This window comes from Aequitasia blattaphilus (assembly GCF_024721305.1).
Classification (GTDB): domain Bacteria; phylum Bacillota; class Clostridia; order Lachnospirales; family Lachnospiraceae; genus Aequitasia; species Aequitasia blattaphila.
Map to the genome: position 1 here is coordinate 57,672 of NZ_JAMXOD010000010.1, position 57,671 is coordinate 115,342.

Genomic DNA, 57,671 nt, shown 5'->3' on the forward strand with positions numbered 1-57,671 from the left:
TCCTTATTTGGACAAGTTTACTCTTTTTGCTAATGCAAAAGACATGGAAGATAGCACAAACCAGGGATTCACAGTCTTAGATAAGCATGATATTATTTGTCAGGTTAGATATTTGGGAAATACGGTAATATGGAAGAAAGGTGAAGGAAAGACCTCTTTACCAAAAGAGCTTTGTATGGTGATGGAAACGGTTTGCCGGGATTATCCATATTTATGGGAATAAGGAGGTGAGAAATGTGTATAGTTTACTTGTAAACGGACAGATAATTGAAGCTGTTGAAGATAAAAAGCTGATGGTATTTCTCAGAGAGGATTGTAACCTTAAATCTGTAAAAGACGGTTGCAGTGAAGGTGCCTGCGGAACGTGTACGATATTAGTAGATGGAAAGCCAATAAAGGCTTGTGTACAGAAGATATCCCGGTTTGAAGGGAAGTCTATTATCACGGTAGAAGGTTTATCAGAGAGAGAAAAGGAAATCTATACATATGCTTTTGGAGAAGCAGGAGCTGTGCAATGCGGCTTCTGCATTCCAGGCATGATTATGTGTGCGAAGGGGTTGCTGGATCAAAATCCTAATCCCGATAGACATGAGATTGCAAAGGCGATTAAGAATAATATATGTCGCTGTACTGGTTATAAGAAAATTATTGACGGAATCGAGCTGGCTGGAAAGCTTTTAAAAGAAGAGAAAATACCAGAAGCAGAAGGTGTGCTGGGAGTTGGCAAGGCGGCACATCGGATTGACGTAAGAGAAAAGGTTCTGGGGTATGGTGAATATGTAGACGACATGGTCTTAGAAGGTATGATTTATGGAAGTGCAGTTCGTTCAGCTTATCCTCGGGCTAAGGTGCTGTCTATCGATATAAGCCGTGCACAGAAGTTGCCGGGAATACGAGGAGTGGTTACAGCAGAGGATATACCGGGAACGAACCAGATTGGTCACGTTAAAAAGGATTGGGATACCTTGATTCCAGTCGGTGGTATAACACGTTATCTGGGGGATGCAGTTTGCTTGGTGGCAGGTGATACGCCGGAGATTGTAGAAGAAGCGAAGAAATTAATCGAAGTAAAATATGAAGAGCTGCCAGCAGTTTTTAGTCCTGAAGAGGCTATGAAACCGGATGCACCAAAAGTTCATTCAGGCGGAAATATTTTGGCTCATGAACATATTAAAAGAGGAGATGCAGACCGAGCAATTCGGGAGTCGGCTCATGTTGTGACAAAAAGTTATGAAACCCCTTTCACGGAGCATGCATTTTTAGAACCGGAATGTGCAATTGCAATAGTGAATCGAGAAGATGGAGAAGCCATTATCTATTCCACAGATCAAAGTGCTTATTCTACGCAGCATGAATGTGCAGACATGTTAGGTTATCCCCACGAAAAAGTGCATGTGATGAACAAACTGGTTGGTGGTGGATTCGGTGGGAAAGAAGATATGTCCGTTCAGCATCATGGGTTGTTATTGTCATGGTATACCGGAAAACCGGTGAAGGTGAAGTTAAGTCGTAGTGAAAGTATTTTAATACACCCCAAACGCCATGCGGCAAAGATGGAATTTACTACGGCTTGTGATGCCCAGGGCAAATTAACAGGAATGAAAGCAACTTTGATTACTGACACGGGGGCCTATGCCTCTTTGGGGGGACCAGTACTTCAGCGAGCCTGTACTCATGCAGCGGGACCTTATAATTATCAAAATATTGATATGGAAGGAACTGCTGTTTATACAAATAATCCACCAGCCGGAGCATTTCGTGGATTTGGGGTAACTCAAACGTGTTTTGCCACAGAATGCAATCTGAATTTACTTGCAGAGATGGTAGGGATTTCGCCGTGGGAAATTCGTTACCGAAATGCAATTCGCCCAGGCCAGGAATTACCCAACGGACAATTAGCAGCGCCAGGAACAGCACTTGTGGAAACTTTGGAGGCAGTAAAGCCGATATTTGAAAACCATGACCGAGCGGGAATTGCTTGTGCAATGAAGAATGCAGGTGTAGGTGTCGGCTTGCCTGATTATGGAAGATGCCGGATTACGGTGGAGGATGGTAAGATGCATATCCGAACGGGAGCGACTTGTATCGGACAAGGTTTGGGAACTGTTTTGGTACAGATGTGCCATGAGGCGACAGGTATTGATGCAGAGAGGATTGTGTATCATGCATCGGAGACGAATCGTGCACCGGATTCAGGGGTAACATCTGGTTCAAGACAGACTCTTGTAACAGGGGAAGCAACAAGGAGAGCTTGTGTAGAATTGGTAAAAGATTTAAAGAATCAAGCATTAGAAGCACTAAATGGGAAAGAATATTTTGGGGAATATTTAGCAGCTACGGATCCTATGGGAAGTCCGAAAAAGAATCCAGTTTCTCATGTGGCGTATGGATATGCGACGCAAGTAGTTTTGCTGGATGAGACAGGACGAGTGGAGAGTGTTGCTGCAGCTCATGATGTGGGAAGAGCCATCAATCCATTATCTGTAGAGGGACAGATTGAGGGTGGTGTGGTTATGTCATTGGGATATGCGTTAACGGAAGATTATCCTTTGAAGGAAGGGAAACCAACAGCTAAGTTTGGTACCTTAGGATTATTCCGTGCAGACAAGACACCAGACGTAAAAAGTATTATAATAGAGAAAAACAAAGATTCTCTGGCCTTTGGGGCAATTGGAATTGGTGAGATTACATCTATTCCAACTGCACCGGCAGTGCAGGGGGCTTACTACAAATATGATGGAGTATTCCGCACGAAGCTTCCTTTGGAAGGGACTGCATATAGAAAGTAAGGATGATTGTATGAAAAGGTTATTTCAAGGTGGCTGGGTTGTGGACGGAAATGGAAGAACCCGGAAGGACATTTTAGTTGAGGGAGAAAAAATTATAAAAGTAGAGTTGGGAATTCGAGATGAGGAGGCAGAAGTTATCAATGTAAGGGGAAAACTTTTGTTTCCGGGCTTCATAGATCCACATACTCATTTTGATTTGGAAGTGTCCCAGACGATAACGGTGGATGATTTTGCTTCTGGAACTCGAGCCGCAATTGTAGGGGGAACTACAACGATTTTAGATTTTGCAACTCAGAACCGGGGAGAGACGTTAAAAGCAGCTTTAGATAACTGGAATCGGAAGGCATCGGGGAATTGTTCTTGTGATTATGGTTACCATATGGCAATTTCAGAGTGGAATGAGTCAATTTCTGAGGAGATTGCAGATATGGTTGAATGGGGGATTACATCTTTTAAACTCTATATGATTTATGATGCGATGTACCTGGACGATGGAGCGATTTATCAAGCTTTATCCAGGTTAAAAGAGGTTGGCGGACTTGCAGGAGTACATTGCGAAAACCGGGATTTGATTGCTGCCTTAGTGGAGGAGGAAAAGGGAAAGGGAAATCTGTATCCACAAATACATCCGAGAACCAGACCAGTTCAGGCTGAGGCAGAAGCAATCAACAGGCTGCTGGAAATTGCCTCATTGGCAGATGCACCGGTTATGGTGGTGCACCTAAGTACTGCACGGGGATATCAGGTTATCCAGGAGGCTAGAAAACGAGGGCAATGTGTATACGTGGAGACTTGTCCGCAGTATCTTCTTCTGGATGACGAAAAATATAATTTGCAAGGGTTTGAAAGTGCAAAATATGTAATCTCTCCACCACTTCGAAGCAGGAAGGACAGGGATGCCCTATGGACAGCGTTGAAGAAGCAGGAAATCCAAACTGTGGCAACGGATCATTGCAGTTTTACAATGGAGCAAAAAAGAATGGGAAAGAAGGATTTTACGAAGATACCTTGTGGTATGCCGGGAGTTGAAACAAGACCTTCTCTTCTTTATACTTATGGAGTGAAATCAGGAAAGATAACAGAAGCACAGATGTGTAGGTATCTGTCTGAGGATGTGGCAAAGCTTTACGGTATGTATCCTCAAAAGGGGGCTATCCAACCGGGAAGTGACGGTGATATTGTGGTGTGGAATCCAGAGGGGAAGCAGGTTCTAAACTGGAGAAACCAATATTCAAGCTGTGACTACAACCCATACGAAGGAATGGAAGTATGGGGAAGGGCAGAACAGGTATATTTACGAGGTGAATTAGTGGCCAGGGATGGAGAGGTGATTTGTGTTGGGAAAGGAAAATATATACATCGATCCAGATCAGGGGGAAAAGAACAGTCTGTATAAGGCTCTGGATATTAGAGCGGAGGAGTTGACGTCGATTACTGGAGCGGGAGGAAAGACTACCTGCTTATATCGCTTGGGAAAAGAGCTAAAAGATAACCGGGTGCTGCTGACGACAACGACAAAGATGAAATATCCGGAAGGGAATGAAGTAGACAACATTAAAGTAGCACCTCAGATGGAGGAAATAGTATTGGGAACAGGGAGAACTTTTGTCTGTGGAAAACTTTCCGGGAAAGGGAAGTGTACAAGTATTGCCCCTGAAATCTTAAGCCGTTGGTGGCGGAAATATGATTATACAATTGTAGAAGCAGATGGTTCTTGTGGGTTTCCACTTAAGGGCTACAAAATAGATGAACCTTGCATCCCTGCAGAAGCTGCGTGTAACATAGGTATTGTAACACTGAAGGGATTGGGATTCCCAGCAGATGAACGAACAGTATTTCGGCTGGAAAGGTTCTGTGAAATGGTGGGAATTCGAAAAGGTGAAATTATTAAAGAAATACATCTTGCAAGGTGGATTGTACATCCATGTGGAATGTGGAAAGGGGGATTGGGAAGACGGATTCTCTTTTTTAATCAAGTTGAAAGCAGGGATGAAATGGGACGAGTAAAAGATGTGATGGGATATTTCCCGATGGAGTTTATGAGTGAAACAAATAGAATTGTTGCTGGCTCTATGAGAGATGAGAAATATGAAGTACTCCGCAAATGAGAAGGAGGGTTCAGAACATGAGGATTGAGAAAAAGATTATATGTGTTCGAGGGGCAGGGGATTTGGCAACTGGTGTAATACAGAAATTGGTTCGAAGTGGATATCAGGTGTATGCACTGGAGATAGAAAGACCAACGGCAATCCGCAGGCAGGTAGCTCTTTCTACAGCCATAACAGAAGGACACTTTAAGGTGGAAGACATTGTTGCAGAGAGAGTGGAGTGTACCATGAGAGAGCTGGAGCGCTGCTGGTCTTGTGGACATGTTCCAATTGTTGTGGATAGTGAGGCAAGAAGTGTTTATGAAATTGAACCGATTGCAGTAATTGATGGGATTTTGGCAAAGAAAAACCTAGGAACAGGACACTCTATGGCACCTATTACGATTGGATTAGGACCTGGGTTTTCAGCTCCTGAAGATGTGGATGCAGTGATTGAAACAGTGCGGGGACATTCCCTGGGGCGCCTTATTTTAGCAGGTAAGGCAAAGGAAGATACAGGAGTACCAGGTGAAATAGGAGGACGAAGTCAACAAAGGGTGCTTCATGCGCCGAGGGAAGGGACAGTAAAGCATCTGTCTGGGATTGGGGACTGGATTTTAGAGGGAGAACCGATATTTAAGGTGGATAATACGATTGTAAAAGCACCTTTTTCGGGAACTCTTAGAGGTCTTATTGGGGAAAATATGTATGTAAAGAAGGGTATGAAATCTGCCGACATTGATCCCCGCAGACTTACTCCAGAAGAAGTGTATGGGATATCGGATAAGGCAAGATGCATTGGTGGAGCTGTGCTGGAAGCATGCTTATACCTAGCAAAAGAGAAATCCACCTCATAGTTGTTTGAACTATGAGGTGGATTTCTCTGTTAGAGTTTCCCGTTGTTTACGCTCATTTTTTTGAAGAAATCAGCGATTAACTGTATGCATGGACCAGCGCAACAGGCTGTGAGAATTGTAATAACTCCAAACCTACCACCTAATATGATACCTACTGTAATCATAAAAAAATCAAAGCCGATTTTAACGTATACAAATTTCTTCTTCCACTTATCTTTAATTACCATCACAATTCCTGTAAAAGGATCCAGACCAATATCAGTGGTTATATATATCGCGACTCCCACATAAACCATAAGACATCCTAGTACAGCACCAATGATGCGACCAGTTAGTGATGAAGTAGTGAAAACAAGATTGAATAATTTATATCCAATATCTACAGCAAATCCATAAGGAAGAATGTAGATGATGGTGCCTATATTTACGTAATGTCGATCTGCTATAAATACAATTGCAACAAGAGCTACGTTTACAATGTTAGATGCAATGCCTAATTGAGAGGCTGAGAGGTTTGCAATATTTCTCATGCCATCATATACAATGGCGATGGGGTCATTGCCCAGTGCTGCATTTGCATTAAAAGCAACTCCGATGCCCACAAGAAATATACCTACCACTGCGAGTAGGATTTTTTTGAAATTTATCATATAATTACCGAATCCTTTCTTGAATCAAGGTTACATTTGGAATCGGTATTACCTTCAGCTGGAAAAGCAATACGTTAGGCTGGAAGGGTACTATTTTGCAGCATCTAAATAATTGTATAAGGTAAATTTTGATATATCAAAATATGTGGATACCTTATCACCGGATTTTGTGATAAGGAATGCACCGGCTTCATTTAAAAAGCGAATTGCAGCTACCTTATCGTCTTTTGTCATTAGTGCAACAGGTTTTCCAATTAACTCAACAGATTGCTCGATTAAATCATCTAAAATATCATTGACATTATTTGTAATTCTTTTAGGTGACTTATCTTTTGCATCTGCGGGAGTGCTAATCAGTGATTGTAAAGCACTGTCAAGGCCGAGAAGTCCTGTGATATCGTAATTCATTGAGAATATGTACTGTATCTGACTCTTTTCATCACGAATATACATTGTACTGGATTTGAGAATTCTTCCATCATTGGTTTTGGTTAAGTAAGAAAGTTCATCTTTTAATGAATCGGGATTTTTTTTCAAAGCCTCTATTACAACAGCAGACGCTCCATCTCCCAGTTTACGATTGCTTACATGTCCGTTGACAATGTAGGCAATAGAATTATCTAAGTTTTTTCTTGTTAAATCATGGATGACTATTTCACAATTATTTCCAAATTGTGTAGACAAACCATCGGCCAATTGGATTAGTAAATCCAGAGTTTTCTTAGTGGTAATCATAAATATTAATATCCTTTCGCGAAAATGTTCAATATCCATTTCAATCATAACACATAGGAGATTTATTTCAATAGAAAATCTAAAAAAAAATTAGATGAAATAAAAAAAATTAAGAAATAAGTTACAAAACCCTTGCTTTTGAAAGAAAAAGAGTTTAATATGTACTGAAAGTGGTAATTATAGCTATAAAAACAGTTTAAAGAAGCGGAAAAAAGTGCACAATACCTACAAAAACCAGTGAACATGGAAGGGTTACTGGTAAAAGCGACTATAATGGAATCGAAAACTACAGCTGGTATGATTCTTAGATTTGGAGAACTTGGGGAAAGAAAAACAAGGAGGTTTTACTATGAGTATTGGGAAAAACATTACGAGAGTGGATGCTGAGTTAAAGGTCACAGGTGAAGCAAAGTATACAGCGGATTTAGTGCCAGGGAATGCTCTGGTTGGGAAGGTGGTACGAAGTACAATTGCAAATGGTGTGGTTAAAAGTTTTAACCTTGAAGCTGCACTTCAGGTTCCCGGAGTAATAAAGATTGTTACGTGCTTTGAAGTACCTGATTGCCAATATCCAACAGCAGGACATCCCTGGTCAGTAGAGGCATCACATCAGGATATTGCAGACCGGAAATTGCTTAACACCAGGGTTCGAACATATGGAGATGATATTGCGGCAATTATTGCAGAGAACGATGTGGCAGCAGAGCGTGGGGCAAGAGAAATACAGGTAGAGTATGAGATATATGAACCGATACTGAGCACGAAAGAGGCTATGACACCGGGGGTGGTGGATATTCATAAAGAATTCCCGGGAAATGTTATAAAGAACACGGAATTTAGGGTTGGAGAGCGGAGCTATGAAGAGATAAAGGAGGCGGAGGAAGATGCCGTTGAGGTGGAAGCAACATATAGAACCCAGGCAGTACAGCACTGCCATATTGAAACACCTATATCCTATGCTTATATGGAAAATGACAGAATCGTAATCGTTAGCTCGACTCAAATTCCTCATATTGTCAGGAGAGTTGTTGGACAGGCGCTTGATATCCCTTGGGGAAAGATACGTGTAATTAAGCCATATATTGGAGGAGGATTTGGAAACAAGCAGGATGTACTATACGAACCTTTAAATGCCTATCTTACTACATTGGTTGGTGGAAGGCCAGTGAAAATGGAGATTTCTCGTGAAGAGACTTTGGCGTGTACCAGAACGCGTCATGCTATAGAGATGCAGACAAAGGCATTGGTTAGAAAAGACGGAAGACTTATCGCGAGACAATTTGCGGCATATTCGAATCAGGGAGCTTACGCATCTCATGCACATGCTATCGTGGCAAACTCTGCGAACGAATTCAAACAGATATACAATGATGCGGAAGGAATGCAGGCTCAGTGTTTTACGGTATATACAAATATGCCTACCGGCGGCGCAATGCGGGGATATGGGATACCTCAGGGAGCATTTGCCTCGGAATGCCAGGCGGATGATATAGCGTATAAGCTGCAGATGGATCCTTTAGAGTATCGGTTGATGAACTGTGTGAAAGAAGGATATGAGGATCCACATACACACATTAAGTTTCGTACAAATGGTATACGAGCATGTATTGATAAAGGCCGAAGAGAGTTTGGATGGGATGAGAAGAGGGAAAAATATAAAAAGCAGACAGGTACAGTAAGAAGAGGCGTTGGAATGGCAATATTCTGCTACAAGACAGGAGTTTATCCAATATCGCTGGAGACGGCATCATGCCGTATGGTTCTAAATCAGGACGGATCGTTACAGATGCAGATGGGAGCAACTGAAATAGGACAGGGCGCAGATACGGCATTTACCCAGATGGCATCGGAAACAACGGGGATTACAGAAGATAAAATTCACATTGTTACGGCACAGGATACAGATATCACTCCCTTTGATACTGGTGCGTATGCGTCAAGGCAGTCCTATGTATCAGGGAAGGCAGTTAAAAAGACAGGGGAATTGCTTGTTAAGAAGATACTTAAGTATGCTGCAGCTATGGTAGGTATGGAAAGGGAACAACTCAGATTAGTAAACAATGAAATTGTTGATAAAAATTCCAAGGAGCTTGTGCTGCCATTAGAAACAGTTGCGACAACTGCTTTTTATAGCCTAGAGCATTCGAAACATATTACTGCTGAGGCAACCAGTCAATGCAGGGACAATACATTTGCAAGTGGCGTCTGTTTTGCAGAGGTGGAGGTGGATATTGGGGTAGGGAAAATAGAGATTTTAAATATTTTAAATGTTCATGACAGCGGCACCTTGATTAACCCTAAGCTAGCGGAAGCCCAGGTTCATGGAGGAATGAGCATGGGGCTTGGATATGCGTTAGGGGAGGAGCTTCTATTCAATCAGGAAACTGGAAAGCCATTAAATGATAACTTGCTGGATTATAAACTGCCAACTTCCATGGATACGCCAGACTTACAGGTGGGATTTATTGAACTGTCTGATGAAACGGGACCTTATGGAAATAAGGCTCTTGGAGAACCGCCAGCGATTCCTGTTGCCCCGGCGATTCGGAATGCAGTGTTGCATGCAACTGATGTTGCTATTGATTCTCTTCCGTTAGCTCCACAGAAACTTATATGTGAATTTAGGAAACATGGACTAATACAGTAGTAGGAGGATAATATTATGTATGATTTTGAAAGTTTTTATAAAGTGGAGACAGTAGATGAAGCAATTGAAGCTTTGGAAAAGCAGGATGAAGCAATTGTCATTTCGGGTGGAAGCGATGTACTTGTAAAAATCAGAGAAGGTAAGCTTGCAGGCTGCTCATTAATCAGCATTCATAATATACCAGAGCTAAAAGGAATTCGTCTTCTGGAAGATGGAACTATTTCAATAGGGGCTGCCCAGACATTTTATGAGGTAACAAACAATGAGCTGGTAAGGAGATACATCCCAATTCTAGGAAATGCAGTTGATCAGGCAGGAGGTCCTCAGCTTCGTAAAGTGGGGACGATTGGAGGAAATATTTGTAATGGAGCGACAAGCGCAGACAGTGCTTCCACACTGTTTATTTTAAATGCACAGTTAGTATTAAAAAGTAAAAAAGGTGTGCACACAATACCCATAAATGAATTCTATTTAGGACCAGGAAAAACGATAAGGGAACATAATGAGTTATTAACTGAAATAAGAATCCCTCGAAAAGATTATGAGCAGTTTTACGGACACTATATAAAATATGGAAAGCGTAAAGCAATGGAAATTGCTACGTTGGGATGTGCCTGTGGAGTCCGTCTGAGCCCAGATAAAAGAAAGGTGGAAGAGGTTCGCCTGTCTTATGGAGTGGCAGCACCTACACCTATTCGTTGTGGTAGTATTGAGGCCTGGGCGTGTGGAAAGGAATTAAAGAAAGATTTTGTAGAGTTGTTCGGAAAGAAGGCCTTGGAGGAGGTTAATCCGCGTTCAAGCTGGCGGGCTTCTAAAGAGTTTAGGCTTCAATTGGTGGAGGAATTAGCGAAGCGAGCGCTTATACAGGCAGTTACTTATGCAGGAGGTGAAATAGATGCTTAAAGTCATCAATATTAAGGTAAATGGAATAGACAGGGAGGTCGCGGTACAGGAACAAGAGTCTTTACTTGAAACATTGCGGAACAGACTGGGGCTTACGAGTGTAAAGAAAGGCTGTGAGGTGGGAGAATGTGGAGCCTGTACAGTATTGCTCAATGGTAAGGCAATTGACAGCTGTATCTATCTTTCGTTATGGGCTGATGGGCAGAGCGTGGTGACAGTTGAAGGATTAAAGTCTGAAAATGGAGAGTTGAATTATATACAGAAGGCATTTATAAAAGAGGCGGCAGTTCAATGTGGATTCTGCACCCCGGGGTTGATACTTACAGCTGTTGAGATTATTGGAGACGATAGAATTTATAGCAGAGAAGAACTTCGAAAGTTGATTTCAGGACATTTGTGCCGTTGCACGGGGTATGAGAACATATTAAATGCAATTGAAAAAGCCAAGGGAAGTAAAATAAATGGTTAGTAGTCTTCTGTTTTTTTTGCTTTTGACAGAAGTGTAAAATAATCCTCTGATGTGTCAATATCCAGGAAAGGAAGAGAATCCGTGAAAGAAACTCTTTGAATCAGCTGAGGATTTTTTGCGATTACAGAGCGTCCACCAGTGTCGCCTGTAATTTCAAGCAGTGATTCACGAAGAGAAGAGGGAAAGATGACAGGGTTTTGATTTTGCCCGTCAAGTGTTGGAATAATGATAGAACCTGGCTTTTGACGATGAACTTCTAACAAGCGTTTGATGACAGAAGAGCTCAAAAGAGGTTGATCTCCAACGAAGAACATAAAGGCAGAGGAAGGATCACTCTGTAAAACTCCGAGACGAATAGAGGAGCTTTGTCCGGTTTGAGCCATAGGATTTAAAAGGGTCTGGAATCCGTATTGAGAAGCTAAGCACGAGTATTGCTCTTGGCGGGTGACTAGAAGCTTTTTGGAAAAAGAAACGTTGCTGATTGCGCGCATGGTATGTTCCAGTACCGGGATTCCATTAAAATCCAATGAGAGCTTATCTCGTTTTAAACGTTGGCTGTATCCAGATGCCAATAATATTGCTGTAATCATAGTGAGCTTCCTCCCCTTCCTTTTTTGTTAATAATAGGCATAGAGGATTAAAAAGTCAACATTCACAACAAAAAAAGAGCATTTTACTACAAAAATATTGTGAAAATAAAATAGAAGTGGCATAATCAGTTTGTTGAAAGATTATTTATTAAATTTTCATTTGGCTATTGAAAAAACTTATTTTCGTTGTACTATATAAAGGCTAACTAAAATTGTACAAAAGGAGTAAACGAAAATGAGTAAGTATCTAGATGAAGAAGAAGGTGAGCTTGCTAGGTTTCGGGAGTATCTGAAAACAGAAGAGAAAAGTAGGACTACTGTTGAGAAGTATGAAAGAGATGCAAGGAAGTTTCTTGTCTTTGTAAGAAGCAATACGGGAACAAGCGATAAGATATCAAAAACACTGGTTTTGGATTATAAGGAAGCACTGATGAAGGAGTATAGGACCAGTAGTGTGAATTCCATGCTGGCAGCGGTAAATAATTATCTAATCTTTTCTGAAAGAGCAGACTGCAAGGTGAAGCAGGTGAAAATTCAACGCCAGCCGTTTCTTGAAGAGGATAAGTGCCTGACAGTTGAAGACGTGGAGAAGCTTTTAAAGGTAGCAAAGAGCAAGGGAAAGCAAAGACTGGCAATGATTATTGAAACTCTTTATGGTACGGGGATTCGGGTGAGTGAGCTGGCATTTATTACGCTGGAGCATTTACGCTCAGGAGCAATTAACGTCCACAACAAAGGGAAGACAAGGCTTATTGCCATCACAAAGAAGCTTCGCAAAAAGTTATTGCATTATGCAAAGGTAAACCAAATACAAAGCGGACCACTATTTGTAACCCGTTCAGGGAAGTGCATGAACCGCAGTAATCTATGGCGTGAAATACAAAAAATATGTGAAGAGGCAGGGGTAGCCTCAAAAAAGGGATTTCCACATAATTTCAGACGCCTGTTTGCAAGATGTTTTTATGCGGTTGATAAAGACTTGGTCAATCTAGCAGATATATTGGGGCATAGCAGTATTGAAACAACTAGGATATACACCGCGACAACTTACAAAAATTTCGTAGAGAAATTAGAAAGTATGGACGATGTCTTAAGAAAAACAACATAATTTCCATTATGTTGTTTTAGATATTATTTCAAGCTTGAAATTCAACAAATATTTTAATAATTATAGCAAATTGACTGACAATTGTCTAGAAAAAATCATTTTAATATTGGGGAAATTATATTTGGGTAGCAAAAAATAGAGTCTTTGGTATGTGAAGAGGAGAAATATCGTTTCTCCTTATTTGTGTGTCCAAAGACTCTCCCTTTCTGATGAGCTACCAATTTTTTTAAAAGCAGTTACAACATAATGGAAATTATGTTGTAATTGCTTTTTTTGTGTAGGAAAGGAAGAGGATGTAGATGAAGAAGAGAGTGAAAAGTATTGGGTTTGCCTTGGTTTTGTTGGTCATGATTTTCCAACCAGGAGGAACTTTAGGAGAGCCTGAAGGTACAGAAGAAGAGGTGGAAATCATACAAGAGGAAGCTCTCGAGGAGGAAATCAAGGAAGAAGAGGAAGCTGAAATAGTGGAGGCAGAACAGGAAGAAGAACAGGAAGAAGAACAGGAGCCACAGGAATCCCAGGAAGATTTAACTGGAAGTACCATATGGCCAGGGACAAATGTACAGCAGAAGGATTTGAAAGACCGATATCATTTAACCTTTTCAGAAGATTTTTCCGAGGTAATGAAAGCAATAGAATCAGACTATAGAAAAGAGTACAAGCTGCCAGAAGAAGGAGATATTGTCCTCAAAGCAACGAATTGGCAAGATATTATTGCGGTGTATCTGCTGAAGAAACAACAAAAAGGAGAGACAGAGCTGTTCCTTTCAGGGGATGATCAGGAAGATTTAAAGAGGGTCTATCGGGAAATGAACCGAGTTGTTGCTTTGGAGCCAGCACGCATTTTGTATCTTAGTGTAAAAGAGGAAGCGGTTCGTTTTCAGTCTGTAAGTGTGGAAGCGCTGATTCGTCAAGATCAAAGTCTGGAACAGCCAGTATACAAAGAAAGTGAACAAGAGTTTTTGCGAGCCTATAGTAGTGAAGAATGCAGACTTCTGTGTGCGGCCGAGACTGGAATAGAAGAATTTTTAAATCAATCGGAAGAAGAGATTGATGGCAAACGCCAGGCAGTAAGAAAAAATGCATTTCAAGCCATCGGAAAGGTTTCTTATATCTGGGGAGGAAAGTCCGATGCAATTGGACTGGACTCAAGGTGGAAAGATAAAAATGCATTTGGATTAGACTGTAGTGGCTTTGTCTCTTGGGCATTTTTAAATGGAGTTCATGAAAATATAGGCGGGGGAACCACAGGACAGTGGATGGCATCCGTACCCGTTACACAAGAAGAAGCAAGACCGGGAGATTTGGTTTTCCTAGGACCACCGACAGAATCAGACGAGATTCCTCACGTAGGAATTGTAGCGGGGAAAGACAGATTAGGTGGACTCATTGCAATTCACTGCAATGCATCCGACAAGGGGGTAACGGTAGAGGCAGCGTATCCAGCTGGATTTCGATATGTTCGCCGTCCTATCATATTTCAATAAATCAAAAGAAAAAGGAGAGTCGTATCAATGAGTAGAGCAACTGAAGTACTGGCATTACCAATCGTAGACATTAGAAAAGGAAGTCATAAGGGTGTGGCGAAAAACATATTGCTTAATCCCGAGACGGGAGAACTACATTTGACACTGGAAAAGGAACATCCAGGAGAAGTGGAGTTACTAGGCGTGACAGACATTACAGGAGTGGGAGAGAATTATCTTTTAATTCCCAGTCAAGAAGTTCTAAAAGGACTTTACACTCATGAGGAGGTTCTTTCTATTTTAAAAAGCAGCTTTGTGCTGTTAGGGGTGGAAGTGGTGGATCAAGTGGGAAATCAATTAGGAGAGATTTCCGATTTCACCTTAGGTGAAGGAAGGGGAATCGGCAGTATCTTTTTAGACAGCGGACAAGAGATTGAAGGAGGACATATCCTGTCGGTATGCCCAGACATTGTGTTTGTCGATATTCGGGAGGGAAGTAAGGCAGTGGAAATCATTCAAAAGGATACTCAGAACACAAAAATCGAGAAGCAGGAAGAACAAAGCCTGCCAATTGGTCTTGTATTAAAGGAAGACATCCGAAGTGCAGATGGAGAGTTTCAATTGAAAAAGGGAAGTGTGATTACAGAAGAGGTAATGGAGGAAGCAGAGGCTCATGATGCATTATTGCTGCTGGCTCTTCATGCAGAATAAATAAGAGGAAGGGAGTGTAAGAATCATGGAGTTTGAAGAAGAACGAAGGGGATACAACAAGGAACAGGTTGATGAATACATTACCACACTTCGGGATGAATACCAAAATCTTTTGAAAGAGCTTCAGGCAGGAACAGAGGCTATAGAAGATTTAAAGCGAAGCAAAAGAAGAATGTCGGACAAGCTGGAAAGCCTTCAAAAAGAGAAAAAAGAATTGTCTCAGCAGGTGGAGCAAATGAGATTAACAGAAAACACATCCTATAGTGAAGCTATCGCCTCTGCTCTTGTGACAGCAGAAATATCGGCACAGCAGATTATTGCAAAGGCAAAAAAGGAGGCAAGACTTATTGGGGATGCAGCGACAAGAGATTTAAGTGACATTATACAGGCTAAGCAGGAAGCCCTGGATGAGATTAAACAGGTATCCGGGAAACTTTTCAAGCTGCTGAGAGAAGAGGAAGCGCTAAAGGCTGAAAGAGTGTCCATGCCAAATCCTTTCAGGGAGGGAAAAAAGGAGGAATAATTCGATGAGCATAGAAGAGAAAATGAAATTTACTAAGGTAAAGAATGGAGAGCTGTATCTATCGGAAGAAGTAGATTCTTATGTGAATAGCCTAAGAACCTCCTATGCAGAATTAATGGAAGAAGAAAAGCAGCTGCAAAGGCGACTGAAGCTCTTGTCAAATGAGCTTTTGAAACTGCTAAAGGAGGAAGTGGCGGAATGACTGAGTTTACAAAGATTCGAAACGGAAAAATGTATTTGGCCGAGGAGGTGGATCTTTACATCAACATGCTCAAGGATTCCTATACAGAAACAGTGGAAGAAGGAGAGCATTTGCAGGAACAGCTAAAGCAGGAGAGAACCCTCCACTACGAGGAGCAGAAGGAGTTACAGCAGCTACTTATAAAGGAACAGGATACCAGAAGAAAGGTAGAAGAGGAAGTAAAAGCCCTTCGTGTGGAAAGAGGAAAAGAAGGGGAAGCCGATATCTTGTATGAGGCACAGATAGCAGAATTAAAGAAAGCTTTGGAGCAACTTCAAATGGACTGTCAAAGAATTCAAGAGGAGAAAGAAGAGCAGGAGAGGGAAATCAAACAGCTTACACAGAAGTTGAGTCAAAAAACACCAGTTGAGTATGTGGATTCCAGAGCAGAGAGATATATCAGCCTGATTGATCGGGCAGCTCAGATGGCAGAAGACTATGTAAAGGATATTGAAGAAAGAGCAGAGGAACAGTTAAGAAGTTCCAGAAACCAGGCCTTTGAGATTATCCGGGAGGCGAAGGAAGAGTCAGAGGGTATGGTAGAAGAGGCAGAAGAAAAAGTACAGGATATCTTAAAAGCAGCCAGAGAAGAGTATGGGGAAATACGTGCACTGATTGAAAAATCCAGTCAGGAGTACGCAAAGCTTTCCGAGGCAGAGAGAGAACTGGGGTTTTGAAGAAAATAAACCATGAAAGGGGGAGAAGAGATGGCAAAAAGTTTGGAAGAGATTGAAGCCGCCTTTCGGAATCAATATCAAAAAGATAAGAAAAATCCAGAGGAAGAGATAAAAGAAGAAAAAGTTGAAAAGGCAGCCATGAAGGAAGCCATCACAGAAGAGGGGGAAGGGGAATCAAAAGTAACAGAAACCGTAACAGAGAAGAAACCTGAAAAAGCAGGACGTGCTGCCATTATATCAGACATTATTTTTTACTTTGCATTAATCGCTATGGTGGTTTGTGCGGTTCTATTTTCCAGAGGAGCCTTTGGAACCCAGACCTTTGGAGGGTACCGATTCTATGAGGTCTTAACCACCTCCATGGAAAGCGTATACCCGAGGGGAAGCTTGGTGTTGATAAAAAAGACAGAGGCCAGTGAGCTAGTGGTAGGAGATGACATTACCTTTGCAAAGGACTCCAGCAACTTGATTACCCATCGGATTATTGAGATAAAGGAGGACTATGAAGGAAGTGGAAAGAGAGCCTTTGTGACCAAAGGAGTGGACAACGCAACGGCAGATGCAGATGTGGTTCTTGCTGATAACGTTATGGGAAAAGTCACGAAGGGAATTCCAAGGATGGGGGCGGCTCTGAGCTGGATAGGAAGTAACCTGTGGCTAATTATAGTTCTGTTTTTATCCTTAATGGCATTTTCCTTTTTTATAAAAATCTTTTGGAGGGAGAGTAAGAAAGAAAAGATAAAAAAGAACTAAGAAGAGAGATAAAAAGCAGGATTCAAATAGAAATAAATAAAGGAGGATGAATGTAAAAGTATAGAGAGTTTTGAATCCTATTTTTTACATATATTATAAAGAAACTTAAAATAAACAAGGAGGAAGTAACATGAAAAACAAGCATAAAAAAGTGGTTTCAGGAGTCACAGCCATCTGTTGTGCAGCAGCAGTACTGGTTGCAGGAACTTTTGCATGGCAGGCAATTGCCAATGCAATTAACCCCTTTAGTGATGCAGAGGTAACGGGAGGGTCAGGAGGAAATCTCCATGATGACTTTGACAGTAAAACAGGAACAAAGAAGATTTACGTAGAAAATACCGGAGATGCTGATATATTTGTCCGGGTGAAATTAGAAGAGGTCTTTGTAAAGGATAGTGCAAAAGCACCAACGACCCCGGACTGGAAGCTGCATATCCCAGCCGGTAAGAAAGTAGCAGACTGTGAGGGGACCGATCAGTTCCATGGTATCTATGGAGATGCTTTTACATGGACTATGGGAAGCAGTGATGCCTATAGCTACAAATCCATTGTGGATTCTGATGAATGGAAGGCAGCTGTGGTAAAGGATGATACAGAAGCCACCAGAAAAGCTCAGGATCAGTTAGTGGGAGATGCCTTAGGAAGTGCAACCAGTGGATCAACCATAGTAAAGCTAGGGGATGCCAAAACAACAGAAAAGACAGCACCTGCTTGTAGTGTTATTACCATGAAGGAATATACAGAAAAAAGTGATGCCGATAAGCAAACCTTTAGCGGATGGGTTTATGACGTAGATGGATATGCTTACTGGTCACAGCCTTTAGCAAAGGATGGAACCACAGGTCTTCTATTGAACGGTGTTACTTTGCCAACAGAAAACAGTGAGACCTACTACTATGCCATTAATGCAACTATGGAATACGTAGATGGTAAAGATATCGCAGCCTGGACAGGAGTAGGAGAGGACGGAGAGCGTACCCTTACCTTAAATGGAAAGGATCAGATGACGGCTTCTAAAAATGATAAAGGAGAGAAGATTAAATCTGGTTCTCAGGTAGGAAACACTACGATAGAAGGAAGCACCAATGCCAAGTCAATGCTAAACATGATTGCAGGTAATGTGAAGGATTTAGAAACCACGGATGCACCAAAGAATCTCAACATAGGAGATAAGGTCAGTGCACCTACAATTAAAGATAAGGATGGAAATACAGTAGCCATTACTCAGTGGGAAAGCAGTAATCCAAGTGCAGTAGAGGTGGATTCAAAAACAGGAGAAATGACGGTAAAAGGAACGGGAACGGCAACCATTACCGGAAAAGACAAGGATGGAAATGAAGTAACCTTTGAGGTAACGGTAACAGACCAGCTAACACCAGAGAGTGAAAGTGTAACGGTAACAGCAGGAGGAAGTACCGATCTTCCAAGTATTAAGGATGCCCAAGGAAAAGTAGTGGATCCAAAGAACCTCACCTGGACCAGCAGTGACAGCAGTAAGGTAACAGTGGATGGAGGAACTGGAAAGGTTACAGGAGTGGCAGCAACAGAGACTCCGGTAAAGATTACGGGAACAGATGGAAATGGTAACAAAGCAGAGTTTACCGTTACCGTAGGGGCAGCCCAAAAGACAGCAACCCAAAAGCTGGATGAAGCAGTGGTAGAGAAGTACCAGGCTGAACCAACGATGAAAGAGGGTTGTAAGATTGCAGATGATCAGCAGTGGCCAAACACCACAATTATTCCTTACTATACAGAAGATCCTCTGATGAACAGTCAGGATTTTGGAACCATTGAAGATAATTATGGAGTGATAGAGCTGACGAAGCTTTTAAAGGAAAGCGAATATAGCAAGGATGTTACCTTTGCAGCAGGAGAAAGAATTGTAAAAATAGAAAATGGAAGTCTTTATATTTGGTATTTACCAGACTACGACGATTTTGAAGATGGTGGAACAAACGAAGGTTATCATCCAGAAGGAACAATTATAGCGACTTATACGGATCCGGTGACAAAGGAGACCGCATCTAAGAATATCAAGATAGGAATCTGGTATAAGGGAACCATTCTTGGAAGAGATTAGCAGAGGAAGGAGTATTAAGAATGATCAAAAAAATGAAATTAAAGAAAGGAACGGCACTGCTACTGACAGGTGTATTGGCAATAAGTGGGATAATTGCAGCAATTGGAGCAACACTAGCGGCAACCCCTATTAACTGGACAGCTACAGTACCAGAGGGGGCACCAGCAAATGTACGATTTCATGTAGATGCAGCTGGTCTTAAGGACGAAAAGGGAAAAGAACTCTCCGTTTCAGCGTCTGGCGTATCCACATGGGGAAGCAGTGACGCGACTATTGCCCGCGTGAAAGGGCGTGACGAAGGAAAAGGAACATATTTGGCAGTAAAGCCAGGAGTCTTTGTGGCTTACCGCAGTACCCTTGAAGGACAATTAGGTGGTACAACAGCCATGGTCTATGATTCCACCAAGCCCTATACCTACACCGTAGCTAAAAACCATTCCGTGATTAAGGATAAAGGGGGAACGGATACCATTCCCCTTACAATGAAAGACATGAATGATAAGGAAATCACAGATGCAGTGGCATGGTCTTCTGATGATACCAGTGTGGCAACGGTTCATGAGAGTACTGGTACTATTACTGCAGTAGGAGAGGAAGGACTAGCCAATATCGCCGGAAAGTTTACTGACTGTTATGGCCAGCCCCAGAAGATTCAGTACTCAGTAGTGGTAGGAAGAATTGTAGCAAGTGATGTGGTAGGCCCTGATGGAAATGGCAAGTATTGGACACCAATGGAAGCACCAAAGAACATCTGGCGGGAAGCGGATGAAGATGGAAATCCAAAGGAGCCGGCAAGCTACATCTATGATGAGAATAATCCTCTTACAGGAGAAGATAGTACTCCTGCAATAAAGGGAGAGGATGGAAAGTACTATGTGGAGCTGGAAGATAGTAAAAACATCTATGAACCAGTCAAAGAAGATGGAACGATAGATGAGGGAACTAAAATCTGGGGTGGACTAGACCTTAAACCTGGAAATGAAGATGACAAGGAAGTCAAGAACTTTGGAACCAAGATCAGTCCGGATTATTGGGCAGACTTCAATGAAAACATCTATGGTCAAATCAGCAGAACGACAGGTAAAACCAGCACCTTAACTGGTGGAGGAATTGATGAGGATCCCCTAACAGATCCAGTGAAGCCGATTCTGGATAACACAGCCACAGATGGACACTACTACTTTGGGCCACTAACTGATAGTGATGGAGTTTCTTATTACATAGGAGATGACTGGAAGGAGGGTGGAACAGGAGATGGCATCTTAAATACAGATCATTCCGCAATCCCTCATAGCAGCGATCTTATTTACTACCGAAATGAGGATGGGTCAATGGATACAGAAAAGCCAGTCACTGAGATTCCAGCAAGCAGCATTGTATTAGGAACACCAGTGAGCGATACCATTGGATTGGGAGAGAAGGAAGGTTCCCCCAGCATCACTGTACTGCCAAATGATACGACAAATCAGACCGTGGTATGGAGCAGCTCCGACACAAGTGTTGCAACAGTAGATGCAGACACAGGAGAAGTTACAGGAGTAGCAGATGGAACGGCAACCATAACGGCAACCATCACCAATAAAAATGGCACCACAGTGGCATCCTCCTATGCCATAACGGTAAAGGATCCTTGGGGAGGAATTGGAAAGGTACCAGGAGAAACTTTTACAGCAAGTGGAAAAGAATGGACGATCTTAAAGGTAGATGGGAATGGAAATGCCTTGGTAGTTACCAAGTATCTTCAAGGTACCTCACAGTTTAATCCGACAGAAGGTGCAGGAAATGCTTATGTCAGCAGCACCTTAAGGACGACTATGAATAACTTTTATAGCACTCTGGAAACCAGTGACACTGCATCAAAGAATTCGGGAGAGAGGGCAAAGATCTGGATTACCGATTTGGCACAGCCTTCAAACTTCCTGAATAACACTCCAGCATACAATGCAGCAGGAGGCTTATCAGCAGTAGACTCGGGAGGCCTAAAAACCTGTTTCCCTCTGAGCTATCAAGAGGCTAACACTTATTTTAGTTCAAATGCAGCAAGGGTGGCCTATCAAGAGGGTGCATCCTCAAGCTATTCTTATTTTCTGCGCTCGCCGGGCTCTGCTTCTCATTATGCAGCAATTGTCTATATTTCGGGGGCGCTTTACGATACTTTTAATTATGTTACTTCTACCCTTGGCGTGCGTCCCGCTTTATGGATTAAACTGCCCTAATTAATCATTACTCTTCTATCTTCAAATCTTAAATCATTCAAAAGGCGTGAAGAAGGGAAAAGGTAAACATAAGAGAAATCACCGTGGGTAAAGCCACGGTGCAGTCCCCGCCGTAAGGCGGGTGGCTGCAAAAAATGGAAGGAGACTGAGATGTCGGAACAGGAAAAAAGTGAATTGCTTATTATAACGAAAGCAAAGGATTTATGTAGCTATGTCATGGTAATTACGGAGAAGTGTCCGAAACGATTTCGATTTACCTACGTAAGCCGTTTGCAAAATCTGGCATTGGAAGTAGTAGAGCATATATACAGAGCCAATGATATATTTCTGGGAGGTGTGGATGTACAACATAACTATGAGAGAAGACTTGCCCATCAAAGACAGGCGTTTACAGACCTTCGATTGTTGGGGTATATGACACAGGCCTCGTTGGAGCAAAAATGTATCATTGCCAAACAATATGAGATGATTTCCAGACAGGTCTTCGATTGTCAAAACCTGCTGGGGGCATGGATGAACAGTGATAAAAGAAGAATGATGAAACAAAAAAATAATTGAGAAGAGATTCAAAGTGTGTTACGAGATAAAAGCAATATAAGGAGTTTTTATCCGGTAAGTCCCTTTGAATAGGGATAGGGAAATGATTGTATGGGCAGCACGTTCTTATTGGCTGCGCTCGCCGGGCTCTGCATCTAATAATGCAACAAATGTCAATAGTTCGGGGGCGCTTAACAATAATAATAATGTTAATAATACAAATGGCGTGCGTCCCGATTTACTCTCATTGCTAGAAACCTGATTCTAAGTGGAAGGGTCTGTGCGCAGAGTAAAGGAGTCATTCTCCTTTTCGGCAATGCTGGAAAAAAATTGTGGATGATAGCAGAGACGTTGTTTAGATACATGGATGATTTTTCTGCTTGTAAAGCCTTGTGCTTGGTGTGAATTTCAAAAGCCGGGCTTTTCATTCACCCAAAATGCAGGATGGAGTGTAGAAGATGTGACGGATTATGAAAAGCTTTACAGCTTTCAAAACCTATATAAGGCACATTTGCAATCACGGAAGGGAAAACGTAACAAATCAGAGGTGATTGCTTTTGAGTGTGATTTGAGTAATAAACTCTGGCAAATGGCGAAGGACTTAAAAGAACGTAAATACCAATTATCTGGTTATTATAATTTCACAATATATGAACCAAAAAAGAGGGAAATATATGCGGGATTTTATAGAGACAGGATACTACAACATTGTTTATGCGATGAGATATTGATGCCTCTCTTAGGCAAGCGTGTTATATATGATAATGCTGCATGTCAAAAGGGGAAAGGAACTCATTTCGCAATAAATCGTTTAAGTAGATTTTTGAGAGAGTACTACAAGATATATGGAAATACAGGATATGTTTTGAAATGTGATGTTCATCATTATTTTGAGAGTATTTCACATGAGATTTTAAAAACGATGCTTTCTAAGGTGGTAAAAGATAAGGATGTGAAAAAACTCTTATATCAACTGATTGATAGCTATGAAACATCTTCTGCAAGAGGAATTCCGTTGGGAAACCAAACCAGCCAATGGTTTGGCATTTATTATATGAACTCTTTAGACAGATTGATCAAGGAAGAATTAAGTATTCAGTGGTATACAAGATACATGGATGATTTTGTTATGATTTATCCGGACAAGGAATATCTCCATATGGTGTTGGAAAAAATAACCAGGTTCACTGAAGATGCTTTAGGCTTAAAGCTTAACCGAAAAACTCAAGTATTTCCCCTTAAAAATGGTATTGAATATTTGGGATTTCGCTTCTACGTAAGTGACACAGGCAAGGTGATTCGACGAATGAAGCGTGCATCAAAACAGAGATTAAAAAAAAGGATACTAAAAATTGAAAAAGACTATGCATGTGGAAAAATTGATGCAACAAAGGTAAGACAAAGTCTGGCTGGATTTAATGGACACTTAAAGCATGGTCATACTTACCATCTTCAAAGCGAAACGCTTTGTAAGATTGGATTTCAGATAAAGCAAAACAAAAAGGAGGAAAAGCAGTGAAAAAGAAATTCAAAAGCATGAGCACAGGAAAACGAATCATCAGCATCATCCTGTGCTTTGTATGCATCCTCTCTGCTGGGATGTCCGGAACTCTCACCTGGCGTGGAGTGGCAGGTGCCACGAATGAGTTTTCCGGAACGAAGGGGGATTATGCTGTGACATTAAAGAAATGGGAAAAGGATTTGGAAGGAAATACTACCACCACTCCCGTTGGGAGTGCAGAGTTCTATTTGTACCGGATTTTAAATGCCAACCCGGAAACCAGTAAGCAGGTAGGGGGACGGTATCAGACGGATGAAAAAGGTTTGATTCAGGTAGGAAATCTGGAGGCAGGAGAGTATTACTTTTTGGAAACCAACCCCTCTTACTCCTATGATTATGATAAGGACGGAGAAGAAGAGAAAAGAAGGTATGACTTTTCCGTCAATACGAAAACTGCCAGCGCCACTGGCATTGTAGAAACAAAAGCCTATAACCGAAAGACCGGGGCAGATTTAACCGTTACCAAGACCGTGGAAAATTTTAACGGGAAGGAAATCAGTGAGGAGCAAAAAGCAATGTCCTTTCCCTTCACCATTGCCTTTGGTGATGGGAAAAGCTACTCCTACCGTATCAATGATGGAGAGCTTCAAGAATTAAAGGAAGGAACCTTTTCCTTAAAGCATGGAGAGACTGCCACTTTTCCAAATGTGCCCATAGGAGTCCATTATCAGGTGACAGAAAAGCCGGGGGAAGAAGGACAGATTGTCTCCCGGAACTCTAGTGGAAACATGGGAAAGGATGGAAGTAAGGTGGCCTTTATCAACCGCTTTGGAGATTCAGAGTCTGGAAACCTAACGGTGAAAAAGACTGTAAAAGGAACCACAGAGCCAGAGGAGCTGGAAACTCTCTTTACCTTTGTAGTGAACCTTGGAACAGAGGCAGAGAAGAAATACCCCTATGATGTCTATGACTCCAATGGAAAAGTGGAAAGCCTGGAGCTAAAGTCAGGGGAAACCATTTCGTTAAAGCATGACCAATGGGCTGTTTTTACTGACTTGGCAAAAGGAACCCCTTATCACGTAAAGGAAGAAGAGACAGAAGGATATACCCCTCAAATGAAGGAACAAAGAGGGCAAACCTTAGAAGGAAGCACCCTGGTATCTTTTGTGAATGTAAAAGATACAGAAGAAGCTTATGGAAAGTTAATTGTAACGAAAACCATAGAGGTACCAGAGGGGGAAGAGATAGACACAGGGAAAGACTTCCACTTTACCATTCGTGTGGGAGAAGAGAAGTATACCTGTACTTTAAAGCATGGGGAACGCTATGAGATTGACAACATTCCCATTGGAACCCCCTATGAGGTAGTAGAAGGAGACTATTATGGAGCCAACTATGTAACCTCCAGTATCAACTCCAATGCCACTATTGTAGAAGGAGAAAACCTGGCAGCCTTTATGAATACTAAAATCACCCCTCCCACAGAGGAGAAGTTTGCAGCTCTTCATTTAGAAAAGCAGGTAGCAGAAGGTGATGAGGAAAAGGAATTCACCTTTCATGTAAAAATTGGAAACAATGAACCAGAGGAGGTGGTTCTAAAGCATGGAGAGAGCATCGATTATAAGGACATCCCAGTAGGAACGCCGTATCAGATTTTAGAGGATGACTATTACAAAGAGGGCTATACAACCACCAGCATTGGGGGGACCGGCACCATTACAGAAGAAGGTGTAAAAGCGCAATATACCAATACCTGGAAGGAGCCAAAGAAGGAAACAGGAAGCTTAGAGCTGCATAAGGAAGTCAGTGGTGCAGGAGATATAGAAAAGGAATTTACATTCCAGGTCACCTTTTCCGATGGAAAGGACTACCCCTACCAGGTAAATGGCGGAAAAGAGTCCCAAACTTTAAAGGAAGGAAAGCTCACCCTAAAGCATGGAGAAAAGGCCATCTTTACCGGCCTGCCTCGGGGAGTTGGATATGAAGTGACAGAGGAAGAAACGGAGGGGTATAAGCAAAGCATCATCTGGCAAAGTGGAATCATAATACCGGAAGAACAGGCAGTAATCCAGCATAACAACCATCTGGAGCCGAAGAAAGAGGAAGGAAGGCTTCTGATCAAAAAAGTAACAACAGGAGAGGGAGCTGACCTTGAAAAGACCTTTGACTTTATCCTACGAATTAACGGAGAAAAGCAGGAATTTACCTTAAAGAATGGAGAAGAAAAGGAGTTTACTCTTCCCAAGGGAGCAATTTATGAGATAGAGGAAAAAGATTACTTTTTGGAAGGATATCTCTTAAAGACTCTGGAAAAAGGGTATGGAACCATGACCAGAGAGGGAATTCAGGTTACGGCAGAAAATACCTATATAGGAACAGTGGTTACAAACTTAACAGGGCAGAAAACCTGGAAGGTACCAAAGGATGTCAAGCTGCCGGAATCCATTACCCTGTATCTAAAAGAAGGAGAGCGGGTAGTAGCAGAAGCAGAAGCAACCGAAAAGAGTGAGTGGAAGTATACCTTTAAGAATGTACCAAAGTATGACAGGGAAGGAAAAGAGATTGCCTACACCATAGAAGAGAAACCAGTAGAGAACTTTATCCAACAGGCAGAAGGACTAAACCTAACCAATACCTATGTAGAACCGGCACAGCTTCCGGCACTGGCAATGGAAGTGGAAAAGAAGGTAATGGTACAAGGAGAGGAAAAAGCAAAAGAAGCAACCTTTACCTTTGTCCTGGAAGGAAAAGACAATGCTCCAATGCCAGAGGGAGCAAAGGAGAACAAAAAAGAGATCCAGATTAATGGAGAAGGAAACAAAGACTTTGGAATCATCACCTATACCTTGCCGGGCACCTATACTTATACAATCTCAGAGGTAATGGGAGAAAGTAAAGGTTATACCTACGATACCAGTGTTTATACCTATACTGTAACCGTAGAAGAAAAGGAAGGAACTTTAACTGCAAAAGGTGTTCTAAAGAAAGGAGAAGAGACGAAAGAGAAGGCTGTCTTTGAAAACCACTACGTACCACAGGAAAAGAATGAGGAAAGCCTAACGGTCAATAAGGTTTGGGCAGGAAATACCAATCCTCAGCAGCCATCTGCAATTCAGGTACAACTGTATCAAAATGGAAAGGCAGAGGGAGAGCCAATTACCTTAAACGCTTCTAACAACTGGATGTATACCTGGACAGGTCTGTCAAAGGATGTAAGCTGGACAGTAGATGAAGTTCATGTACCAGAGGATTATACAAAGACCATTCTAAAGAATGGACAGCAAGGCTATACCATTACCAATACCTACACACCGGGAGGCGGAGGTCAGGCAGACCCAGACAAGGACTCCGGTAAAGAAGGCTCTGAAGGTAAAACAGGAGGAGGCAGCACAGGAGGAAGCGGATCCGGAATCAGTGGAAGTGGCTCCGGAAGTGGAAGTGGCTCCGGAGACAGTGGAAAGGTAGCCACACCTAAGACCAATGACCCGGCAGCAATGACCTTCTGGTTTATCCTACTAATTCTGGCCATGGCAGGACTGCGGATTATGGTGTTTGGAACGACTCTGGGAAAGGGCAAAAAGTAAGGATGATGAAGACAGAATGAAAATGAACATAAGGATTGCAGGAGTTTGTATTCTTCTGGGAATAATCGGATATAGTACCTATCGGCTGCTGGCATCAAATCAGGTTTATCAGGAGGAACAAAAGACCCATCAGGAGCTTTTGACCTATAAGCCAGAGCCAGAGGAACAAACTAAGGCTATTATAAACCAGTCCCTTTTAGATCTGCAAAAGAAGAATCCGGATGTGGCGGGGTGGATTACCATCCCCGGCACCGGAGTTGATTACCCTTTTTTATGGGCAAATGATTATCAAACCTATCTTCGAACGGATATTAATAAGGAGCCAAGCATTTCAGGAGCCATCTTTTTAGATTACCGGTTTGACCGGGAGCTGGCAGGGTTTAAGGGCATCCTGTTTGGCCACAGTATGGACAATGGAAGTATGTTTGGAAGCCTTGCAAACTATCAGGAGAGGGAGTTCTTTCAGGGACACCAGGAGGGAACCATCCATCTGCCCTATGAGAACTTAAAGCTCTCTCTTGTAGCTGCTATGGTGGTACAGTGGGATGACGCAGAAGTATATGGGGTGGCAGATACGAAGGAGAAAAAGGAAGCTTTTTTGGAAACGTTAAGGGAGAGAAACATCCATGGGAGAGAGAGGGTTCCACAAGATTTGACACAAGAGGATCGCTTTATTCTCCTGTCTACCTGCAGCTATGTGCAGGAAGAAGAACGCACAGTGGTGGTGTTTCGCATCCAGTAAAACCAGTCAAAACCAGTCAAAACCAGTGAAGGAGAGTGCATGAAGATAAAGATTGCTATTTGCGAGGCAGATGTAGAAGCCTTAAGCACCCTGGAAAAATGGGTCAAAGAGTCCATGAGAACCTGGGAGCTGGAAACATCACTTAGGACCTATTGCTATGAAGAAATCTTTTTAACGGATATCAAAGAGAGAGTGTTTTGTCCGGACATTCTCTTTTTGGGAATCTATTTATCCCATGTAAGCGGGATAGCAGTGGCAGAAGAGCTGCGGGAGTTAGGATATGAAGGACGAATTATCTTCTTTACCGTATCGGAAGAACACTATCCAGAAGCATTTGATGTTCATGCCTATCATTACCTGCTAAAGAACAAGACAAGCCAGACGGCTTTTGAAAAGGTGCTGCGCCGTTGTGTGGAGGAAATTTTAGAAGATGAAATGGAGTATCTCATCTTAACAAGAGCAGGAGAAGTCCGCAAGATTCCGCTGGAAAGCATCCTGTATATTGAGGCAACGAACCGTATCCTAACGGTACACTATAAAAGTTCGGAGGGAGAAAGAAGCTTTGAGTATTATGCAAGTCTTGGAAAGGTGGAAAACCTACTGTTGGGGCATGGGTTTATACGATGCCACCGAAGCTTTTTAGTGGCACTCCGTGCCATAGAGGTTGTGTACCGTCAGGATCTAAAGCTTCGAAATGGTACCCAGATTCCCTTAGGACGTTCTCATTTTAAAGAAATCAAGGAGGAAATCAATAGCTTTAAAAGCCCAATGAAGTTTCCATTAGGGTATGAAGAGCTGGCACCGGCAGGAGGTAGTGATGGAGGATAAAAAAAGGAGAAGCTCTTGGAGACCCCTTTCTTTCTTGCTTGGGCTTACCCTTCTTCTGGTAGCGGGGGTTTTCCTGATTTTTTCAACAGTAGTAGCAGCAGAGCAGACCTCTTATGATTGTGCCAGTGGCAGCCACCCCTATGAGGTGGAGATAAAAACACCGGCAAAGGAAGACCAGGAAGGCAGTAGGGTTTATACCTGTACTTGGTGTGGATACACCTTTGAGGAAAGGATTCCAAAGTATGGACATACTTGGAGCGAGTGGCAGGTGCAAAGAGAAGCAACCTGTAAGGAAGAGGGTCTTTGGTATCGATATTGCGTGGCCTGCGATCAGGAGGATGGAAGACAAGAGAAGGTACTGGCTGCTTTGCCCCACCAATACGGAGAGTGGCAGACTATACAGAAGGCAGAAGTGGGAGTGGAAGGAAAGGAAGAGCGCATTTGTATTTATGGGTGTGGAGAAAAAGAAGAAAAAAGTATTTCGGAGATTCAGGAGATGGAAGCTTTGCCAGAGGAGAAAGAAAAAGTTCTTTCGGAAAAGGAAAAGCCATTTCCCCAAAAAAGGGTTAGCTGGAGTGCCTGTGACACGCTCCTTGTGGGAGGAGGCAGTCTTCTTGTTGGCATCTATGGTATTTTGATTTATAGCGATGTAGTGGTTCTTTTGTGGTATCGGAAGCTCAAAAAGAGAAGAATGGCTGTAAGATAGAAAGAAAGGAATTCAATGGAAACAAGACATTTGATTGAGTTGGCGGTTGTGATAGGAATGGGTGTGACCGGGTTTGGATTGCGTCGTTATACCAGTACGAAGCTAAAAGATCTGGAAGGAAACAGCGTCATTAAAAAGAAAAAAGATGCGAAGGGAAACGTGATTGAGGGAACAGATGATGAAGCGAAGGAAAAGGGGCACTACCAGGAGACTTTGGATGATGGGAGTACTTCTGGGGATTCTCCCCCTGACTCTTAGAACCTTTCAAGAGGTGTATGCAGAAGCAGAGCAAAAGGCGGAGCTTACGGTTTGCCTGGAGGGAAGGGTGGAGTTGCTTGAAAAGGGAGAAGAGAAGGAAATCAAAGAAGGAGAGTTCTCCTTTTATCTCATCAGTGAGAACCCAGAGATACAATTAGAAGAGAATGAACGAAGAACAGAAGCAGGGGGGAGAATAAATCTTGGAAGCTATACAGTAAAAAAAGAAGGTGTTTATGTGTTTTTAGTAAAACAAAAGCCTGGAAATAGAAGGGGCAGTGTCTATGACCTTTCCGAGTTTCGGATTCTATTGGAGGTAGAGGAAGATAAAGAAGGGTGCTTAAGCTATCGAAAGCGGATTTTCCAAAATGGGAAAGAGGTAGAAGAGTTGGTGTTTTCCAATACCTGTCAGAAGGAAGAGGAAGTATTGGAGGTTTCTTTTGAAGAGGTTGGGAGGCCTGAGAAAAAGGGGGAAATAAAATGCCGGGGAGTGGTACGAAACATGGGAAAAGGAAGTGCCAAGGATTTACGGATGCGCTTTTACATTCCTTCTTACTGCAGCTATTTGAGCCATGTGGGAAATGGGACATATGGAGTGATTGAGCAGAAAGAACAGGTTACCTTTTACCGGGAAGTGCTGGAATCTGGAGAGGAAGAAGAGTTTTTGATTACCTTTAGGCTTCATACATGCAGGCCGAGAGACTATCAGATTAGGCCAGTGCTGTGGTATGGCACAAATGAGAGACCAGAAGAATTCTATGTAAATGATCCAAAGAATCCGGCTCATCGAGCCGAGTTTGACACATGGCAAGAAAAACAAGACTGAAAGAGAAACAGGGGATGATGCGAAAGATGATTGGAGTACTGGCAGCAGCAATGATAATCGGAATATTGGCATATGGAATACTGTTAAACCGGGGGCAGGTAGAGTGGGCCTGTGGTGCACTGGTTATACCCATGACCGCTTTTTCCGTATATGTAGCAATTCGAACCACACTGTTTGGAGGTCCTCCTTTATTGGTGGCAGTAATAGGCGTATTAGCAGTGGTGGTTCCTACCTGGGTATTTCAGGAAGCACTTAAGAAGACGGAGAGGGCGATAGAACCCCAGGAAGCAAAGACCGAGGAGGATAATCGGGAGATTTTATGCCATCAGGCAAAGGAGTATGGAGAAGTAGTGCTTCAGACTACTGGAAGCGAAGAAATAAAAGAAGTAAAAGAGGAAGAGAAACAAGACCACAGAGAGCCAGAGGAGGATTCTGTAGTTTTAGAGACCAGACGCTTAGTGGAGCGAGTTAGAAGGCAGAGAATGGAGCTTTTAAGGGAAGAGGAGAAAGAAAGAGCTCTTTATCAGAGTATGCTGGAAAAGGGAGATTATCTGTATCAGAAGGGAAGTTATCGGCTAGCCTGCCAGTTGTATGAAGAATGTAAAAGATATGCGGGAAGTGAAGAGGAGCTGGAACAGGTACAGCAGAGATTGAAGGATAAAAGGTGATGAAGGCGAAAGCCTGAATCACCTTTTAAGGTTGTGTTAAGGTTGCGGTTAGAAAGAGATAAGACTGTTCTTTTAATATATACATAGTAAGAAAGTACAAGGCTATGCAGATAGTGAAAGGAGACTGATATGGAAGAACTCATACAAATAAAAGATATGTACAAAATTTACAATCCCGGGCAGGATGAGGTAAGAGCTCTTGATGGAGTTGATTTAATCATTTGCGAGGGAGAATATGTTGCAATTATTGGACAATCAGGTTCGGGGAAATCCACCCTTATGAATATGCTGGGATGTCTGGATGTTCCCACATCAGGAGAATATTACTTACATAGGCAGAATGTTGCACAGTTGAAGGATAATGAACTGGCACATATACGGAATAAAGAAATTGGTTTTATCTTTCAAGGGTTTAACTTGATAGCAAATCTGGATGCAATGGGAAATGTGGAGCTTCCTCTTACCTATAGAGGAATTGGAAAAAGCACACGGCAAAAAATCGCAAGACAGGCACTGTACACGGTAGGTTTAGAAAAGCGAATGAGCCACAGGCCATCAGAGATGTCTGGTGGACAGCAGCAAAGAGTAGCGGTAGCAAGGGCAATTGCGGCGAAACCACCGGTTATTCTTGCAGATGAGCCTACCGGTAATCTGGATACAAAGACAACGAAGGAGATTATGACAATATTAAAAGAGCTGAATGATGCAGGACGAACCATTATTGTGATTACTCATGATGATGAGATTGCAGAGCAGGCAGATAGAGTGATTAGGCTTCAGGATGGAAAAATTATGGAAGACTATACGAACCAATAGAAGGGAGGGGTATACAGTGAAGAAAAATGAGCTGGAAAAACTGGATGTTATAGAAGAAAAAGTAAAGAAGAAAAAACTGCCGGGCTGGGTCATTGTTCCGATTATTATCATAGTGATTTTTGTGGTTATTGTAGCACAAAGAATTATGTTTGCAGGTGTTGGAGCAAGGAATAAAAGCCAAAGTCTGGATGTTATAAAGGTCACCGAAGGAACAATAAAGGAAACCTTTGAAACTTCGGGAACGGTGGACAGTGAAAGAAAAAAGACATTCTATTCACCGGTAAATGCACCGATTTCTTCTCCCCCACTTGAAGTAGGAAAAATTGTGAAGGCAGGAGAAGCTTTAGTAACTTTTGATACGAAGGATTTGGAGAAAAATAATAAGGAATCAAACCTTCAGGCATTATCTACTCAGTATTCCAATCAGGCGACCAAAGAGCAGGCAGCAAAAGCGGCAGAGGCATCAGCAAAACAGGCAGCAAAGCTAGAAGAGCAAAAGCAAGTGCTGCGGAATCAGATTGGAGAGAAGCGTACAGAAATAGCAAATATGGAAAAGGAGAGTGCAGCAGCAAGGACTGAACAGACACAAGTAATGGCGGAGCTTGAAAATGTAAAGGCTGATTTGGCTGCAAATGAAACGCAGATACTGCAGGAACAGGCAGCAAAAGAAAGTGAAGAACTAAAAGCACTGGTAGAAAAAGATACTGCTTTGGGTGAAATACACGCAGATAACGCGAAAAGAGCGGCTGATAAAATAGTTGAGCTGGAACAAGGAAAACGTGATTTGGAAGTCTATAGGGATGAGCTGAATTCAAGATTATCTACGGGTGAGGCAGAACAGATTCAAGCAGCATCAAAGGAATTGGAAGTACTGGAGACCTCTCTTTTGCAGCTGGAAGGCCAGGATCATACAGCAACGGAAGCAGGAATTACCAGTGGACAGGCAAGTCAAATGGCAGTATCGGAGGATTTGGCACGGCTTACAAATATGTCGACAGAACAGCTTTTGCAGCAGGGACGTGAGGGTATAAAGGCAGAATTTGATGGAATTATTTCAAAAGTGGAGAACCAAGGAGGAGGAATGGCTGCTCAAGGGGGGGCTTTGTTTACATTAGTGGATACAAGTGCAATTTCTGTAGGTCTGGAAGTATCTGCAAATGACTTTGCTAAGCTTATCATTGGAAATGAGGCAAGTATACGTATTGGCAAGTATAAGTATAAGGGAACCTTAGAGAAAATAGATCGCATTGCGACAAAGAATGAGAAGGGAAATGCTGTTATAGGTGCAGCAATTAAAATCATGGATGCAGATGAGAACATTTTCATAGGAGTTCCCGCAAAGGTATCTCTTACAGTAGCAAAAGAAGAGAAGGCATTGTATCTGCCGGCAGAAGTAATTAATGAAAGTAAAAGTGGAAGCTTTGTCTATGTGATTGAAGAGAATGTGGTTAAGAAGGTAAATGTTGAGACGGGAATTAATACAGGTGAAAATATAGAAATTGTAAAAGGGCTTACGAAAGATGCTCAGGTTGTACATGATACCAGTGGTTCAGTGATAGAAGGGATGAAGGCAACACCCCATCTAAGAGAAGAAATGTAGAGAGGACTGCAATATGGGACAGATTATGGAATATGTAAAAATGGCGATTTATAACATTGCATTTAATAAAGGACGCTCCTTTCTAACAATGCTTGGAATCATTATTGGGATATCCTCTGTTATTACAGTGGTATCCATTGGAAGCGGTGTAAAAGCAGCAATATTGAAAGACTCGAAAGAAAAGACGGTAACGGTTACAGTGAACCAGGATAAAAGTGCAGATACACAGATTATAACACCGGAGGATATGGTGCTTATAAAAAAGCGGTTGGGAAGTCGTATAAAGGGTGTTGCTACAACGATGCCGGTTTATGGAACAGCCTATACCAATAAGGGGAAATTTGATACGGATATAGCATTTACAACTCCAGATACAGTACGTGATCCCTATGAGAAAAAATTGATTAGAGGGTCTTACTTTACAGAGGAGGATATAAAAAACGCAGAGCTAAAGTGTGTGATTGATAAGGAAGGAGCACTATTTCTTTTTGGAAATTTGGATGTTATAGGTATGAATCTAGATGTATTGATTGATAACAAGGTTCAAAGTGTTCAGATAATAGGCATTCGTGATACAGATCCAAAGGTGATGGAAGAGAACCAACAAGCAGCAAAATTGTATGACATGAAGATGCCCCTTGATTTTGAAATGCCTTATACTTCCTATGAAGCATGGGGTGGGAACGTAGGTATCAATTATTCTTCTATTACGGCTTATTTGGCACCAGGGGAAAAAGCAAACAGAATTGGGAAGGAAATTATAAAGACATTAAATACTCTTCATACAGAAGGGGGAGAAAGTCTGTTTAAAAAGGAGAAAGGGATGGATATAACGAAATATATGACTCAGACAGTAAATACACTTACAACATTTGTGGGCTTTGTAGCTGGAATCTCTCTTTTGGTAGGAGGAATTGGAGTTATGAATATAATGTTGGTATCTGTGACGGAACGCACAAGAGAAATTGGAATTCGGAAATCCCTGGGAGCAAGAACCAACTCGATTGTCACCCAATTTCTGTTTGAATCGGCCATTATTTCTGTAATTGGTGGAATGATAGGCATTGTTTCAGGGGCGGGCATTGCAGTATTAGTATCTTCACTTAAAATAACAGGAATTTCTGCGAAATTGTCCATAGGAGCAGTGATTATCGCAACCTGTTTTTCTTGTGGAGTAGGAATTATATTTGGGATTTATCCAGCAAGAAAAGCAGCAAGGTTAAGTCCAATTGAAGCATTGAGACAAATGTAAACAAAGCAAAGTAGAGGAGAAAGCAAAAATGTTTAAACCAAACAAATTACTAAAAGTAATATCTGTTCTGATAATTCTATCAGCAGTTTTTGATACGGTAAATTTAATTATTGGAAAAATATCTTTGGATTCAATAAAAAATATAGAAGGTATTGAACAAAAAATGATTGATGCGTTGGAAGCGGGATATACGCCATTGGCAGTGAGCATGAGTATTGTTGCTATTGTAGTGGCACTTACAGCAGGCATTCTAGGGATTGCGGGGCGAGCATACCGAGTGGCATGGATTTGCATGATTGTATATATAGGAGGAGCCATGGTGAACTTTTTTCAGAATCAGGCAGCTATGGCGGAAATACAAGTGAGTTTAGCAAGTATTTTACTGAGTGCAGTGATTAGTCTTATACTTCCAATTTTATATTTATGGGGGCTTTATCAATCAAAAGACAGCTAAAAAATGCACAATCAGATAACGAAAGGAGTCCACAGATGAGTAAATTGGAAATTGTGGGGCTAACAAAAGCCTACGGAAAAAAGATTGCAAATGATCATATTAACATCTCTCTTAATTGTGGCGTGTACGGTTTATTGGGACCAAATGGTGCTGGGAAAACAACCTTGATGCGGCAAATCGTGGCTCTTACCAAGCCAACCAGTGGCGAGATTTTATATGATGGACAGAAGATAGAAGTACTGGATACGAAGTACAGGAATTTATTAGGGTATCTGCCACAGGATTTTGATGCTTACGGAAACTTTAAGATTCTGGAGTTTCTGGAGTATATGGCTGCACTCAAGGATGTCAAAGACAGCAAAGCAAAGATTAATGAATTGATGAGTTTAGTAGGATTGCAGGAAGTGAAAGGGAGAAAAATCGCAAAGCTATCAGGGGGAATGAAGAGAAGAGTAGGAATCGCACAAGCCCTGCTCAATAATCCGAAAATTTTAGTTTTGGATGAGCCGACGGCAGGTTTGGATCCCCAGGAAAGGAACCGGTTTCGAAACATGATATCCAATTTGGGAAAAGAAGCAATTGTAATATTGTCGACCCATATAATTTCGGATGTTGAGCAGGTTGCGAAAGAAATCATCATGATTAAAAATGGAAGAGTAAGAATAAAGGCCAGTGGCAAGGAACTGTTGGGGAAGATGGCTGGAAAGGTATTTGGTATAAGAGTAAAGGATGAGGAGCAGATTGCAGAGATTAATGAAAAGTACAAAATTGTTAATGTACAAAGAGGAGCAGACTATACCAATGTTCGCTTTATCAGTCACTCAAAGCCTGAAATAGTGGATGTATGGAAAGAGGAGCCTATGTTTGAAGATGTTTACATTGAATACTTCGAAAGATAATGTGAGAGGAGCTCAAAATGAATAAGTTAGTGAGGTTAGAGTTAAAGAAAGCAATAGTAAGAAAAGGAGTCTTGATAACCTGGGGAGTAGTTCTCTTTCTGGTTTGTATGATTGCAGGTGGAACTACGGTGAGTGACAGCTACTCAAGTGTATTCCAAAAAATATATCTAGTGTCGCCACTAATGGGTATTTTGATGTTTATGATTTTTTCGGAAGCTTATATTATGGAATATAAATATAGGACAGATGATTCAATTAAGACAACAAAGAAACAGAAAGAGGTAGTGATTGCCAAAAGCATTGCAAATACGATTGCAGCAAGTCTTATATGTATTTCGATATTGGCTGCTATGATGATTCGGGCTGCGTCAGCAGTAGATTTTCAAGGTCTGGACACGCCAATAAAAGAAATATGGTTTTTGGAAAATAGTGGTTCCAATATAACAGTGTTGGAAATGGCAGGAATTCAGAGTCTAACATTTATTATAGGAAGCTTTTTGTTTGCACAAATTGGTCTGTTTCTATCGAGTACAAGCAAATCAGCAGTCAAACCGTTTCTTCTGGGTGGAATCGTAATGGGAATTCCATTTCTGGGGAATATATATGGAGTTTCACAAGTATTTCCCCTCAAATTTTTACTGTATACACCTTTATATGGAATGTTCAGCTCACAGCTGATACGGTATGGAGCGCCCACGAGTGCATACGTATTTGATGGCATTTTTTCTATCACAATCGGCTATTTATTTTATCGGTTCACAATTAGGAGCTTTACGAGAAGAAGAGGTTAATCTTATGCTGAAATGGGAATTAAAAAAGATACGTAAGGAGAAAGTGATTTTTGCGATATTGGTGATACTAATCCTAAATATTTCAGTTATTACATTTCTGAAGCTGGATTATAATGATGAGAAAGAAAAAAAAGAGTATGATACAAACAGAGACAGCCTGAAGGAAATAAGCAGCCTGAAGAAGGATAAAGAACGAGACAGAAGCCTTAACGTTCTGGCAGAGGCAGCAGGTGATAAGCTGGAAAAGGATAGGACAGATTTATACGAAAATATTGATTTCTATCGGGTTTTTCATTTCAGAATAGGGAATTTACTGGTGAATGCTTCGATGGTTATAATTATTATCATTATATTTTCACAAATATATATATATGAGAGAAACTCAAAGGTTGATAGGATGATATTCTCTTCTAAAAACAAGTTTCGTGTATTGTATTCAAAGTTGGGACTGACATTTTTGATTCCTACAGGAATATATGCATTCTACATTTTGGTTATAGGAGTCATAACGGTTCTACAGTATGGACCACCCAAAGGCGGGAAGCTTCAAGCGTATAGAATGGTAGAAATGCCACTATTATTAAAAGGCAGTCCTACCATTCAGCAATATGTGTTTGCTACCGGAATGACACTAGTGGGCATGTATATATTATTAGCAGTATATGCGAGTGTGTGTTCTGCTTTAAGCAGGAGCTTGACCGGATCTATAGCAGGCTCATCTATGATTTTGTTTCTATTTAAAGTAATGACAGGACTGAAATTTCTGCCGGAGGAATTTATGAATGTTTTAAAGAATATAAATTTTGTGGATATTTTTGCAAATCCACAGATACTTGTAGGCATGGAGAAAGGATGCTTGACCGTTCTAAATAGCCATCTGGATTTGCATTATATATGCTATATGGTGTTATTTGCATTACTTGTCTTGGGTATTTTGATTCATGTTTATCTATTTCAGAAGAGGATTTAGAGAAAGAAGGAAATTTTATGGACTCTTTAATAAAGAACAAAAAAATATTAATCGTTGATGATGAGAAAGAGATTGTGAATATTTTAAGAACGGTTTTATTGAAGGAGGGATTTCGGAAAATATATGCTGCACAAGATGGAAAAACGGGACTACAAACATTTTATGATGTAAAGCCAGATCTTGTAATTCTGGATATTATGCTGCCGGATCAGGAAGGTTATGATGTATGTAAAGAAATTCGTTATAGCTCTAACATACCGATACTTTTTCTGTCAGCGAAAACAGAAGAAATAGACCGTGTATTAGGATTATCCATTGGGGCAGATGATTACATAACGAAGCCTTTCAGCCCCAGGGAGGTTACGTTAAGGGTTAAAATAAATTTGAAGAAAAATATTATAATGGACAATACAAGCAAGGAAGATTTAACTTTAAAATTTGGACCTTATAAAATTGATCAGAAAAAGGTGGAAGTGACGAAAAGAGGTGAAGTGATTCAGCTTAAGCCAAAAGAGTATAGGATGTTTCTTTTTATGGCGAACAATTTAAATCACATCATTAGTAAAGAGCAATTTTGTAATAAGGTGTGGGGAGAGGATTTTGAGGGATTTGACAATACGATTATGGTACACATAAGAAGGTTAAGGGAAAAGCTGGAAGATGATCCTTCCAATCCTCAATATATTTTAAATGTAAAGGGGCTGGGCTACAAGCTTAGTGTAAAGGATGAGGAATGAAAAAAACAAATTTAACCATTAAATATATGCTTATGACTGCATCTATTGTTCTGATTGTAACGGTAATTAATGTTGTGTGCGTGTTTCTGTTACTGATGCAGTCGAATTTGAATCATGCGTTAGTGGAGGTATTAATCGCCATACCTATTTTGGAAGGAATTGTAATTATTTATTTTGGAGCAAAGTTTTCAAGAAAGGTTACAGAGCCAATGAAGGAAGTAATAAGAGGGGTAGAGAGTCTTGAAGATGAAAATTACGAGCTTTTGGATGAAGAAGGAATTTACAGGGATGTCAAGGTGAAGCTTAATATGTTAGCCAGTAAATTAAAGCAGAATGAAATTGAAAGAAAAAAGACGGAGGAAATGAGGAACGAGTGGATATCAAATATAACCCACGACATTAAGACCCCATTGTCTTCCATCAAGGGATATGCAGAGCTTTTGGAGAGCTATTCCGATTTTACAGAGGATGAGATTAAACAATATGGAGCAGTAATCAATGAGAAGTCTGAATATATAAAGAGCTTGGTAGACGATTTGAACTTGACCATTTATTTAAAAGATGAGAACAGAAAACTATGTATGCAAAAAGCGAATTTAGTAACGGAAATAAGAAACTCCATTATTAGCATATTAAATGACCCTATATATTCTGGAAGAGAAATTGTGTTTGAAAGCAACCAGGCGGTTATTGAGGAAGAGTTTGATCGGAAGCTTTTAAAACGATTAATCAATAACATTATCTATAATGCCCTTGTCCACAACAGTGATGAGGTGAAGGTTAGTGTGGAAGTATTGAAAATGGACAGGACTCATATCATTGTAAAAGATAATGGAAGAGGAATGACCGAGAAGGATTTGGAAAACATATTTGATAAATACTATCGGGGAACCAATACCTCTGCTTCTCACAAAGGTTCAGGACTTGGAATGGCAATTGTATATAATATTGTCAAGGCTCATGGTTGGGATATTGGCATAGAAAGTGAAATAGGAAAGGGAACGAGGATTGAAATAGCTATAGAGAAATTGCATTAAAATACATACATATATTCGTCAAAATCAAACAAAAATATAATAAATGCAAAAGAAGCGTAGACAAATGGCTGTGTGATATGTATAATTATCACACGGGTTACGACTCGTTTCTGATTAATTTCTTTTATTACCTTTTAGGAAGTCACTCGTCCGTATCAGGACAATATATTAGCAGTGAACAACTAAATAGCAAATCCAAAGAGGGAGGTACAGTGTGAACAGTAAAACTCTTGCCATTTGTGATTACGAGAGTGGATATGCCAAAGCCTTTGCAGCATGTATGGGAAGGAAAAAGGAACTTGCTTTTCAAGTATATGTGTGTGATAGCCTATCTCAACTCCATGAAGTAATGGAACAGACGCAGCTTCATTTCTTGTTTGTCACAGCGGACATTCCATTGGAAGAAAGAAAAAAAATCCGTGCAAATAAAATCTTTGTGTTTACCTGCACCGGTGAGGAGAATCTCTTAGAAAACGAGATAGAGGTTTTCAAGTATCAATCTGCAGATAAAATACTGGAGATTCTATATAAACATAGTGATTTGAAGGAGCAAGGAGGTCTTTTCTTTCAGAATACGACGTCTCAAAAAAATAAAATTCTTGGTGTTTTTAGCCCAACTTCAAAGAGTGCATGCGTCACGTATGGAATGAGCCTTGCTCAAAAAAAGAGGATGGAAGGAAAAGTACTATTTGTTCCGACACACTCCTATATGGCTAATTCTTTATTTCAGAAGGAGGAAGAAAAAGGGAATCTTTCAGATGTGTTCTATTTTATGCGTCAGGAAGAAGCAGATGTTTCTGTTTTTCTTGCTACAGTTGTGAGTAAGGAAGCAGACTATGATTTTATTTATCCTTTTGAAATGGCGGAAGATATCAAGGGAATTACTGGAGAAGAGTGGAGAAAATTTGTTCAGCTTATTTTGGAGAAAAGTTTTTATGAAATATTGATTTTAGATCTTAATGAAGCCATTGCTGATCTTCCTGAACTTTTCGCTCTTTGTCATGAGATATATATTCCTCCCTCAAGTGATTGCTATCATGAAAGTTTATGTCAGAGATTTATAGAAGAATTATCGGTAATAGGCATAAAGGAAGTGAAAGAGAAGATATGCATGACGTAGAGACTCTTCATAAAGATATTTTGGCGGGAATCAACCTTTCAGAAGACATTGATGATGAGGAGCTAATTTACCGAATCTATAGTGTAATAAAAGAATATGCCAGAAATTGTTATATTTCATTAGGGGAAAGAGCACTTTTGGGAAAAGAGCTATTTAATACTTTTCGAAAGTTAGACATATTGGAAGAATTTCTTCTTGATGATGAAATAACAGAAATCATGATTAATGGAACAGAATCTATATTTTATGAGAAACACGGTCGCCTTTTCCCATCAGACCGCCGTTTCTACTCAAAAGAAAAACTAAACGATTTAATACAACAAATCGTATCTCGGGCAAATCGCCTAGTAAATGAAGCATCCCCAATTGTAGACACAAGATTAGAAGACGGTTCACGAGTCAACGTTGTCTTGCACCCAGTGGCCTTAAATGGACCAATTCTAACAATAAGAAAATTTCCGAAAGACAAAATAACAATGGATAGACTATTGACCCTTGGTTCTGTAAATCAAGAGGTGGCAGACTTTCTGATTATGTTAGTGCGTGCCAGATACAACATTTTCATTAGTGGTGGAACTGGCTCTGGAAAAACCACTTTTTTAAATGCGCTTTCACAGTTTATTCCAAGAGAAGAAAGAGTCATTGTAATAGAGGATAATGCAGAACTGGATATTATTGACATACCCAATATGGTACACATGGAGGCGAGAAATCCAAATACGGAAGGAGTTGGAGAAATTACGATAGACATGCTTATTAAGACTGCGCTTCGTCAGCGTCCAAGCAGGATTATTATTGGTGAAATCAGAGGGAAAGAGGCAATTTCGCTTTTGCAGGCGCTTAATACAGGCCATTCTGGGAGTATTAGTACGGGTCATGGAAATAATACAAAAGATATGCTAGGGCGCATTGCGACAATGGTATTGATGGGAATGGATATGCCACTACCGGCAGTGGAAAGACAAATTGCATCAGGAATTGACATACTAGTACATCTGGGAAGGATGCCGGATAAGTCCAGAAAATTGATCGAAATTTCAGAAATCACAGGGTATGAAAATAATGAAATTCAAGTGACACTGTTATATCAGTATAGAGGAGGGCAATGGATAAAGATCAATGAGATTAAGAATAAGGAAAAATTGCTTCTGGAAGGATATAACGAAGAAGGATTATCTGAGCATACTTTTGAGGTCGAGTAGCTTAGGAATACTCACATATGTCTTGTTTTACAGGAGTCCTATAGGTATAGTCTTTCTATTTCCGTTATATGTACTTTTTTTGACGAAAGAAACAGAAGAGTGTCTAAGGAAAAAAAAGAATGCTTTTAATGAACAGTTTAAAAATGCAGTTGCTGCGATAGCTTCGGGGCTATCGGTAGGCAATTCCGTTGAAAATGCGGTGGTGAGTGGAGAAAAAGAACTGAGATTGATATATGACTCAAAGGAACGAATTATTAGAGAGTTTCAGATTATGATACGTCAACTAAAGCTGCATGTTTCAATGGAGAAAATATTTGAGGATTTGGCTCTTCGAGTTCCGGAAGAGGATGTGAGAGATTTTGTGACGGTTTTTGTGACGGTTAAAAAAAGTGGAGGAAATCTTGTTGCAATTATTGCTGATACGGCACGACAAATTTCTGAAAAGCAAGAGGTAGAAAGAGAGATAGAGATACTACTTGCAGCTAAGAAATATGAGTTTAAGATTATGACAATGGTTCCGTTTCTAATTATCGGATATATGAGTTTAAGCTTTCCGGAATTTATGAAACCTCTTTATGGAAATATTTTTGGAGTAGGAGTTATGACGATATGCTTGGGTATATATACAGTTGCTTATTACATGGGATTAAAGATTATAAAAATAGAGGTATAGTCATTGTTATGTTTTTACTATTAGGAGTGGGAGCAGGTTTCTGTATCTATGAGTATTCAGGATTATCTAAACAGGCTATTACCGAAATTGAAAGAAAGGAGGTTAATCAAGGAAATAAGAAGGAAGAGGTGGATTTATTTATTGATGGACGAAAAGAAGATACACTTCAGATACTAGTGGAAGAAACAGAATATTCAAGAGAAGAAATCCAAAAAAAATTCAAAAAATACTGTAATGATATGGATACAATTATATTGGGAAAGAATGAAAGCCTGGATTATGTGACTGAGAGACTGAACTTAATACAAAAGATACCGAAAGAGCCTATTCGAATTGAATGGATACTTGACCGCTATGATGTCATAAATTATAAGGGAGAGCTCATGGAAGATAAACTTCCAGAAAAAGGAACTTTGGTTCAGCTAAAAGGAGTTCTTACCTATGAAAGAAGGCCGGAGGAACAAGCAGTCTATGAAAGGGCAGTGATGTTGTACCCAGGATATTTGAAGAAAGGCGAGAAAGATATACATGATATAAAGGAGCGAATTGTGTATGAGGAAGAAAACTCCAGAACAGAGAAGACCTTTAAACTGCCTGAAAAGAGTGATGGGAAAGTATTTGAATATCGTGTATCAAAAGAAAATCGGGGGCTATCCTTTGTGGTACTTGGACTATCGATTGGAGTCCTTCTTTTCTTTAAAACGAAACAGGATCAGAAGAATGAACAAAAAAAGAGAGAAGAGCAAATGATGAGAGACTATCCTTTTCTTGTAAATAAGATGATTTTACTTTTACAGGCAGGAATGAGCATGGGACAGGTATGGGACAAGATGGTTTTAGAATATGAAAAACAGATAAAAGTAACAGGGAATCGCTTTGTCTACGAAGAGATGAAGAAAACATGGAATCAAAGTAAGAGCGGAATGTCATTTGTAAAGAGTATTGAAGAATTTGGGCAGAGATGTAAGAAAAGCTCATATTTGAAGCTAAGCGCAATTCTAGCACAGAATTTAAGAAAAGGGAATAAGGGGTTAGTTACAATGCTGAAAGCCGAAGGAAGGCTGGCCTTTGAGGAAAGGAAGGCTCGCGCAAAACAAAAGGGGGAAGAGGCGGGAACGAAGTTGTTATTGCCGATGTTTATGATGCTGATCATTGCATTGATTATCGTAATAATTCCAGCATTTCTATCAATTCAAATCTAAATCAAGGAGGAAGGTTATGTGGAGATTACAGTATTTATGGAAGCAGCTTGTAAAAGATGAAAAAGGAATAGGTGTTGTGGAGGTGATCTTAATATTAGTGGTTTTAATTGGATTGGTTTTAATATTTAAAAGTCAACTAACTGCTTTAGTCCAAACCATTTTTGAAAAAATCACAAGTGAAAGTTCTGGTATATAGTGTATGAAAGTCAAGGGCGAGATCACGGTTTTTTTAAGTCTTATTTTTTTGATATTGATATCCTTTATTGCAGCTATGGTTGAAAGTGCATCAATACAAGTGGCAAAAAATCAAAGTAGAGAAAACATTAACATGGCAGTGGAATCTGTCTTTGGAGAATATCAAAAAAAATTATGGGATCAGTACCATATTTTTGCATTGGATTCAACCTATGAAACCGGGAATTATGATATCAGTCGTGTTAATGAGCGCATTTCCTACTATAGTGGACAGAATACTGAAATGGAAATAACGGATTTACTTCTGCTTTCGGATTATGAAAACAGACATTTTCGTAATCAGGTATTGGAATACGTGAAAGAAAAGTGGGGATATGGATATATGGAAGAATGGATTCATACAGAAAAAGAGATAATAGAAGAGGATCGAGATAGAGAGGAGTTTACGAAAGATGAAGACAGAGCCAAGAAGGAGATTCAAGAGTATCTTGAAGAAAATGAAGCAAGTATAGATGAGGATAAGAATCCAATTGAACATATTGAAGGAATAAAAAAAGGTGGCATTTTAGAGTTAGTGAAACCGAAGAATGTGCAGATATCAGAAAAAGGAGTAAAGGGAGAGGACGTCTATTCACAGCGAGATATACAAAAGGGATACGGAAATGTGAAGATAAAAGGAAATGAAGATATTGGAATTGAAAAAATTGCAATTACAGAGTATGCTCTTGATCATTTTGAATGTTTTACAAATCAGAAGGAAGGAAAGGCTCTGGAATATCAACTAGAGTATATACTTAGTGGAAAATACACAGATAGGACGAATCTGGAAGAAGTAGTCCGAAAGCTGATTTGGCTGCGTTTTACCCCGAACTATATTTACTTAAGATCTGACCAAGAGTTGATTGCGGAAGCTAGAGCCCTTGCCCTTTCGATATCTACATTGGTAGCGATTCCCCAGATGACAGAAGTCCTGACTCAGGGGATTCTATTGGCATGGGCCTATGGAGAAGGAGTGATGGACGTACGTTCTTTATTAAAGGGGGGAGGGGTTCCTATTATGAAAACGAAGGAGTCCTGGAGTCTGCAGCTAATGTCTCTGATGAAGCTGGGAACAGAAGAAGATACAATAGAATCTCCCGTTCATGAAGAGGGACTGGATTACAAAGCATACCTTAGGTTATTATTCTATCTTCAACGTCCAAAGATTGTATCGGATAGAATTTTGGATCTTATTGAAATCAATTTAAGAGATGAGGGGGCTGCATTTTTTTACGTGGATTATATGGTAGGAGGTCTGGTTATCCAGTGCACAAATAGATTTCGCCGTGGAGTTTCCTATCAGTTCCCTGTGAGCTTTTCTTATAACTAGACAAGTCTGGATGCCCTTTTGGTTAGGAAAGAATTAGCTCAGATAAAATATGAAGAAAAGGAGATGGATTCGTGCTATGACAAAGTCAACTAAAAGGGTATCCAGATTTGCCTTGCCTCAAAAAACACGTGGCAGTATTACAATAGAAGCTGCTTTTGCGGTACCCTTCTTTTTTCTTGCAGTTTTAACCCTTGTATTTATGCTGGAAGCAATGGCTATCAAAATCAATGTGCGGAGCGGGCTGATGAATGCTGGAAAACAGACCTGCAATGATTTGGCAAAAGGAGATTTCTTTTCACCAAGTCAGATTGAAAATGGGATTGTGAAATCTGTGGGTGAGGAGCGGATGAATCGCAGCTTGATAAAAGGTGGAAGCAGCGGAATCAAGTGTGAAAAGTCCTATGTGTTCGGAGGCACAGGAATCTGTAATCTTGTGGTAGAGTATGAATTAAAGGCGCCTTTCCCTCTGTTTCCAATAGCGGGAGTCTATCAGAAAGAAGAGGTGAAAATCAAAGCGTGGACAGGATATCTAAACTCTTTTGACGGCGGAGATTCTAAGGAGATGGTCTATATCACAGAGACAGGAGTTGTTTATCATAGAAATTTTCAATGCACCCATCTTAAGCTTTCTATTAAGATGGTGCCGGAACCAGGTATCAATGAATTACGGAATATGGAAGGCGGAAAATACCATTTGTGTATATTATGCAAAGGGAAGGGGACTGGCAATTCTGTGTATGTCACGGATTATGGAGACAAGTATCATTACACGATAGGATGCACGGGGTTAAAAAGAACAATTTATACAGTTCCATTGTCAGAGGCAGTGGGGAAGGGGGCGTGTCAAAGGTGTTCAAAATAACTACTGGTGTTTTGTTTTGCTTTCTTCTATTTCTCAATTGGTATGATATTAAGTATAGAAGTATTCCTTTAATGCTTTTTAGCATTGGGGGAGGAATTATTCTGGTTGTCACAGGTTTTTGGGGAAGCCTTACTACAAAAGACGTTCTTATTGGGAGTTTACCGGGAATTTCATGTCTTGCCGTTGGAGCTGTTACAAGGGAAAAGCTGGGATATGGAGATGGATTAACAGTGATTTTAATTGGCATAGTAGAAGGCAGTGTGCCGGTTTGCATCATTTTCATTTTTGCGTGCTTTGGTGCCATATGCGTAGGAGCCATTCTGGGGAAAAAAAGTGTACCATTTATACCATTTTTAACATTAGGGTATGTTATCACAGAAGTCATTAAGGAGATCAAATGAAGAACAGGGTAAAAGGTAGTACAACCATAGAAATGGCAATAATAGCACCTATGATTCTACTTGTTTTCATGATGATTATATACTGTATTTTTTATTTTCATGATAAGAATATACTGCTAGGGGTGGCAAATGAAGTTGCTTCTGTTGGAAGCATGAAAATGAGAACGGAAGGTGAGGAGGTATTATCAGAACTAGATGCTTTTTTATCAGAGAGAATTCAGAAAAAGTGTATTTTGCTTCAGGTAACGGATTACAAGATAAAGGTACTGGAAAATGAAGTTTATGTTTCTATTTATGCAAAGAAGAAGCAGTTAAAGGTTCGAGTGGAAAGAAGGATGGAGGTAGCGCGTGTGGAAAAGGAGATAAGGAGAAGAACGAATTGGAAAGAATTATTACAATAGAGGCCAAAGAAATTTATAGGGAAGACTACCAAATAAAAATGATTCGGCTAAACAAGATAGAAGGGCTTCTTCCTATTCGTGGGATCGGATGGGGAACGAAAAGCCAATATTCTTATAAAGTAAATGGAAAAGTATCAATGGGCGGGATATATGAAAGAGGTAAGGTGAAGGCGGAAGATATAAATAGTTTTGCTAAAAACGTCCTTTGTTTGATGGATGATTTAGAGAAACACTTGCTTGATATAAATAAGTTGCTGTTTCAGAAGGACTACATTTTTTATGGGCGGGAACGATTCTATTTCTGTTATTATCCTCCCTGTAACAGAGAGGTATATGAAGAGTTCCATGAATTAATGGAATATTTTGTGAAGCATATAGACTATAATGATGAAATCGCTGTAGAAAAACTACATTTTCTGTACGATAAAACCCGGGAAGAAAACTACGATTTAGAGGAATTGCTGAAACAAAGTATTGGTATGGAAAAGTCAGAAGAAGAGGAAATTCCAATTCAAGAGATTTCCTATATAGATGAAGAAGAGAAGGAAGAACCGGTTTTTGTTCGTGAGAAAAAAGCATCTGTCATTTGTCGAGCAAAAAAAATGATTAAGAGAAGGAAGAAAAAGAAATGGGGGGATTTTGATGATTTGTTGCTAGATGAAGAAGTCTAAGGTATACTATTGCGTAAGAAGAAAGGATGAATCTTATGCAAAAACTTTTTAAAGAGGCGCCCTGTACAGCTATTATTGCAGCAATAAACATTGTGGTCTTTTTTTTCCTGACTTTCCAGGGGAGGACAGAAGATGCAGGATTTTTATTGGAGCATGGAGGGATGTATGTTCCTTATGTTTTTGAGAGAAATGAATACTATCGTATTTTCACAAGTATCTTTATACATGCGGGCTTCAATCATTTGGTAAACAACATGATTTCCTTGTTTCTCTTTGGAATTAATCTGGAAAAGACCATCGGAAAAGTAAAATTTATAGTGATTTATTTTATCAGTGGGCTGGGAGCTAACTTATTATCGGGTTGGTTTGATGTTGTACAAAATGAATATGTAGTTTCCGTTGGGGCTTCCGGGGCTATATTTGGACTAATAGGAGCGCTTCTATATGTGGCAATCCGCAATAGGGGACGCATTGGAAATATATCAGGAAGAGGATTGCTCATAATGATAGTCTTTACGCTCTACTATGGATTTACCAGCGTAGGAGTGGATAATATCGCTCATTTAGGCGGTTTGATATTGGGCTTTATTCTGGGAGTTTTGCTTTACTGGAAAAGAAAGCCGAGATATAATGAATATAGAAGTCATTATTAGGACGAAGGAGGGATGTAGCAATGAAGGATGAAAATTGTATTTTTTGTAAACTTGCTAACGGAGAAATTCCAACGGCTACCTTATACGAGGATGAAGATTTTCGGGTGATACTAGATGCTTCACCAGCATCGAAAGGTCACGCTTTAATCATTCCAAAGAATCATTACCGGAATTTATTTGATTTAGATGATTCAATTAGTAAAAAGGTCATGCCTCTTGCAAAAAAAATGGTGAATCAGCTCAAAACGATTTTGGGATGTGATGGATACAACATTGTACAAAACAACGAAGCTCCGGCAGGGCAGACAGTGTTTCATTTTCATATGCATTTGATACCAAGATATGAAGGAGATCAAGTGGGACTGGGATGGAAAATGGGAACCCTGGAGGATAAGGACAAAGAAGAATTACTTGAAAAAATGAAGGATTTTTACTAAAAAGAAGCTTTGGCTTCTTTTTTTGTACAAAAATCCGTACATAGAATTAACTCGCAATATAGGCTTGCAAAAAGAAAGAAGAGGTTGTACAATTGTACTATTGAAGTAATGCAGTTTGAAAAGGAGGACAGCATGGAGGAACTTGTACGAATTAAAAACATGTATAAAATATACAATCCTGGAGAGGACGAAGTAAGAGCTCTTGATGGGGTTGACATAACGATACATGAGGGTGAATACGTTGCGATTATTGGACAATCGGGTTCCGGGAAATCTACTCTTATGAATATGCTTGGATGCCTGGATGTTCCAACATCTGGATCTTACTACCTGCATAATCAAGATGTTTCTCAGATGAAAGATAATGATTTGGCTCAGATTCGGAACAAAGAGATAGGGTTTATTTTTCAAGGATTCAATCTAATTGCGAACTTAGATGCCATTGGAAATGTAGAACTTCCTTTAATCTATAGAGGAATTAGTAAGGGAGCGAGGCAAAAGATTGCAAAGCAGGCGTTGTCGATTGTCGGTTTGGAAAAGAGGATGAAGCATAAGCCCTCAGAAATGTCGGGAGGGCAGCAGCAAAGAGTTGCAGTAGCAAGAGCAATTGCAGCAAAACCACCTGTTATTCTGGCAGATGAACCAACGGGAAACCTGGATACTAAGACGACGAAAGAAATTATGGAAATACTAAGAGAGCTGCATAGAGCAGGAAGAACAGTTATTGTTATTACCCATGATGATGAGATTGCAGAGCAGGCAGCGAGAGTAATCAAACTAAAAGATGGAAAGATTGTGGCAGATTATATGAATCAACAAGGGGAGGAATAGGCAAGTGAAAAAAGAAGAACTAGAGAAGCTGGATATCGTAGAAGAGGAAGTACTTAAGAAGAAAAAGAAGCTACCAGGATGGGTCATTATACCGATCATTGTTGTTGTTTTTGGAGTGGTTGTGCTAATAGCATCACTTATGGGCGGTGACTCGAAAGGCCAGGGAACCAGCCTGGATGTTGTTAAGATAAAGGAAGGGACGGTAGAAGAAACCTTTGAAACATCAGGAACCGTAGACAGTGAGAGAAAGAAAACATTTTATTCACCTGTAAACGCACCGATTTCTTCTCCGAAATTAGAAGTTGGAAAATTAGTAAAAGCTGGAGATGTTCTGGTGACTTTTGATACAAAAGATTTGGAAAAGAATAATCAGGAATCAAATCTTCAAGCGTTGTCAACACAATACACGAATCAAGCGACAAAAGAACAAGCAGCAAAAACTGCAGATGCGTCAGCAAGACAGTCAGCAAAACTAGAGGAACAAAAGCAAAAATTGCGGGATCAGATTGCAAGTAAGCAGGCAGAAATTACGGATATGGAAAACCGAATGACAGAGTCAAATGTAAACAACGCCAGCATTATGATGGAGCTTGAGAATGTTCGTATAGATTTGGAAACAAATGCAGCACAAATCCAACAGGAAAAAGTAAATAAGGAAAACGAAGAGTTGAAAGCATTAGTTGAAAAGGATGCAACACTGGCAGCTACATATACGGATAATGCAAAAAAGTCAGCAGAAAAAATCATTGAGTTGGAGCAAGGCAAGAGTGATTTGGAAGCATATCAAAATGAGCTGAATGCACAATTATCAACTGGAGATGCGGAAGCAATTCAAGCAGCCTCGAAAGAGGTAGAGGCATTGCAGACGTCTTTGTCGGAATTGGAAGGTCAAGATACAACGACGGATGCAGGAATCACAAGTGGTCAAATCAACCAAATGGCAGTTTCAGAAGATTTATCAAGACTTGCCAGTATGACAACCGAAGAGCTGCTGCAGACAGCCAGAAATGGGATAAAGGCAGAATTTGATGGTATTATTTCTAAAGTAGATACTCAAGGTGGAGGGATGGCAACGCAAGGAATAGAGCTATTTACTTTGGTTGATACAAAGGCAATTACAGTGCGTGTAGAGGTATCGGCTAATGATTTTTCAAAGCTTGAAACAGGAAATGCCGCAAGCGTGCGTATTGGAAAAAACAAATATAAAGGTATTATCGAGAAGGTTGACCGCATTGCTACACAAAATGAAAAGGGAAACTCTGTATTGGGAGCAACCGTTAAGATAACCAATGCAGATGAGAACATTTTTATTGGAGTTCCTGCAAAAGTATCTGTTTCAGTAGCAAAGGTGGAGAATGCACTTTACCTTCCATCTGAAATAATTAATGAAAGCAAAAGTGGAAGCTTTGTCTATATGATTGAAGGTGGCAAGGTAAAAAAAGTAATTGTAGAAACTGGAGTCAACTCAGGCTCAAATGTAGAGATTGTAAAAGGATTGGAGAAAGATGCACAGGTAGTTTATGATACCAGTGGCTCTGTAAAAGAAGGAATGAGTGCTACAGCAGTATTGGTGGAAGATAAATAGAAAGGACACTAGAATGGGACAGATTATTGAATACATAAAAATGGCTATTTATAATATCCTTTCAAATAAGGGACGTTCCTTTCTTACCATGTTGGGAATTATTATCGGTATATCTTCAGTTATTACCGTTGTTTCCATTGGAAGCGGAGTAAAGGAAGAAATGCTGGAGAGCACAGAAGAAAAGTCTGTAGCTATTGCAGTGAATGGAGATGAAACAATTAATACCCAGATTATTACACAGGATGATTTGGTTGCCCTGAAGAACCAATTGGGAGAACGAACAAAAGGTGTGGTTGCTTCCATGTCGGCATCTGGGACAACAGAGACGAATAAAGGAAAGTTTGATGCCTATATAACGTTTACCACTCCAGATGGTGTAAATGACCCAAATGAAAAGGAATTGCTTAGAGGAGCATACTTTACAGAAGAAGATTTGAATAATGTAGAGCCAAAGTGTATAATAGACAGGGCAAGTGCTCTATCCCTTTTTGGCGATTTAGATGTTGTTGGAATGAATGTGGAAGTACTGGTGGAAAATAAGATTCAAAGCGTCCAAATCATTGGAGTCCGGGATACAGATGAAGAAATGATGAAAGCCAATCAGGAAGCGGCAGATATGCTGGGTATTACAGTGCCTATTTATTTTGAAATGCCTTATACTACATACGAGCTATGGGGAATGCCTGTAGGCAATTATTCCGCCATTTCGGTATACCTTGCATCGGGGGAGAATGGAAATAGCGTTGCGAAAGCGGCAATCAAGATTCTGGATACCCGCCATATAAATGATGGTGAAAACCTGTTTGAAAAACAACAGGGTATGGATATGATGAACTACATGAGTACCATGATGGATATGCTGACAGCCTTTATTGCTTTTGTAGCGGGAATTTCTCTTTTAGTTGGAGGAATCGGTGTTATGAATATTATGCTGGTATCAGTAACAGAGCGTACCAGAGAAATCGGCATTCGAAAGTCTCTTGGGGCGAAAACCAGCTCCATCGTTACACAGTTTTTATTTGAATCCGCTATTATTTCCGGCATTGGTGGAATCATTGGGATTATTTCCGGTGCCAGTATTGCAGCATTAATATCTGCGCTGAATATAGGTGGACTATCTTCAAAACTATCAGTAGGAGCCATCATCATTGCCACTTGTTTTTCTTGTGGAGTAGGACTTCTCTTTGGAATATATCCAGCAAGAAAGGCAGCAAAACTAAGCCCAATTGAGGCGTTGAGACAATTATAGTTATAAAATAGGAGGAGAGAGAAATGTTTAAACCAACCAAATTATTGAAAGTAGTATCTGTTATTCTGATTATTGTAAGTGTATTAGGAGTGATAAGCTTAGGGCTTGGAATGGTGTCCCTGAATGCATTGAAGAGTATGGACGGTGTTGATCAAAGTTTAATCGATGCAACAGAAGCAGCATACTCACCACTTATGCTGACAGTCAGTGTTGTATCGATTGTATTAGCCTTTGTAGCAGCTGTTTTGGGTCTAAGAGGAAGGTCGTATAAGGTTGCTCTTATATGTATGATAGCATATATCGTTCTTGATATTGTATCTGTGATTCAAACTGCAATGATAACTGGAATGGGAACAACGACAATAGTAAGTACATTCATTGGCTTGTTATTACCAGTTTTATACCTCTGGGGACTATACCAGTCAAAAGAAGATTAAGAAAGCATAATATATTTCGAAACAAAAAAAGATTACCTCTGACAGGGTAATCTTTTTTTGTGTTTTTTCATAAAAGTTCCTTGACATATTCGTACAAGTTGTACGGTTGAATTTATCAAAATCATAAGTTATACTGTACATATACGTAAATACAAATAATAGGTACGTACAAATTATGAGAGCATGAACAGATTTTTCATGACTGTCGAAGCCGATACTGGAATAGAATTGGAGGAAAGAAATGCTGGAAGAATTGAAAAAACAGGTTTATGAAGCCAACATGCTACTACCCAAATATGGATTGGTTACATTTACCTGGGGAAATGTAAGCGGTATTGATCGAGAAAAGGAACTGTTTGTTATCAAGCCAAGTGGAATTGCATATGAAGATCTTAAACCAGAAGATATGGTTGTTATGAGCTTAGATGGCAAGAAAATCGAAGGAGAATATAATCCTTCTTCAGATACAGAAACCCACCGTATTCTGTATCAGCGCTTTCCAAACGTAGGTGGGATTGTGCATACACATTCAGCATGGGCAACAAGCTGGGCTCAGGCGGGAAGAGGAATTCCTTGTTATGGAACCACTCATGCGGACTATTTTTACAAAGAAATTCCATGTGTCCGAAACTTAGATGCAAAAGAGATTGAAGAGGCTTACGAGAAAAATACAGGTGTGTTAATTGCAGATGAGTTTGAGAAGAAGGGAAGAGACTATGAAGCGTGTCCGGCAACTCTGTGCAAGAACCATGGAGTGTTTTCCTGGGGAAAGGACGCCATGGAAGCGCTTCATAACGCCGTTGTCATAGAAGAAGTTGCAAAAATGGCAGCAAGAACAGAGATGATTAATCCAAAGGTAATAGAGGCTCCTCAGGTGCTGCAAGACAAACACTATTTCAGAAAACATGGAGCAAACGCATATTACGGACAAACAAAGAAAGTGGAGGAATAAAATTATGATGAAACAAAAGGAATACAAATTTTGGTTTTGTACAGGAAGTCAGGATTTATATGGGCAGGAAACCTTGAAGCATGTGGCTGAACATTCACAGGCAATGGTAGAAGTATTAAATGCCTCAGGTGCTTTCCCCTATGAAATTGTATGGAAACCGACCTTAATTACGAACGAACTAATCCGTAGAACATTTAACGAAGCAAACATGGATGAAACATGTGCAGGTGTTATCACGTGGATGCATACATTTTCACCATCTAAATCTTGGATTTTAGGACTACAGGAATTTCGCAAGCCATTGCTTCACTTTCACACACAATTCAACAGAGAAATTCCATATGACTCAATAGACATGGATTTCATGAACGAGAATCAAAGTGCCCATGGCGACAGAGAATACGGTCATATTTTCTCACGCCTTCGCAAGACTAGAAAAATTATTGTAGGTTACTGGGAAGACAAAGAAGTACAGGAGAAAATTGCATCCTGGATGGCAACAGCAATTGGAGTTATTGAAAGCAGCCATGTACGTATTATGCGTATTGCTGATAATATGCGAAATGTAGCCGTAACAGAAGGGGATAAAGTAGAAGCACAAATCAAGTTTGGATGGGAAGTAGACGCATATCCGGTAAATGAAATTGTAGAGCGTGTAAATTCTGTTTCACAAGCAGATGTTGATGCTATGGTGGAAGAATATTATTCAAAATATGAGATTCTTTTGGAAGGCAGAGACGAAAAAGAATTTCGGGAGCATGTAGCAGTTCAGGCACAAATCGAAGTTGGATTTGAAAGCTTTTTAGAAGAAAAAAATTATCATGGAATTGTAACACATTTTGGTGATTTAGGCGGACTCAAGCAGCTTCCGGGACTGGCAATCCAAAGATTGATGGAAAAGGGATATGGTTTTGGTGGAGAAGGAGATTGGAAAACTGCAGCTATGGTTCGCTTGATGAAGATCATGACTCAAGGTGTTAAAAATCCAAAGGGAACCTCCTTCATGGAAGATTACACATACAACCTTGTAAAAGGAAAAGAAGGTATTTTACAATCCCATATGTTAGAAGTGTGTCCAAGTGTGGCAAATGGACCAATCAGCATCAAAGAACAACCATTGAGCATGGGAGACCGAGAGGATCCTGCCAGATTAGTATTTACCTCAAAGGAAGGTCCGGCAGTAGCCACTTCCTTAATCGATTTGGGAAATCGATTCCGCTTGATTATCAATGATGTAGACTGCAAGCAAGTAGACAAACCAATGCCAAAGCTTCCAGTGGCAACGGCATTTTGGACACCTCAGCCAAACCTGATTGTTGGTGCTGAAGCATGGATTTTAGCAGGTGGAGCACACCATACAGCATTTTCCTATGATTTGACATCAGAACAGATGGGTGATTGGGCCGAAGCAATGGGGATTGAAGCGGTATATATTGATAAAGATACAACAATCCGCCAGTTTAAGAATGAGCTGATGTGGAATGAAATTGCCTTTAAATAAATACAAGTCAAGAACAAAATAAATACAAGTATGCATTATATACAATAAGATGTACATACATTTGTGAAAAAGTGCTCTTGTTAAAGGTGGATATGTACGATATATTGTATTCATAAACAATAGAAAAGAGAACGAGTTCTCGAAAACCTTAAACAAGGAGGAGTAATGTATGAAAAAATTTATTGGAGTAGTGCTTTCGATCGTAATGGTTCTTTCTCTGGTTGCATGTAGCGGCGGAAAAGAAAAAGAAAGTAGTGAAGGTACAAAAGAAGGTAGTGGAAGTGGCAAGACCGTAGGTGTTGCAATGCCAACACAGAGTTCTGAAAGATGGATTAAAGATGGCGACAATATGAAAAAGCAATTGGAGGACTTAGGATATAAGGTAGACCTTCAGTATGCAGAAGATGATGTACAGGCTCAAGTGTCTCAAATTGAAAATCTACTAGCCAGTGGAGTAGATTGCTTAGTAGTAGCAGCTGTTGATTCCTCAGCTCTCGTAAATGCATTAGCACAAGCAAAGAGTGCAGGAATTCCAGTTATTGCTTATGACCGCCTTCTTATGGATACAGATGCAGTAAGCTACTATGCAACCTTTGATAACAAAGGTGTAGGTACAGCAATCGGAAAATATGTGGAAGAAAACATGGATTTAGCAAACACAAAGGAAGCATATACATTTGAATTATTCATGGGATCACCAGATGACAATAATGCGGTAATGTTGTATGAAGGAATCATGGAAGTTATCCAGCCATACATCGATAAGGGAACTTTGATTTGTAAATCAGGTCAAACAAGCTTTGAAAAATCAAATACATTAAGATGGGATCAGCAAACAGCAATGAAGCGCTGCGAAGATATACTAAGTACATATTATGCAGACGAAAAATTAGACATTGCATTTTCAGCATTTGATGGGTTGTCTTACGGAATTAAGGCAGCGTGTGAAGGAGCTGGATACAAGGTTGGGGAAGATTGGCCAATGATTACAGGACAGGATGCTGAGTTAATGGCAATCAAAAATATTATTTCTGGATCACAGACAATGTCCATTGCAAAAGATACTCGTGTTCTTGCAGAAAAATGTGTAACAATGGTTGAAGCAGTTTTAAATGATGCAGAGCCAGAAATCAATGATACAGAGCAATACGACAATGGGAAATTAGTAGTACCTTCTTACCTGTGTACACCAGAAGCAGTTGATAAGGATAATTACAAAGAGATATTAGTTGATACCGGATACTATACAGAAGAAGAGATTTCATCAGATTCAGAATAGTAAAAGCATGGGGCTGTGGATTATCCACCGCCCCATAATAATAAGGAAAACTTGTAGTAGGAAGGAGAGAATAGCATGTCGGATATCATTTTAGAGATGAGACATATCACAAAAGAGTTCTCGGGTGTAAAAGCGTTGGATGATGTAACATTCAAAGTCAAACGTGGCGAAATTCATGCACTATGCGGTGAGAATGGAGCAGGAAAGTCCACGCTAATGAATGTACTTTCGGGAGTATGGTCTTACGGAAATTATTCGGGAGATATTGTATATAATGGTGAAACTTGTAAATTCCACCATATAAAGGACAGCGAAGAAAAAGGAATTGTTATTATTCATCAAGAGCTGGCACTAAGTCCTTATTTAAGCATTGCAGAAAATGTATTTATGGGCAATGAAAGAACCTCGGCAAAAGGTGTAATTAGTTGGAATAAAACAAGAAGCGAAGCAATGGAGGTATTGAAAAAAGTTGGTTTAAATAACGAAGATGTAAATACCCCTGTCTATAAGTTGGGTGTGGGAAAGCAACAGCTTATTGAAATTGCAAAGGCTCTTGCCAAAAAAGTGGATTTGCTTATATTAGATGAACCAACAGCTGCATTGAATGATGAAGAGAGTGCCAAACTGCTTGAGATTATGCTGGAGCTGAAAAAAGAAGGAATAACATCTATTATTATTTCCCATAAGTTAAATGAAGTCAGTTATGTTTCTGATTCAATCACGATTATACGAGATGGAAAAACGATTGAAACAATTGAAAAAGAGAAAGAAAACTTTACAGAAGATCGAATCATAAAAGGAATGGTGGGGCGCGAACTTACCAATCGTTATCCAGAGAGAGACCCCAACGAATGCAAAATCGGTGAAAAGGTACTCGAGGTTGAAAACTGGTCTGTTTACCGGCCGGAGGATGCCAGTAGAAAAATGATTAAGAATGTGAACTTTT

The 57,671-nt window shown here is 40.3% G+C and carries 59 protein-coding genes (2 of these 59 cut by a window edge); 56 read left to right on the plus strand and 3 right to left on the minus strand.

Features of this window, described 5'->3' with window-relative positions; all coding sequences use genetic code 11:
- The 5 genes in view from ygfK to yqeB are tightly spaced (at most 17 nt apart) and all read left to right on the plus strand, a layout consistent with a single transcriptional unit that may run on beyond the window.
- Window positions 1-223, plus strand: the 3' portion of a protein-coding gene (gene ygfK, locus NHH15_RS08275) for a putative selenate reductase subunit YgfK (RefSeq protein ID WP_262066186.1). It extends 2,774 nt beyond the left edge of the window; only the last 223 of its 2,997 coding nucleotides appear in the window; the start codon falls outside the window, past its left edge; its stop codon occupies window positions 221-223.
- Window positions 224-236: 13 nt separating this feature from the next.
- Window positions 237-2,789 (plus strand): selenium-dependent xanthine dehydrogenase, encoded by a 2,553-nt coding sequence (gene xdh, locus NHH15_RS08280; RefSeq protein WP_262066187.1) that lies wholly within the window; start codon window positions 237-239, stop codon window positions 2,787-2,789.
- Between the two features lie 10 nt (window positions 2,790-2,799).
- A complete protein-coding gene (gene hydA, locus NHH15_RS08285; protein ID WP_262066188.1) occupies window positions 2,800-4,185 on the plus strand; it encodes a dihydropyrimidinase in 1,386 nt (461 codons plus the stop codon).
- Window positions 4,124-4,897 (plus strand): selenium cofactor biosynthesis protein YqeC, encoded by a 774-nt coding sequence (yqeC, locus tag NHH15_RS08290; RefSeq protein ID WP_262066189.1) that lies wholly within the window; start codon window positions 4,124-4,126, stop codon window positions 4,895-4,897. Before hydA ends, yqeC begins: the two co-directional genes overlap by 62 nt.
- 17 nt (window positions 4,898-4,914) lie before the next feature.
- A complete protein-coding gene (gene yqeB / locus NHH15_RS08295) occupies window positions 4,915-5,733 on the plus strand; it encodes a selenium-dependent molybdenum cofactor biosynthesis protein YqeB (protein ID WP_262066190.1) in 819 nt (272 codons plus the stop codon).
- A 29-nt stretch (window positions 5,734-5,762) separates the two neighbouring features.
- Here yqeB and NHH15_RS08300 read toward each other — a convergent pair whose 3' ends face one another.
- On the minus strand, window positions 5,763-6,383 hold the full coding sequence (locus NHH15_RS08300) for a YczE/YyaS/YitT family protein (RefSeq protein ID WP_262066191.1): 621 nt from the start codon (window positions 6,381-6,383) through the stop codon (window positions 5,763-5,765).
- Between the two features lie 90 nt (window positions 6,384-6,473).
- On the minus strand, window positions 6,474-7,118 hold the full coding sequence (locus NHH15_RS08305) for a helix-turn-helix transcriptional regulator (protein ID WP_262066192.1): 645 nt from the start codon (window positions 7,116-7,118) through the stop codon (window positions 6,474-6,476).
- A 349-nt stretch (window positions 7,119-7,467) separates the two neighbouring features.
- Between NHH15_RS08305 and xdhA the strand changes: the two genes are divergently transcribed.
- Genes xdhA through xdhC form a run of 3 tightly spaced genes read left to right on the plus strand, consistent with a single transcriptional unit; the run spans window position 7,468 to window position 11,137 of the window.
- The gene (xdhA, locus tag NHH15_RS08310) at window positions 7,468-9,765 is read left to right on the plus strand and encodes a xanthine dehydrogenase subunit XdhA (RefSeq protein WP_262066193.1); all 2,298 of its coding nucleotides are present in this window, start codon (window positions 7,468-7,470) and stop codon (window positions 9,763-9,765) included.
- A 15-nt stretch (window positions 9,766-9,780) separates the two neighbouring features.
- Complete coding sequence (gene xdhB, locus NHH15_RS08315) at window positions 9,781-10,668, plus strand: xanthine dehydrogenase subunit XdhB (RefSeq protein WP_262066194.1); 888 nt, start codon at window positions 9,781-9,783, stop codon at window positions 10,666-10,668.
- The gene (gene xdhC / locus NHH15_RS08320) at window positions 10,661-11,137 is read left to right on the plus strand and encodes a xanthine dehydrogenase subunit XdhC (protein ID WP_262066195.1); all 477 of its coding nucleotides are present in this window, start codon (window positions 10,661-10,663) and stop codon (window positions 11,135-11,137) included. Before xdhB ends, xdhC begins: the two co-directional genes overlap by 8 nt.
- Here xdhC and NHH15_RS08325 read toward each other — a convergent pair.
- A complete protein-coding gene (locus tag NHH15_RS08325) occupies window positions 11,134-11,727 on the minus strand; it encodes a nucleotidyltransferase family protein (protein ID WP_262066196.1) in 594 nt (197 codons plus the stop codon). The genes xdhC and NHH15_RS08325 overlap by 4 nt on opposite strands.
- Before the next feature lie 235 nt (window positions 11,728-11,962).
- Here NHH15_RS08325 and NHH15_RS08330 point away from each other — a divergent pair, with 235 nt between their 5' ends.
- The 48 genes from NHH15_RS08330 to mmsA form a co-directional block, all read left to right on the plus strand.
- A complete protein-coding gene (locus tag NHH15_RS08330; protein ID WP_262066197.1) occupies window positions 11,963-12,835 on the plus strand; it encodes a tyrosine-type recombinase/integrase in 873 nt (290 codons plus the stop codon).
- A gap of 299 nt (window positions 12,836-13,134) precedes the next feature.
- Window positions 13,135-14,322 (plus strand): C40 family peptidase, encoded by a 1,188-nt coding sequence (locus NHH15_RS08335; protein ID WP_262066198.1) that lies wholly within the window; start codon window positions 13,135-13,137, stop codon window positions 14,320-14,322.
- 27 nt (window positions 14,323-14,349) lie between these two features.
- A complete protein-coding gene (locus tag NHH15_RS08340) occupies window positions 14,350-15,012 on the plus strand; it encodes a hypothetical protein (protein ID WP_262066199.1) in 663 nt (220 codons plus the stop codon).
- Between the two features lie 25 nt (window positions 15,013-15,037).
- Window positions 15,038-15,535 (plus strand): DivIVA domain-containing protein, encoded by a 498-nt coding sequence (locus tag NHH15_RS08345; RefSeq protein ID WP_262066200.1) that lies wholly within the window; start codon window positions 15,038-15,040, stop codon window positions 15,533-15,535.
- Between the two features lie 4 nt (window positions 15,536-15,539).
- Window positions 15,540-15,737 (plus strand): hypothetical protein, encoded by a 198-nt coding sequence (locus NHH15_RS08350; RefSeq protein ID WP_262066201.1) that lies wholly within the window; start codon window positions 15,540-15,542, stop codon window positions 15,735-15,737.
- Entirely contained in the window at window positions 15,734-16,453 is a 720-nt protein-coding gene (locus NHH15_RS08355; RefSeq protein ID WP_262066202.1) for a coiled-coil domain-containing protein, read from the plus strand. The genes NHH15_RS08350 and NHH15_RS08355 overlap by 4 nt, the downstream gene beginning before the upstream one ends.
- Before the next feature lie 30 nt (window positions 16,454-16,483).
- Window positions 16,484-17,206: a signal peptidase I gene (locus tag NHH15_RS08360; protein ID WP_262066203.1), complete on the plus strand. Its 723-nt coding sequence runs from the start codon at window positions 16,484-16,486 to the stop codon at window positions 17,204-17,206.
- A 130-nt stretch (window positions 17,207-17,336) separates the two neighbouring features.
- Window positions 17,337-19,286, plus strand: a complete 1,950-nt coding sequence (locus NHH15_RS08365) for an Ig-like domain-containing protein (RefSeq protein ID WP_262066204.1) — start codon at window positions 17,337-17,339, stop codon at window positions 19,284-19,286.
- Between the two features lie 20 nt (window positions 19,287-19,306).
- Entirely contained in the window at window positions 19,307-21,502 is a 2,196-nt protein-coding gene (locus NHH15_RS08370) for an Ig-like domain-containing protein (RefSeq protein ID WP_262066205.1), read from the plus strand.
- Between the two features lie 150 nt (window positions 21,503-21,652).
- Window positions 21,653-22,060: a four helix bundle protein gene (locus NHH15_RS08375; protein ID WP_262066206.1), complete on the plus strand. Its 408-nt coding sequence runs from the start codon at window positions 21,653-21,655 to the stop codon at window positions 22,058-22,060.
- An 82-nt stretch (window positions 22,061-22,142) separates the two neighbouring features.
- The gene (locus NHH15_RS15865; RefSeq protein WP_416386577.1) at window positions 22,143-22,301 is read left to right on the plus strand and encodes a DUF6273 domain-containing protein; all 159 of its coding nucleotides are present in this window, start codon (window positions 22,143-22,145) and stop codon (window positions 22,299-22,301) included.
- Between the two features lie 105 nt (window positions 22,302-22,406).
- Complete coding sequence (locus NHH15_RS08380) at window positions 22,407-23,558, plus strand: RNA-directed DNA polymerase (protein WP_262066207.1); 1,152 nt, start codon at window positions 22,407-22,409, stop codon at window positions 23,556-23,558.
- Window positions 23,555-27,124 (plus strand): DUF7601 domain-containing protein, encoded by a 3,570-nt coding sequence (locus NHH15_RS08385; protein ID WP_262066208.1) that lies wholly within the window; start codon window positions 23,555-23,557, stop codon window positions 27,122-27,124. Before NHH15_RS08380 ends, NHH15_RS08385 begins: the two co-directional genes overlap by 4 nt.
- 16 nt (window positions 27,125-27,140) lie before the next feature.
- Complete coding sequence (locus NHH15_RS08390) at window positions 27,141-27,866, plus strand: class B sortase (RefSeq protein ID WP_262066209.1); 726 nt, start codon at window positions 27,141-27,143, stop codon at window positions 27,864-27,866.
- Between the two features lie 39 nt (window positions 27,867-27,905).
- Window positions 27,906-28,694, plus strand: a complete 789-nt coding sequence (locus NHH15_RS08395) for a LytR/AlgR family response regulator transcription factor (RefSeq protein WP_262066210.1) — start codon at window positions 27,906-27,908, stop codon at window positions 28,692-28,694.
- Window positions 28,684-29,400 carry a hypothetical protein gene (locus NHH15_RS08400; protein WP_262066211.1) on the plus strand — a complete coding sequence of 239 codons (717 nt, stop codon included), beginning with the start codon at window positions 28,684-28,686 and terminating at the stop codon, window positions 29,398-29,400. Before NHH15_RS08395 ends, NHH15_RS08400 begins: the two co-directional genes overlap by 11 nt.
- A 15-nt stretch (window positions 29,401-29,415) precedes the next feature.
- Window positions 29,416-29,658, plus strand: a complete 243-nt coding sequence (locus NHH15_RS08405) for a hypothetical protein (RefSeq protein WP_262066212.1) — start codon at window positions 29,416-29,418, stop codon at window positions 29,656-29,658.
- On the plus strand, window positions 29,618-30,481 hold the full coding sequence (locus tag NHH15_RS08410) for a Spy0128 family protein (RefSeq protein ID WP_262066213.1): 864 nt from the start codon (window positions 29,618-29,620) through the stop codon (window positions 30,479-30,481). The genes NHH15_RS08405 and NHH15_RS08410 overlap by 41 nt, the downstream gene beginning before the upstream one ends.
- A complete protein-coding gene (locus NHH15_RS08415; RefSeq protein WP_262066214.1) occupies window positions 30,460-31,149 on the plus strand; it encodes a hypothetical protein in 690 nt (229 codons plus the stop codon). The genes NHH15_RS08410 and NHH15_RS08415 overlap by 22 nt, the downstream gene beginning before the upstream one ends.
- Window positions 31,150-31,278: 129 nt before the next feature.
- Complete coding sequence (locus tag NHH15_RS08420; protein ID WP_262066215.1) at window positions 31,279-31,965, plus strand: ABC transporter ATP-binding protein; 687 nt, start codon at window positions 31,279-31,281, stop codon at window positions 31,963-31,965.
- 16 nt (window positions 31,966-31,981) lie between these two features.
- Window positions 31,982-33,565 (plus strand): efflux RND transporter periplasmic adaptor subunit, encoded by a 1,584-nt coding sequence (locus tag NHH15_RS15620; RefSeq protein WP_262066216.1) that lies wholly within the window; start codon window positions 31,982-31,984, stop codon window positions 33,563-33,565.
- Window positions 33,566-33,578: 13 nt separating this feature from the next.
- Entirely contained in the window at window positions 33,579-34,817 is a 1,239-nt protein-coding gene (locus NHH15_RS08430) for an ABC transporter permease (protein WP_262066217.1), read from the plus strand.
- Between the two features lie 28 nt (window positions 34,818-34,845).
- Window positions 34,846-35,271, plus strand: coding sequence for a hypothetical protein (locus NHH15_RS08435; protein WP_262066218.1), 426 nt, complete (start codon window positions 34,846-34,848; stop codon window positions 35,269-35,271).
- Window positions 35,272-35,306: 35 nt separating this feature from the next.
- On the plus strand, window positions 35,307-36,170 hold the full coding sequence (locus NHH15_RS08440) for an ABC transporter ATP-binding protein (protein WP_262066219.1): 864 nt from the start codon (window positions 35,307-35,309) through the stop codon (window positions 36,168-36,170).
- 17 nt (window positions 36,171-36,187) lie between these two features.
- Window positions 36,188-36,961 (plus strand): hypothetical protein, encoded by a 774-nt coding sequence (locus tag NHH15_RS08445; protein WP_262066220.1) that lies wholly within the window; start codon window positions 36,188-36,190, stop codon window positions 36,959-36,961.
- Window positions 36,962-36,965: 4 nt separating this feature from the next.
- Window positions 36,966-37,931, plus strand: coding sequence for a hypothetical protein (locus tag NHH15_RS08450; protein ID WP_262066221.1), 966 nt, complete (start codon window positions 36,966-36,968; stop codon window positions 37,929-37,931).
- Between the two features lie 17 nt (window positions 37,932-37,948).
- Window positions 37,949-38,668 (plus strand): response regulator transcription factor, encoded by a 720-nt coding sequence (locus NHH15_RS08455; protein WP_262066222.1) that lies wholly within the window; start codon window positions 37,949-37,951, stop codon window positions 38,666-38,668.
- Window positions 38,665-39,705 (plus strand): sensor histidine kinase, encoded by a 1,041-nt coding sequence (locus tag NHH15_RS08460; RefSeq protein WP_262066223.1) that lies wholly within the window; start codon window positions 38,665-38,667, stop codon window positions 39,703-39,705. The genes NHH15_RS08455 and NHH15_RS08460 overlap by 4 nt, the downstream gene beginning before the upstream one ends.
- Window positions 39,706-39,919: 214 nt before the next feature.
- Window positions 39,920-40,825, plus strand: coding sequence for a P-loop NTPase family protein (locus NHH15_RS08465; protein WP_262066224.1), 906 nt, complete (start codon window positions 39,920-39,922; stop codon window positions 40,823-40,825).
- Window positions 40,813-42,027: a CpaF family protein gene (locus NHH15_RS08470; protein WP_262066245.1), complete on the plus strand. Its 1,215-nt coding sequence runs from the start codon at window positions 40,813-40,815 to the stop codon at window positions 42,025-42,027. The genes NHH15_RS08465 and NHH15_RS08470 overlap by 13 nt, the downstream gene beginning before the upstream one ends.
- Window positions 42,028-42,106: 79 nt before the next feature.
- Window positions 42,107-42,700: a type II secretion system F family protein gene (locus NHH15_RS08475; RefSeq protein WP_262066225.1), complete on the plus strand. Its 594-nt coding sequence runs from the start codon at window positions 42,107-42,109 to the stop codon at window positions 42,698-42,700.
- Between the two features lie 8 nt (window positions 42,701-42,708).
- Window positions 42,709-43,902: a type II secretion system F family protein gene (locus tag NHH15_RS08480; protein WP_262066226.1), complete on the plus strand. Its 1,194-nt coding sequence runs from the start codon at window positions 42,709-42,711 to the stop codon at window positions 43,900-43,902.
- A gap of 16 nt (window positions 43,903-43,918) precedes the next feature.
- Window positions 43,919-44,098, plus strand: a complete 180-nt coding sequence (locus NHH15_RS08485; RefSeq protein WP_262066227.1) for a Flp1 family type IVb pilin — start codon at window positions 43,919-43,921, stop codon at window positions 44,096-44,098.
- Window positions 44,099-44,101: 3 nt separating this feature from the next.
- Window positions 44,102-45,466 (plus strand): DUF5702 domain-containing protein, encoded by a 1,365-nt coding sequence (locus NHH15_RS08490; protein ID WP_262066228.1) that lies wholly within the window; start codon window positions 44,102-44,104, stop codon window positions 45,464-45,466.
- 76 nt (window positions 45,467-45,542) lie between these two features.
- Entirely contained in the window at window positions 45,543-46,328 is a 786-nt protein-coding gene (locus tag NHH15_RS08495; RefSeq protein ID WP_262066229.1) for a TadE/TadG family type IV pilus assembly protein, read from the plus strand.
- The gene (locus NHH15_RS08500) at window positions 46,316-46,729 is read left to right on the plus strand and encodes a prepilin peptidase (RefSeq protein ID WP_262066230.1); all 414 of its coding nucleotides are present in this window, start codon (window positions 46,316-46,318) and stop codon (window positions 46,727-46,729) included. The genes NHH15_RS08495 and NHH15_RS08500 overlap by 13 nt, the downstream gene beginning before the upstream one ends.
- Window positions 46,726-47,130 carry a TadE family protein gene (locus tag NHH15_RS08505; protein ID WP_262066231.1) on the plus strand — a complete coding sequence of 135 codons (405 nt, stop codon included), beginning with the start codon at window positions 46,726-46,728 and terminating at the stop codon, window positions 47,128-47,130. Before NHH15_RS08500 ends, NHH15_RS08505 begins: the two co-directional genes overlap by 4 nt.
- Window positions 47,109-47,801, plus strand: a complete 693-nt coding sequence (locus tag NHH15_RS08510) for a DUF6382 domain-containing protein (protein WP_262066232.1) — start codon at window positions 47,109-47,111, stop codon at window positions 47,799-47,801. Before NHH15_RS08505 ends, NHH15_RS08510 begins: the two co-directional genes overlap by 22 nt.
- A 35-nt stretch (window positions 47,802-47,836) precedes the next feature.
- Window positions 47,837-48,454 carry a rhomboid family intramembrane serine protease gene (locus NHH15_RS08515; RefSeq protein ID WP_262066233.1) on the plus strand — a complete coding sequence of 206 codons (618 nt, stop codon included), beginning with the start codon at window positions 47,837-47,839 and terminating at the stop codon, window positions 48,452-48,454.
- A 20-nt stretch (window positions 48,455-48,474) separates the two neighbouring features.
- Window positions 48,475-48,891, plus strand: a complete 417-nt coding sequence (locus tag NHH15_RS08520; RefSeq protein WP_262066234.1) for an HIT family protein — start codon at window positions 48,475-48,477, stop codon at window positions 48,889-48,891.
- Between the two features lie 132 nt (window positions 48,892-49,023).
- The gene (locus NHH15_RS08525; RefSeq protein WP_262066235.1) at window positions 49,024-49,722 is read left to right on the plus strand and encodes an ABC transporter ATP-binding protein; all 699 of its coding nucleotides are present in this window, start codon (window positions 49,024-49,026) and stop codon (window positions 49,720-49,722) included.
- Window positions 49,723-49,726: 4 nt separating this feature from the next.
- On the plus strand, window positions 49,727-51,307 hold the full coding sequence (locus NHH15_RS15625; protein WP_262066236.1) for an efflux RND transporter periplasmic adaptor subunit: 1,581 nt from the start codon (window positions 49,727-49,729) through the stop codon (window positions 51,305-51,307).
- A gap of 13 nt (window positions 51,308-51,320) precedes the next feature.
- Window positions 51,321-52,556, plus strand: a complete 1,236-nt coding sequence (locus NHH15_RS08535) for an ABC transporter permease (RefSeq protein WP_262066237.1) — start codon at window positions 51,321-51,323, stop codon at window positions 52,554-52,556.
- A 23-nt stretch (window positions 52,557-52,579) separates the two neighbouring features.
- The gene (locus NHH15_RS08540; protein ID WP_262066238.1) at window positions 52,580-52,993 is read left to right on the plus strand and encodes a hypothetical protein; all 414 of its coding nucleotides are present in this window, start codon (window positions 52,580-52,582) and stop codon (window positions 52,991-52,993) included.
- A gap of 241 nt (window positions 52,994-53,234) precedes the next feature.
- Complete coding sequence (locus NHH15_RS08545) at window positions 53,235-53,945, plus strand: L-ribulose-5-phosphate 4-epimerase (protein WP_276008790.1); 711 nt, start codon at window positions 53,235-53,237, stop codon at window positions 53,943-53,945.
- Between the two features lie 4 nt (window positions 53,946-53,949).
- A complete protein-coding gene (araA, locus tag NHH15_RS08550; RefSeq protein WP_262066239.1) occupies window positions 53,950-55,446 on the plus strand; it encodes an L-arabinose isomerase in 1,497 nt (498 codons plus the stop codon).
- Between the two features lie 169 nt (window positions 55,447-55,615).
- Window positions 55,616-56,725 (plus strand): multiple monosaccharide ABC transporter substrate-binding protein, encoded by a 1,110-nt coding sequence (chvE, locus tag NHH15_RS08555; RefSeq protein ID WP_330639176.1) that lies wholly within the window; start codon window positions 55,616-55,618, stop codon window positions 56,723-56,725.
- A gap of 75 nt (window positions 56,726-56,800) precedes the next feature.
- Window positions 56,801-57,671, plus strand: the 5' portion of a protein-coding gene (gene mmsA, locus NHH15_RS08560; RefSeq protein ID WP_262066240.1) for a multiple monosaccharide ABC transporter ATP-binding protein. The gene runs 692 nt beyond the window's last position; the window shows 871 of its 1,563 coding nt (coding positions 1-871); it begins with the start codon at window positions 56,801-56,803; the stop codon falls past the right edge of the window.

Bases quoted from the DNA above. Each gene is read 5' to 3' on its own strand.
- NHH15_RS08390 (WP_262066209.1), top strand. From the start codon at position 27,141: ATGAAAATGAACATAAGGATTGCAGGAGTTTGTATTCTTCTGGGAATA.
- araA (WP_262066239.1), top strand. From the start codon at position 53,950: ATGATGAAACAAAAGGAATACAAATTTTGGTTTTGTACAGGAAGTCAG.
- NHH15_RS08355 (WP_262066202.1), top strand. From the start codon at position 15,734: ATGACTGAGTTTACAAAGATTCGAAACGGAAAAATGTATTTGGCCGAG.
- NHH15_RS08350 (WP_262066201.1), top strand. From the start codon at position 15,540: ATGAGCATAGAAGAGAAAATGAAATTTACTAAGGTAAAGAATGGAGAG.
- NHH15_RS08525 (WP_262066235.1), top strand. From the start codon at position 49,024: ATGGAGGAACTTGTACGAATTAAAAACATGTATAAAATATACAATCCT.
- yqeB (WP_262066190.1), top strand. From the start codon at position 4,915: ATGAGGATTGAGAAAAAGATTATATGTGTTCGAGGGGCAGGGGATTTG.
- NHH15_RS08410 (WP_262066213.1), top strand. From the start codon at position 29,618: ATGATGGGAGTACTTCTGGGGATTCTCCCCCTGACTCTTAGAACCTTT.
- NHH15_RS08305 (WP_262066192.1), bottom strand. From the start codon at position 7,118: ATGATTACCACTAAGAAAACTCTGGATTTACTAATCCAATTGGCCGAT.
- NHH15_RS15865 (WP_416386577.1), top strand. From the start codon at position 22,143: ATGATTGTATGGGCAGCACGTTCTTATTGGCTGCGCTCGCCGGGCTCT.
- NHH15_RS08415 (WP_262066214.1), top strand. From the start codon at position 30,460: ATGGCAAGAAAAACAAGACTGAAAGAGAAACAGGGGATGATGCGAAAG.
- NHH15_RS08515 (WP_262066233.1), top strand. From the start codon at position 47,837: ATGCAAAAACTTTTTAAAGAGGCGCCCTGTACAGCTATTATTGCAGCA.
- NHH15_RS08330 (WP_262066197.1), top strand. From the start codon at position 11,963: ATGAGTAAGTATCTAGATGAAGAAGAAGGTGAGCTTGCTAGGTTTCGG.
- NHH15_RS08345 (WP_262066200.1), top strand. From the start codon at position 15,038: ATGGAGTTTGAAGAAGAACGAAGGGGATACAACAAGGAACAGGTTGAT.
- NHH15_RS08455 (WP_262066222.1), top strand. From the start codon at position 37,949: ATGGACTCTTTAATAAAGAACAAAAAAATATTAATCGTTGATGATGAG.
- NHH15_RS08400 (WP_262066211.1), top strand. From the start codon at position 28,684: ATGGAGGATAAAAAAAGGAGAAGCTCTTGGAGACCCCTTTCTTTCTTG.
- NHH15_RS08535 (WP_262066237.1), top strand. From the start codon at position 51,321: ATGGGACAGATTATTGAATACATAAAAATGGCTATTTATAATATCCTT.
- NHH15_RS08340 (WP_262066199.1), top strand. From the start codon at position 14,350: ATGAGTAGAGCAACTGAAGTACTGGCATTACCAATCGTAGACATTAGA.
- NHH15_RS08325 (WP_262066196.1), bottom strand. From the start codon at position 11,727: ATGATTACAGCAATATTATTGGCATCTGGATACAGCCAACGTTTAAAA.
- NHH15_RS08545 (WP_276008790.1), top strand. From the start codon at position 53,235: ATGCTGGAAGAATTGAAAAAACAGGTTTATGAAGCCAACATGCTACTA.
- chvE (WP_330639176.1), top strand. From the start codon at position 55,616: ATGAAAAAATTTATTGGAGTAGTGCTTTCGATCGTAATGGTTCTTTCT.
- xdhB (WP_262066194.1), top strand. From the start codon at position 9,781: ATGTATGATTTTGAAAGTTTTTATAAAGTGGAGACAGTAGATGAAGCA.
- NHH15_RS08540 (WP_262066238.1), top strand. From the start codon at position 52,580: ATGTTTAAACCAACCAAATTATTGAAAGTAGTATCTGTTATTCTGATT.
- NHH15_RS08485 (WP_262066227.1), top strand. From the start codon at position 43,919: ATGTGGAGATTACAGTATTTATGGAAGCAGCTTGTAAAAGATGAAAAA.
- NHH15_RS08335 (WP_262066198.1), top strand. From the start codon at position 13,135: ATGAAGAAGAGAGTGAAAAGTATTGGGTTTGCCTTGGTTTTGTTGGTC.
- NHH15_RS08360 (WP_262066203.1), top strand. From the start codon at position 16,484: ATGGCAAAAAGTTTGGAAGAGATTGAAGCCGCCTTTCGGAATCAATAT.
- NHH15_RS08375 (WP_262066206.1), top strand. From the start codon at position 21,653: ATGTCGGAACAGGAAAAAAGTGAATTGCTTATTATAACGAAAGCAAAG.
- NHH15_RS08405 (WP_262066212.1), top strand. From the start codon at position 29,416: ATGGAAACAAGACATTTGATTGAGTTGGCGGTTGTGATAGGAATGGGT.
- NHH15_RS08495 (WP_262066229.1), top strand. From the start codon at position 45,543: ATGACAAAGTCAACTAAAAGGGTATCCAGATTTGCCTTGCCTCAAAAA.
- NHH15_RS08440 (WP_262066219.1), top strand. From the start codon at position 35,307: ATGAGTAAATTGGAAATTGTGGGGCTAACAAAAGCCTACGGAAAAAAG.
- NHH15_RS08470 (WP_262066245.1), top strand. From the start codon at position 40,813: ATGCATGACGTAGAGACTCTTCATAAAGATATTTTGGCGGGAATCAAC.
- NHH15_RS08430 (WP_262066217.1), top strand. From the start codon at position 33,579: ATGGGACAGATTATGGAATATGTAAAAATGGCGATTTATAACATTGCA.
- xdhC (WP_262066195.1), top strand. From the start codon at position 10,661: ATGCTTAAAGTCATCAATATTAAGGTAAATGGAATAGACAGGGAGGTC.
- NHH15_RS08520 (WP_262066234.1), top strand. From the start codon at position 48,475: ATGAAGGATGAAAATTGTATTTTTTGTAAACTTGCTAACGGAGAAATT.
- NHH15_RS08450 (WP_262066221.1), top strand. From the start codon at position 36,966: ATGCTGAAATGGGAATTAAAAAAGATACGTAAGGAGAAAGTGATTTTT.
- NHH15_RS08395 (WP_262066210.1), top strand. From the start codon at position 27,906: ATGAAGATAAAGATTGCTATTTGCGAGGCAGATGTAGAAGCCTTAAGC.
- xdhA (WP_262066193.1), top strand. From the start codon at position 7,468: ATGAGTATTGGGAAAAACATTACGAGAGTGGATGCTGAGTTAAAGGTC.
- NHH15_RS08505 (WP_262066231.1), top strand. From the start codon at position 46,726: ATGAAGAACAGGGTAAAAGGTAGTACAACCATAGAAATGGCAATAATA.
- NHH15_RS08420 (WP_262066215.1), top strand. From the start codon at position 31,279: ATGGAAGAACTCATACAAATAAAAGATATGTACAAAATTTACAATCCC.
- NHH15_RS08380 (WP_262066207.1), top strand. From the start codon at position 22,407: ATGATTTTTCTGCTTGTAAAGCCTTGTGCTTGGTGTGAATTTCAAAAG.
- NHH15_RS08460 (WP_262066223.1), top strand. From the start codon at position 38,665: ATGAAAAAAACAAATTTAACCATTAAATATATGCTTATGACTGCATCT.
- hydA (WP_262066188.1), top strand. From the start codon at position 2,800: ATGAAAAGGTTATTTCAAGGTGGCTGGGTTGTGGACGGAAATGGAAGA.
- NHH15_RS08490 (WP_262066228.1), top strand. From the start codon at position 44,102: ATGAAAGTCAAGGGCGAGATCACGGTTTTTTTAAGTCTTATTTTTTTG.
- NHH15_RS08435 (WP_262066218.1), top strand. From the start codon at position 34,846: ATGTTTAAACCAAACAAATTACTAAAAGTAATATCTGTTCTGATAATT.
- NHH15_RS08445 (WP_262066220.1), top strand. From the start codon at position 36,188: ATGAATAAGTTAGTGAGGTTAGAGTTAAAGAAAGCAATAGTAAGAAAA.
- NHH15_RS08370 (WP_262066205.1), top strand. From the start codon at position 19,307: ATGATCAAAAAAATGAAATTAAAGAAAGGAACGGCACTGCTACTGACA.
- NHH15_RS08480 (WP_262066226.1), top strand. From the start codon at position 42,709: ATGTTTTTACTATTAGGAGTGGGAGCAGGTTTCTGTATCTATGAGTAT.
- NHH15_RS08365 (WP_262066204.1), top strand. From the start codon at position 17,337: ATGAAAAACAAGCATAAAAAAGTGGTTTCAGGAGTCACAGCCATCTGT.
- NHH15_RS08300 (WP_262066191.1), bottom strand. From the start codon at position 6,383: ATGATAAATTTCAAAAAAATCCTACTCGCAGTGGTAGGTATATTTCTT.